This window comes from Brasilonema angustatum (genome assembly GCF_059505445.1).
Genome location: NZ_JCACKO010000015.1, coordinates 1 through 57,671 on the forward strand (window position 1 = coordinate 1; position 57,671 = coordinate 57,671).

Below are 57,671 nucleotides of genomic sequence, written 5' to 3' on the forward strand. Positions count from 1 at the left end.
AGTCGAGGTTTTGGGATTGAGATATTTATCCTCTTTTTTTGGCGAAGGTATTGTTCAACAATTGGCTTTCTTTGGCTGTTCCACCAACACAGTTGACTCAGGCGAAAGCAGAATTGACAACACAAATTCAGCAGGGGCGAGTCTGGTTGTTGTTGGATGGAGTGGATGAGGTGGCTGTATCGGGTGTGCAGACGTTGCAGGCGATCGCGCAACAACTCACAGGATGGATCGCCCAGTCGCGAGTGGTGCTTACTTGTCGGCTGAATGTCTGGCAAGCGGATTACAATGCGCTAGAAACCTTTGAAACTTATCGCCTACTGGATTTTGATTATCCTAAGCAGGTGCATGAGTTTATCGATAATTGGTTTCGGAACCTTACCCCTCAATCTCTCAGTGAGGAGAGGGGGAGTAAGGCGGAACGGTTGAAGGCAGAGTTGGATAACCCGGAACGGGGACGCTTGCGAGACTTGGTACAAAATCCTCTGCGGTTGACGCTATTGTGTAGCACTTGGCTCAGTGAGGAGGGGAATTTACCACAGACAAAGGCGGGACTTTACCAGCAGTTTGTCCAGCAAATCTACACATGGAAACAAAACCGTTTTTCTATTAGCACTACAGAACAACAGAAATTAAACAATGCATTGGGACGTTTGGCGCTACGTGATGTTAAAGAAGGCGGTTCCCGGTTCCGGTTGCTGGAAAGTTTTATTAGAAAGGAGCTAGGTGCTCCAGATGATGAGAATTCCCCATTTTACAAAGCACTGCGGCTTAATTGGTTGAATCATGTCGGAATTGCAGCTGAATCCCAATCAAAAGAAAAAGTTTATGCGTTCTTTCATGCCACCTTTGAAGAATATTTCGCCGCGCTAGCAATTGATGATTGGGACTTTTTCTTGCCTCGCGAACACAAAAATAAACTTGTAAAAGATAAAAAGACAGGTAAATCTAAGCCTTATCGAATTTTTGAGCCGCAGTGGAAAGAGGTGATTTTGCTGTGGTTGGGGCGAGAAGATGTGGAAAAAGTACACAAGGAAGAGTTTATAGAGGCATTAGTAAAGTTTCAGGACGGATGCAGAGGATTTTACAAGTATCGAGCCTATTTTTTAGCCGCAGCAGGGATTGCCGAATTTGGAGAATGTTCTAGAGCCGATGAAGTTGTGGCGCAAATTGTTCAGTGGGGTTTTGGTTATTTCAATACGAGAGAAAAGCAGTGGAAGACGTTTGTAGATCCAATTAAAAAACGAGCAAAGACAGCACTGCAGCAGACGCATCGCGCAAAAGCCATTACAGCTTTGGCGAAGTTAATCCCCGACTTACAGTATGAATATACCCGTTGGCAAGCGGCAGAGAGCTTAGGGCAAATTGGTGCTGGTAACCAAACTGCGATTGATATTTTGGTAAACTTAATCACTACATCACAGTCTCCAGACAGCCGGACGCGAGTGGCAGAAAGCTTAGGGAGAATAGATCCTGGTAACCAAACTGCGATTGATACTTTGGTAAACTTAATCGCCACCTCACAGCATGAATCCACCAGTTGGCCAGCGGCAAAGAGCTTAGGGGAAATAGCTGTTGGCAACAAAAGTGCGATCGCTGCTTTGGTAAACTTAATCGCTACCTTACAGGATCAATTCACCCGTTGGCCAGCGGCATATAGCTTAGGGGAAATAGCTGTTGGCAACGAGCGTGCGATCGCTGCTTTGGAAAACTTAATCGCTACCTCACAGGATGAATCCACCCGTTGGCAAGCGGCATATAGCTTAGGAAAAATAGATCCTGGCAACGAGCGTGCGATCGCTGCTTTGGAAAACTTAATCGCTACCTCACAGGATGAATCCACCCGTTGCCAAGTGGCAGAGATTTTAGGGAACATAGCTGTTGGCAACAAGAGTGCAATAGACGCTTTGGAAAACTTAATCGCTACCTCACAGGATGAAGACACCCATTGGCAAGCGGCAGAGAGCTTAGATGTAATAGATCCTGGCAACGAGCGTGCGATCGCTGCTTTGGAAAACTTAATCGCCACCTCACAGGATGAAGACACCCATTGGCAAGCGGCAGAGAGCTTAGGGAAAATAGCTGTTGGCAACAAAAGTGCGATCGCTGCTTTGGAAAACTTAATCGCTACCTCACAGGATGAATATACCCGTAGGCAAGCGGCAGAGAGCTTAGGGAAAATAGCTGTTGGCAACAAAAGTGCGATCGCTGCTTTGGAAAACTTAATCGCTACCTCACAGGATGAATATACCCGTAGGCAAGCGGCAGAGAGCTTAGGGAAAATAGCTGTTGGCAACAAAAGTGCGATCGCTGCTTTGGAAAACTTAATCGCTACCTCACAGTCTCAAGACACCCGTAGGCGAGCCGCAGAGAGCTTAGGGAAAATAGCTGTTGGCAACAAAAGTGCGATCGCTGCTTTGGAAAACTTAATCGCTACCTCACAGTCTCAAGACACCCGTAGGCGAGCGGCAGATAGCTTAGAAAAGATTTTGCCAACAGATCAGATGGCGAAAGTTGTCACCGTCTTGAGGTATGACTCCAAACCAAACAATGAGCGTTACAAAGTCATCTGGGATTGCGCCCAAAATATGTCTTACCCAGATTTTTATCAAGTTTGACATCATTCCTTTGACATAAAATCAAAAATTCGATTTGCTCGATATCGTTATCGTTGGTGGCAAATTCCTTTGTACTTGTTCTTGGAGCTATCCATCTTTGCTATAGTTCGCTTCATTGTTTCACACAACGTGAATAATCCTGCTAATATCCAGCGACAGCAGCAAATTCGTTAACTTTGATAAACCAGCGCTCAACATTTACAATTCTATTTCATCCATTCAACCTAATTTGCTAGAACATATTGTAGGGTGACTCAGAAAGAAAATTATGAAAGAATAAAGAGAGTCAGGAGTAAAAAATGACTAGCCAGACAACCTACACCGAAGCTTGCAACAACTTTGACAAAATTTATGACGAGGCAATCACAGGTCGTGAACCTGTAGTTGTGACTCGTGATGGTTCTGAAAGCGTATCCGTCATTCCGACTGCGGAACTAAATAGCATCATAGAAACAGCATACTTGTTTCAGTCACCAGAGAATGCAGCACGTCTTTTAGATGCTTTGGAACGTGTTAAAGCAAGAACTAATCAACCTAGAACAATAGAAGAGCTGCGTCAGGAGTTTGGGCTTGACGAAGAATAAAAAGTCAATGTCAGAGAATTTAGAACCAGAAGAACTTCCGCAGTCTGAAACTTCTCAAAAGGATATTTTAGAACGTGACCTTGTTTTTGACCGAAGGTTTCTGGAAGACCTCACCTATTGGGTAGAGACAAATAAAAAGACTGCACTCCGGGTTTTATCTCTAGTTGAGGAGATAAGACGCAATCCATTTGAAGGAACAGGCAAACCGGAAAGATTGAGATACCAAGATGCAAACGCATGGTCTCGTCGTCTGACTCAAGCAGATCGTATTGTTTATGTAGTTAGTGATGACCGAATTGAGTTTATTCAAGCTCGATATCATTATAGCGATCGCTAAACAGGTACTCTCCGTAATTTGAGCAGATAAACTCGTTTTGCCAATCGCGCTCAATGAAGATATTGGTAAAAGAGAGTTGAAAGCGAGGCTGTTGCCGCCGCTTGTGCGATCGCCTAAAACCAAGATCCCCAACTTCTGACAGAAGTCGAGGATCTCGTTTGGTGCATGACTATTGAGGCGATAGCTTCGCGGCAGCATAGCAGCAGATCGCCATCTTCCACGACAATTTAAGTTAGTTTTTTTCCACAACTGTCAGCCGCCCTTCTTTATAGGCTTGTCGTAGCGCTACAGCTTCAGCCACAATATGCTGTGCACTCAACCCCTCGTCATCTATCATCTTTTGTAAAGTCGTCCCAGTCCGATCATCAGTTTCGTGAATTGGTGGAATTTGGCAGTACCTCCCGCCATTCTTTGTGCGCCGCCAAATACTTGGTTTTTCAGGTTTGTCTTCTTTAGGAGTGCGCGGTTCTCTCATCAAAGAGCGTACAGCATCTTGGGTAATTGCAGTTAAGTCTAAAAGCCTATCTATAATTTGTTTGTACTTATTGCTATTCTGTGCTAGCTGATATACAGTACTTGGTTCAATTTGTGCTAACTCTTGAGGCGAGAACTTTTGAAATGCTGCTGCAATCTTGAGATATTTTTTTTCTTCACCCTTCCAACCAGAGTCAAAAAGTAATCTTTTATACTCTCTTACAGAGCGCTTCTGTTTTTGCTTGGCTAACCAAAAGGCATGACGCAAAATTGTTTCAGTCGCATCAGCAAGCATTTGGAAGGAAATACTATCATCCACAATGCTTTTGAGCACAGTAGCTCTTTCTTCTAAATATTGTTGGTCGAAGTCTGATTTTGCAATTGCTTGTTTGTCATCTGGGATAGCAATTGCATTCTTCAGTGGTGTCATCATGGTACTCAATAATACTGGATTTTTAGAAGTTCATTGTGTCCTACGGACATAGAGACAAGAGCACAGTGCCTTCACAGGAGATTGTCCATATGAAAGCACGGCGCAACTGGCGATTTTCTCATAGGTGCCGTCCTTTTGGAAGCAGCGCCAAGACCAAAATTTCTTACTATAGAACAATTGTACTACTAAAAAGCAAAGAGTAATCGCCAAAGATACTCATCTTTTGAAAGATATTATGAAAATTAGATACATCCAAAACTCTGTTGACAGACGGATCTGATGCATATCTAGCAATACTCCGCAATCTGCTAGTAGTTAAGTCAAATAACTGAAGTTGGTCGATCCTAGCAAAAAAATATTGCTCAACACTACTGGTATCAAAAAACAAGATTCTTTCTTTTGACGTAGTTATGTTAGGGAACTTTAACGATTCTGTTATAAGTCCTTAATATATGCTTACATATTTAAAGTGACATTATGGTTCTGTCTATAACACTTCAACTCCCTACAAAGAAACCAACCTTACAATTTGGTGCTTGTGGTCAAATTGTTAGAGAAATGCAGAAAGCCTTAAATCGGCGACTTGCTCAACTAGATACTGTCTCAGTATCTCCTTTGTCAGTTTCTACCGTAGGTTACTTTGACCACCAAACCAGAGATGCTGTGAAATACTTGCAGTGTCTTGCTTTCTTAAGTATAGATGGGATTGTGGGACAACAGACCTGGGCATATTTGTGCAACGGATTTGCTGGCTTGCCAATACTAAGTTTTGGCAGTAGTGGAAGTGTAGTCAAGGCTGTTCAAGAACCCCTGCAAGTTGGTGGCTACTACTTTGGTGCCATTGATGGTATTTTTGGAGCCAAAACTGAGGCTGCAGTTTTGGCTTTTCAAGCAGAACACTGTTTAGAAAGCGAAGGTATCATTGAAGCTTTGACTTGGAATACGTTAAGCAAGTTAGATAGTCATGGCTCTCGTTGCAGGGTTAATGCATTTCGTGGGTAGTCAAGTTAACCACCTTGTGTTTTTGGAATTTTGAATTCCCCGAAAAATATTTTTTAATTTTTAATTGATATTTTTGGACGAGGGCGCAGCAAGAGTCATGTTATCTGGTGCGCTCTTGTTACTAAGGAACAGGGAACGCTTAACTCTTAACGCTTAACTCTTAATAACAAAGAATTCAGTCTTAAGTGTCTTCTAACTTCCAACTTCCGATTTCCAACTTCTTTATAGTAGAAATGTCAGCATTGTATCTGAAAAAGGATGTTGATTCATATATGAATTAACAAGTCCTTTTTTACAAAAGCTGATGCGAGTTAAAAATTTAGCTTACGGTATAGTACTATCATCTTGCTGGCTAACATCATGGGTTGTATCTTCTTTTGCTGTCAATGGCGTTGTATCTTCCAATGAAATCAATACTAAAACCATTACTATTGAAAAAGCCGAGTTTGGGGTTTTAAGAGACGATCGCAACGGTAAAATATCCTTTCTGCCTACAACGAAAGTGCCACATCAAGAAGGAAAACAGTACGGATGGCGTATTCAGCTTAAAGACAAGCAAAATGAAGTGACGTGGAAAGAAGTCCTTCGATTACCGAAACTTCCAGAAACTTGGAGTACAAGTAGTGGTGAAAATTTATTAATATCAGCCGATGGGATGGAAGCAGTGACAAAGCGCACACAGTCGGCAAAAAAAGGAGTCATTGAGAACTTTTGGACTGTTGCTTCTGGCGATCCTACTGGTAAACATACGATCGCAGTCTACATTGATAACCGTCGCATTGGTTTTTTCGAGTTTGAGGTTATTTCCCCGAAGCAGAAGTAACAGTTATCAGTTATCAGTTAGATTCAGACTCACCTAATTTATCAACCAGTGTATTAGGTATGATATGCCTGAAACTTAATGAGTCTCAAAGAAAACTTCTGTTGAAATCAATCGGTCTCAAAAGAAACTTTTGTTGATTGCGAGCAAGCATCTATATTATATGTAGGAATTCAGAAATTTTGACTGTTGACCTAGGTACAAAGCAAGGCGTAAAGTAGTAGCGAGTTACGACCTTCTACTAGGTCGCATCTATAACTGAAGTACCTTGTATGTCACCACATCTTACTCCTCCAACAACAAAGCCACGAGTTCCTAATTTCTCCTCTGGTCCTTGTGCTAAACGTCCTGGCTGGTCTGTTTCCAAGCTGGAAAATGCTTTTGTAGGTCGCTCTCACCGTTCTGAGGATGGCAAAGCTCGCATCAAAGAAGTCATTGAGCGCTCCAAAACAATTCTTGGTGTTCCTGCAGATTATCGCTTGGGCATTGTTCCAGCTTCCGACACAGGCGCAGTGGAAATGGCACTATGGTCCCTGTTAGGAAAGTACCCCCTTGATATCTTGGCGTGGGAAAGCTTTGGTTTGGAATGGGTCAAAGATGTTGTAGACGAACTGAAGTTGCCTAATCTCAACGTTCTCAAGGCAACTTATGGTGGTTTGCCAGACCTCAACCAAGTTGACTTTAGTCATGATGTGGTGTTTTTGTGGAATGGCACGACATCAGGTGTTAGGGTTTCTAATGGCGATTGGATCAAAGATGACCGTCAAGGTTTGACCATCTGCGATGCAACTTCTGCCGTTTTCGCAATGGAAATACCCTGGCACAAGTTGGATGTTGTGACCTACTCTTGGCAAAAGGTGCTGGGAGGAGAAGCGCAGCATGGAGTCATTGTCCTTTCACCTCGTGCTGTTGAACGTCTGGAAAGCTACCAACCTGCTTGGCCGATACCGAAGCTGTTTCGCTTAGCACAAAAAGGTAAGCTTATTGAAGGAATTTTCAAAGGGGATACAATTAACACCCCATCAATGCTGTGTGTGGAAGATGCGCTTGATGGATTACTCTGGGCAGACAGCATTGGTGGACTTCCCGGCTTGATTCGTCGTAGTGAGGCAAATCTGGCGACAATTGCCCGTTGGGTTGAGCAAAGTGATTGGGCAGCTTTCTTAGCAGAGAAGCCAGAAACCCGTTCTTGTACTTCAATTTGCCTCAAGATTGTTGATGATTGGTTTACAAACTTAAGTCCAGAGAAGCAAGCAGAATCCGCTAAAAAAATCGCGAAACTTCTCCAAAAGCAAGAAGTTGCTTATGATATCGCATCCTACCGTTCTGCACCTCCAGGAATCAGGATTTGGGGTGGGGCGACAGTAGAAACGACAGATATTGAGGCGTTGCTACCATGGTTGGATTGGGCATACGCGACTGTTAAACAGGAGTAGGAACAGTTTTTCTATGGTTTCATGAATGCTGTTGAGCCCATTTTTCCCAAAAAGGACGCAGATCCGGTGGCTGTCCCTCATAATTGAGCATCTGATCTGAAATTATCACCCACGGCTGAGCGCTACTTGTCCAAATGTTACCCACAGGACGTAACCAACTTGTGTCATCTAGCGTTCCAGCTTTAACGTTGATGGTTTCTCGATTATAAGCCCGCTCATGGAACAATCGCGTTCCGCAGTCACCGCAAAACAGGCAACTCACCTCACGTCCACTATCGGCTTTACGTGTCCAAGCTTTCGGTTGTCCTTGGGTAACGACAACAGCATCCCGTGGTACAGTGAGGGACATTCCAAAAGCGCTGGAAGATTGTTTCTGACATTCCTTACAGTGGCACAAATAGAGAGTTAATGGTTCAGCACGGATTTCATAGCGAATTTGTCCACATTGACAGCTGCCGGTATAAGTCGCATTCACAGCTTTTCTCCTCCTTGCTATTCACTGCTGCCTGATTGTACCCAAAGCTGCTCCAATCTTGAAGTTAAAAAATCTATGGTTACTTTTCCGGAATTGGTATTCATGTGGTGGTAGATATTATTAACCTAACCACTTATATCTGAACTTCTTATATTGAGCCAAAGTGGAGATAACTCCACTGTCTATTATTAAGGCCCAGTCGTTATGACTGGGCTTTTGGCTATGGGCTGATGCAATTGGCTTTTCTTTTCTCACATTCGCTTAACATTCCGCCTTATCTTGGTTTGGCTGGCTGTATAAGGTGTGCCTGACAAGCACCGAGATGTTGAGGAGCGCAATGAAGGGAAACTGGCTTCACGTTCCGTTTTCAAGACCAGCTTTCTTTGGTGACAACGTTGGTGAGTTTAATCAAATTAATTTCCCTAGCGAGTAGGGAGACGAAAATTTCATCTCACAGGACGGACGCCGGTCTAGCTCCTAAAAGCGCGAGATCAGCGTGACGCCAACGATCAGCAGAAACGTACCCACGCCGCGCATCAAGTTGAAGGAGTGCGGCTCAACGTGCAACAGGCCGAAGTGGTCAATGGCGATGGACATAATGATCGCAGCGCTGACGTTGAGCGCGGTGTAAGTGCCCGTGCCGACCTCGCCGACTAGCTTCAGCCCGGCATACACGGCCACCGCGCCGACTAACCCAGCCAACGGTGCCCACCAAGGCATTAGCTGGATGTCTCGCAAGGATGGTAGCGGCTTCGGAACAACGGCGACGGCGCAAACAAAAAAGGCGACGATGAGACTGAAAGAAACCAGTGAGGCGAGCCACGGATTTTTCAACGAGCGATAAAGCTGCGCGTTCATAGCTGCGCCGCAGGACTGGAGGAGACCCCCGACGATGATGAACAGGTAAATGCCGATTTTCATGTGGATGTAATGGTAACACTATTGACTGCTACGAAAATAGCCGCTTTCTTGAGCAAATTTCTATGGTTTAGTACGTTCATTGACTTCTGCATCAAAATTCACTTTCTCTATCTAGCGTGTGCAAAAATCATGCCAATCATTCTGGACAAGCGCCAGGTAGCCAAAGGCAACAACGCTGTAGACACGTTCGACGAGATCGCACTCAGGAGTCGCTTCAGAAAAAGGCTGTTTATTCTGGAATAAAAAACACATCACTATTTGCCCACGCTTATTACTGCTGAAGCAGTGAAGGATTGCGAGGATGTCTTCAAGCATTTCTCGCTCTGGACTAAGGTTTGTTTCGTTGAGTACCACGAGTTCACACCTCTTTCTTTTTACGTAGTATTATGCTAAAAATAAGTTATATAAAATACTTCAATATACTGAGGAGTGTTCTGGTTTCTAATGTCACTTTCTTACATACATTTATTTATCTATCTATGAATGATTTATCTTGTTAGCTGCAAGATATGAGCCTCCCATAGCTGTTCACGCCCTTGTTCTCACTTCTTGAGGCTTGGTGCAAGATGTGAACTTTGCAACCTGGAGGATGAGGCGACTGAATAAAACCAAAATTGATTCAGTGGCGATTGAGTGTATGCCTACAGGACACTTTGCGCTAAGCCCAAAGCGTGCCAAGCGCAACTCCTAACACTGAATAAAGAGGTAAAAATGTCCCAATAGCTTGTACAGCAGTCTTTTGGAAAAAGATACAATCAATTAACAAAGGAAAGCTTAAAGCTTTCAAGGAATTTGAAAAAGAGAAGCAACACCAGACACCAATCCGAAGGTTGCTTCTCAAGTTTCCGTAAAACCCATTAGAAATGGATTTCCACAACTATGGTAAACCAAATTGTAGACATTGTAGATACTCTGAGTTACCCAGAGTTAGCCGGACTTCTCACGGCTTGTGGGTATGCTATTCGAGAGCAAACGGAACTTTCTAGGGCTTTGCTTGAACTTAGTTTTGAAATTTCCAAACTGCATGATAAAAAAGGCTTTTTTAATCCCCAATATCAGGATGTGGTGAACGATATAGATCTGGCACTTTTAGCTGGTTTGTGTGCTGTTAAATTGACTCAGATGGCTACAGTAATTGAGGAAATCAATCGAAGATCTCAGGAAATTTTTGTAAATTAATGAGGATGAGAATTCGTATCAAATTCAGTAAAAAAACCGAGGTACTGAAAAGCTAACGTTTTCTCACTAAAACAAATCTACTGATTGATGGCAAGTTTCTAGAAACTTATCAAACCAAAATAATTAAATCAGTGAATAGCTACCATAGCTATTCACTGATTTCAAATACCGTCCAAGATTGTCTAACTTATTAATAGACTTCGTGGCAGAAGTCGGGGAAAAGGTTAAGAAAGAAGGGGTAAGGGAAAATAAAAACCCTTTAACCTTTAACATGCACCCCTTTACCCAACTCGTGGCAATTGTCACGATTGCCACGAGTTCTAATGAACGGCATAGTAAAGCATATTTTAAATTTTGAATTGCTTAGCACTGCCCTACGGAGCTTAAAGATGCAGAAGAAGCTCACCCGTAGCAACTTGTAAAAATGAGAGCTTGATCACACCTACACAATAAAAAAGATAACAAAAAGCACTCAGGAGTGTTACCGTGTTTCCATCCTAAATGCTTTTTGTTTACACTTGCTCCTCACACACACTCCTAGAAAATAACATTGACTTTGTCAAAGAGCAAGTAACCTAGGTGACACTTTGAAAACTGAACCTTCTGTGTTGAATTTAGCAAAGCAAAAAGCGCCTGAACGTCTGGCCGTGTTTCGACTTCAAGCGCTTTTTGTTTTCAACTTACTCCTCACACCATATAAACAATATCACAGGTTAAATGAGATCACAATTCTAAAGGGTGACACTTGTGCAACTGCTCTACTGTCTTAAGACATAGAGTCGGGATTTTTTTCTATGTCTTATGAGTTACTTACAATTTGACATCCCTCTTAGGACATAAATGTGTAAAAAGAAAGACATAGAGGCATCAAGGAAGAAGCTAAGGAGCGGGGAGAAGGGAGTAGGGAGATAAAGAAAAAGTAGGGAGTAATCCTCTCCCATGCACCCCGCCCCCTGTGCTCCTGGTGCTCCTTCGCTGTAGAGCTTCTTCAATAGACAAGATTGCAAAAGTGGATTTTACGAGGTTCTGTTAAGCGTTCCCAACAACTGCCACGAAGTCTAATGTAGAAAGTGACGGATACCCGTGAACACCATGACTAAACCCAGTTCATTAGCCGCGAGTATGGAATCTTGATCCCGCATACTTCCCCCTGGTTGGACAATCGCCTTAATTCCGGCTGCGGCTGCTGTTTTGACTGAATCATCAAAAGGGAAGAATCCATCGCTGGCGAGAATTGCTCCTTTGGCTTTTTCCCCAGCTTGTTCTAAGGCAATTTTAACTGAGCCAACACGGTTCATTTGACCTGCACCCACACCCAAAGTCGTGCGATCGCCACTCACAAGAATCGCATTAGACTTAACGTGTTTGCAAATTTTCCAAGCAAACAGCAATTCTTCTAACTCATCATCAGTCGGTTTCTTTTCGGTGACGATTTGCCATGTACTAGTATTTGCAACCGCATCATCTGAGGCTTGCAGCAGAAAACCGCCTGCAATGACTTTTACGCTTTCTTTGGGTCCACTCTTCAAGTCTGGTAAAATTAAGACTCGCACTTTTGATTTAGCAGCCAGAATCTCTTGTGCTTCGGCATCACAACTTGGTGCAACCACGCATTCTAAAAACGTTTTTGTTAACTCAGTAGCAGTTCCAGCATCAATCGGACGGTTTAGTGCAACAATTCCACCAAAAGCAGAAACAGAGTCAGCGTTAAATGCTTTTTGGTAAGCTTCTTGAATGGTATGTCCCAAGGCGACACCACAGGGATTCGTATGTTTGATAATTGTTGCTGCTGGCGTATCGGTGAATTCAGAAATAATCCGCCGTGCGGCTTCTAAATCAACCAAGTTATTGTAACTGAGTTCTTTGCCTTGAAGTTTAGTAGCAGCTGCCCATCCAGTTGAAGTTGTACCAGTTTCATACCAAGCTGCACTTTGATGAGGATTTTCGCCGTAACGGAGAGATTGTAATTGTTTGCCCGCAAGGGTGTACTGTTGAGGTGATTCCGCCTCTTTGCTAAGATTCTGACTCAGGTATGTGGCGATCGCCTGATCATAGCTAGACGTATGCAAAAATCCCTTTAAGGCACACTTTTGACGAAACTCTGGGGATGGTTCGCCATTTGAGGTGCGCATTTCCTGTAAATATTCTTCATACTGCGCCGGGTCGCATAAAATTGTCAGATGAGCAAAGTTTTTTGATGCTGCCCTGAGCATAGCAGGACCACCGATATCAATTTGCTCGATCGCCTCAGGTAAAGTTACACCTTGTTTGGCAATAGTTTCTTCAAAAGGATAAAGATTCACCACAACCAAATCAATCGGGCGAATTTGGTTATGTTCCAAATCTGCTATGTCTTCGGGTACATCTCGCCGTGCTAAAATCCCGCCATGTATCCGAGGATGTAGAGTTTTAACTCGACCACCTAGAATTTCTGGAGAACTTGTGTAATCAGCAACTTTTGTGACTGGTAGCCCTGCATCTTTCAGTGCTTTGGCTGTTCCTCCACTGCTGATGAATTCAAAGTCAAATTCTTCTACTAAGCTACGAGCAAGGTCAATTAATCCTGTTTTGTTAGATACACTCAGCAGTGCTAGACGCGCCATATTTCCTGGGTTTCCTTTGGTGTTAATACAGTTAGTGCAGATACATATTGTATAAACAGCCAAGGCAGGTAGACACAAAGCGGCATGCCGTAGCTCCTGCGGAGTAGCTGCGAATTGCGCGTAAGGTTAGGACGCGAAGAAGAATTTATTGTTGGATTTAGCTATATGTAGTGACGCAAACAAGTTTTAGCGGTGTACGATGTTCGTGATTGGGAAACAAAACTTCTCAATATGATGGATGTAAGCGAATATTTTTACCAACTGTCACGTTATGGATTACCAAGACATCATTACAATTGAGCCTGGAAAGCGTAGTGGCAAGCCGTGTATTCGGCGAATGCGAATCACCGTGTACGACATCTTGGAATATCTGGCAGGTGGGATGACCGAAGCAGAAATTTTGGAAGATTTTTCTGAACTCACCTTAGAAGATATCAAAGCTTGTCTTGCTTTTGCAGCTGATCGTGAGAGAAAGTTGTTTGTGGCATCCCTGTGAAACTGCTATTGGATGAAAACCTATCAGACCGAATCATTGACAGGATTGTCGATTTGTATCCTAATTCTGAGCATGTCAAAACTTTAGGACTGACAAATACTGATGATACAGTTATCTGGGAACATGCAAAGGCGAATGATTTTGTGATTGTTTCCAAAGATTCCGACTTCCATCAGCGCAGTTTGCTTTATGGTCATCCACCCAAGTTTATTTATCTTCGTATTGGTAACAGTCCAACATCGAAGATTATTCAAATATTGAGAGATAATTTTGATACGATCACTCAATTCAAAAGTAGCGAAACGGAAAGTATTTTGGTGTTGATGTAGTGTGGAACCGCCGCATAACAACCCGCTTGCACCCGACCCTCGAAGGTTATTTGTGAGTGTCTGAGGTTACTTGCGGCGGGTGAAGCAGAACATTAGGTCGCTTAGTTTCTGGGTTGGGGCAGCATTTCAAATTAGTCTGTCAGAGTTCAAGAGGAAGGTATTAATTCGATATGACATTAGCTATTTTAGTTGAACCTACGCCCCTAGAAGTTGATGGCAATGGTGTTGTAACAGCTTTTCTTGAAGGGGCTACAGCAGAAGAAATTAGTGAGCAATATACTTCGCTGCAACTCTCAGATATTTACTCAGTCCTTGGTTACTACCTCAGACATAAAGCTGAAGTTGATGCATATCTCTTAGAACGTCAACGTCAAGCAGCAATGATCCGACAAGAAGCTGAACAACGTTTTAACCCAGTTGGAATACGTGAGCGCTTACTAGCTAGACGAAATCAGCATAGGTAATTCAAAATGGTACGATTCCTAGCTGATGAAAATTTCAATAATCAGATTGTTCGTGGTGTTCTTTGGCAGAGTCCTAGTAAAGTAGCAGCAAAACGCCACCTAATAACCGTGTTGCAGCGGACAGAAGAGATATATTGGTAGAGATGCAAAGGTTGTCTACCGCCGCTCAATTGTGCCCTTATGCCACTGGAGTGCTTAGTATTGCTGCTGATGCAAAATTTTTCTCTTGTCATTACATACTTTTTATGCTTGACTGTCCTTTGTCCGTCGTCATCTGTAATGACTAAGGATCAATGACCAATGACCAATGACTCATAACTAATGACTAACACTCTAGAGTTTATCAGTGTACCTCCAACAACAGGGCAACCACCAAAGGGTTTAATTGTCACTTTACATGGTTGGGGTGCCAATGCTGAAGATGTGGCGTCTTTATCGCGGTTTTTTAATTTGCCAGATTATCAGTTTCTGTTTCCGAATGCACCTTTTCCTCATCCTAATTCCTCTGTTGGGAGAGCGTGGTATGACCTTCAGATGGAAAATATGTATCAAGGGTTAGTAGAAAGTAGGCAGCTACTAACAGGTTGGTTGCAATCTTTAGAAAATAGCACTGGTGTACCTTTGTCGCGGACAATTTTGAGCGGGTTTTCTCAAGGCGGGGCTATGACTTTAGATGTAGGATTAAAGTTACCCCTGGCAGGTTTAGTTTCTTTAAGTGGTTATTTACATCAAGACATAGAAAGTGTGAAAACGCAAAATATGGCGTCTCTACCACCTGTTCTTATTATGCATGGAAGACAAGATACAGTTGTGCCATTACAAGCTGCTGTTTCAGCACGAAAAACTCTTGAATCTCTGGGAGCCGCTGTAGAATACTATGAGTTTGACATGGGTCATGAAATCCGACCAGAAATGCTAGAGTTGTTACGAAATTTTGTTGTTGTCAATGCATAAATACTGGAAATTTGTCTTTACTTAATTTGGGTTAGCAAATTTTTACGAATTCTGTGAGAAATCCTCAAAATTTTTACGAAATTATCGCTCGTAAGTGAGTAATATATATTGGGTGGCTGCGTCAAGCGCAACTCAACCCATGCTGGATGCAAATGCTGCTAATGGGAGGGGCAAGCACTATGAAAACTCTAAGCATTTCTAAAAGAGAAATTGCTACCATCACTCCACAAGAGGTGGAAGTGTTAGCGACACGTCTGGAGCAGGATAATTACAGTAATGCTTTTGAGGGTTTGAATGATTGGCATTTACTACGAGCGATCGCTTTTGCCCGTCCAGAGTTAGTTGAATCATATATTCACCTCTTAGATTTAGAACCCTACGATGAGGCGTAGATGTTTCAGAAGAAACGGGCTCTGATTGCAATAGGCGGCGGTATCGCCGCCTATAAAATCTGTGAGGTTGTTTCCACTTTGTTTAAAATTGGAGTGGAGATAAAAGTTATTCTCACTAATTCTGCACAAAAATTTATTACGCCTCTGACTCTCGCAACACTTTCCCGTCATCCAGCTTATACAGATGAAAACTTTTGGCAATCAACTCACTTTCGTCCATTACATATTGATTTAGGTGAGTGGGCAGATTTAATTGTAATTGCACCTCTAACAGCAAACACATTAGCAAAGTTAGCATATGGTATGGCTGACAATTTGCTCACAAATACTGTTTTGGCTTCCACTTGTCCCGTATTGCTAGCGCCAGCAATGAATACTGATATGTGGGAACAGCAGGCGGTGCAACGTAATTGGCAACAGGTATTAACAGATAATCGATTTCATGGAATGTGTACAGGATCGGGGTTATTGGCGTGCGATCGCGTTGGTGCTGGTAGAATGGCAGAACCCCCAGAGATTATTACTTATGTTCAATCCTTGTTACACACCGCTGGGAAGCGAGATTTGGTAGGTAAGCGTGTGTTGATTAGTGCAGGGGGAACACGAGAGTATCTTGATCCAGTACGGTTTATTGGCAATCCTTCCACAGGAAAAATGGGGTTAGCTTTAGCACAAGCAGCACTGCACCGAGGAGCAAGCGTAACATTAATACATGCTCCGGCGAGTTGGGATGTACCATTAGGAGTGCAAGCAGTCTCTGTAGTGAGTGCTGACCAAATGCGAATAAGTATGCTGGAGTACTTACCGAATGCAGATATGATTATCATGTCGGCAGCGGTGGCGGATGTCAAGCCACGGAAATACAGTCAACAGAAGTTGCCAAAAAAATCGCTTCCGCAAGCTTTACCTTTGGAACCAGTACCGGATATTGTTGGAGAATTGGCACGTCTCAAACAACCACATCAACAATTAATTGGGTTTGCAGCCCAGACAGGGGATATTGTCACACCAGCACTAGAGAAATTGCACAGTAAAAATCTGGATGCGATTATTGCTAACCCTATCGATGAAGTGGATAGCGGTTTTGGAAGTGATAATAATCGAGCCATATTTTTGGATAAACAAGGACAAAGAATAGAAATTTCTCCTTGTTCCAAATTAGAAATGGCTCATCATATTTTTGATGTGTTGAGAAAGAAATAAAGTCGTAGAGGTGACTTCGTATTGATAAACTTCGCCAGCAATATCTACCTGGCAACGGTTATAAAAGCGCTACAAAACATCCGACATCGTTATGTTTACTAGTAATTATGTAACTAAGTTTACTCATTTCAAGAATAAATTCTATAGACTTTTTGAAAATAATTTTCTATTAGTTATTCACGTTAGTAATTAGTTTAACAAAACAGCACTGAAAGTTTATCTGAACTTCAAGAAGAAAAAATCTAACTTTCGTTATGAAAGAGCTAAAGTTTTGTTAAGATGCAAATGCTAGTGTTCTATGGGCGGAAAATGCCAATCACGGTGTGGAGAAATAAATAGGTACTAGCACTCTATAAGTTCGGGAGACAAAACAATGACTAGTTATATTTTTTTCGATGAAGCCCTTCAAATGCTCGTAAACGCCTTCTTGGGTTCGGTAGTGCTACTTATGGTCTTTTCTGGCTTAGGTTTGGCAGTTATTGAAACTATGGAAAAAACAGGTATTCGCCTAGACACAAGACGACTTCACTAAGAGTCGTTTTTCTGTAAAGGCTATCAGTACAGGGGCTTTGGTAAGGTAAGGTTGGGTTGATAAGAAGTCAAAAATTTATTCTTTGTCGAAAACCATTAAGTTTAAGTGTTCGCTAGCAAGGAATCTTGGGAACACTGAAACATATAGAAGTCTCACAGCGTCGCACAATGACTTCCCAAGTACGAGTAAGTGTATCGCGATCGAGACGCTAGCAATGGAGTAAACTGTAATGGGTCTATTCGACAAAATGTTTGGTGGAGAAAGCCAAGTTCAAGAAGCACTGAGTCAACCAGAAGCAATTGCAGCAATTGCTTTGGCTGCAACAGCCTCAGATGGAAACCTCTCTGATGAGCAGGCACGTGGTATTTTGTCACTGCTGTCGGGTATGAAGCTTTTCAGATATTATTCCAACGATGAAATAAACAGGATGTTTGAGAAACTCCTGAATATCCTCAAGTGGGAAGGCATAAATGCTTTGTTTCATTCAGCCAAAGAATCTTTACCCTACGACTTGCGAGAAACAGCTTTTGCGATCGCCACCGATTTGGTTTTAGCCGATGGAGTTTCTCCTCAAGAAGAGCTTGAGTTTTTAAACGATTTGTCTCAAGATTTGGGAATCTCTGGTTATATCGCTATACAAATTGTGCAGGTGATGTTAGTTAAAAATCGGGGATAGCCCACCCTACGTGAAAGCCCAACGCAAAAGCCCTTACGGGTTCGGCACTTCCTACCCTACGGTTCGCCTTCTGGTGGGCGTCTACAAGTCGGTTAACCCGTAAGGGCGGAGTGCCGAACCCGTTGCCTGTTTTGGGAAATCCTCAAAGCAGCACGCTTACCATATAAGAATCCGGTTTGGTTTATGAACGAACTCGTTGAGGTAGGAAAAAGGGAAAGCTTAACACCCGAACCCCTAACATAAACTGTACCTAGCTGAGCAAAAATCTGCGGAGGAATCCTATATACCTTTTCACTGTATTTAAAGTTGTTTTGAATCTAAATTTAATAAAAATATATAAAAATATTAAATCTCTTAACTTTATATTGTCAGCAAATAATAATATTGCAGTCCTACTTGAGTTGTGAAATCAAGGCATTGGATTGAGGAGGGAAGGATATTTACCGACACTCCCACACCCTCACACTCCCACACTCGACTGACTGGGCTGTCTTATTGAATTTAAACGAGAAATTTTGGAATCCAAAAGCTCTAAGTGTTATGCTGTAAGGCATTTCATTTGCATACAATAAGGGGCTAGACAACCTGCAAGCAGGTTGTTTTCTTCGCGACTTCACTCTGAATTTTGGATTTTGAATTGCTTATGCCTTTCTCAGCCACTTTAAGCCAACTGATTGAAGTTCTTTGTGCCAAAGCAGCAAACTTATCTGAAGCTGCTTTGGCAAATTTCAGCAGTGGAATCGAAACAGATTCCCGTATACTCAGCAGGGGTGAAGTATTCGTGGCTTTACGCGGTGAAAAGTTTGATGGACACGATTTTGTGCCAATGGCAATAGAAAAAGGTGCAATGGCTGCGATCGTTGATTTTGAATACGAGAATTCTAAATTTCCCGTCTTACAAGTCAAAGACACGCTCGAAGCATATCAAAAAATTGGTAGGTGGTGGCGTGAGCAGTTTTCTATTCCAGTGATTGGGGTTACGGGTTCTGTGGGTAAAACCACAACCAAGGAACTCATTGCCGCAACTTTAGCCACAAAAGGAACAGTCCTCAAGACTTATGGAAATTACAATAACGAAATTGGCGTGCCAAAAACACTGTTGCAATTGAGTACAGAACATGATTTCGCCGTTATTGAAATGGCGATGCGGGGAAAGGGGCAAATTGCTGAACTGACACAAATCGCGCGTCCGACTATTGGTGTAATTACTAATGTGGGAACCGCGCACATTGAGTTACTCGGTTCAGAGGAGGCTATTGCTGAGGCAAAATGTGAGTTACTGGCTCAAATGCCCAAAGATGGTGTGGCAATTCTTAATTATGATAATCCGCTATTGATGGAAACAGCAGCGAGAGTCTGGCAAGGAGAAGTTTTGACTTATGGCTTTTCTGGTGGCGATATTCATGGGAATTTGATTGATAGTGAGACGTTGGAAGTGACAGGAATGCAATTGCCTTTACCATTACCTGGACGACACAATGCAACTAACTTTTTGGCAGCTTTAGCGGTGGCAAAGGTGCTGGGTATTGATTGGTCGTGTTTGAAATCGGGTGTGAGGGTTGATATGCCGGGGGGGCGATCGCAACGTTTTACTTTGCTCAATGATGTAGTAATCTTAGATGAGACTTATAATGCTGCACCAGAAGCTATGCAAGCGGCGTTACACTTATTGGCAGAGACACCAGGAAAACGACGAATTGCTGTGTTAGGTGCAATGAAGGAATTGGGAGAGCGATCGCACCAGTTACATCAGCAAGTAGGAGAAGCGGTGCGAAAATTAAATTTAGATGCTTTATTAGTATTGGTGGATGGAGAAGATGCTTTAGCCATGGCCAAAAGTGCCGAAGGAATTTCTCAGATGTGTTTTACAACTCATGCAGATTTAGTTGCCTCTTTAAAGACTTTTGTACAAGAAGGTGATAGGATTCTTTTTAAGGCAGCGCATTCAGTGGGACTAGATAAAGTGGTAAATCAGTTCCGTACAGAATTTGCCAAATGAATTTTGCAGTTCTTAGCTCATGACTAATCGCGAATCGTGAATCCTGCGATTAGCAAATAGCGATTAACAAATAATAATTACTTAAGTGATGAACATTAATCTACCGCTAGAAACACAACGTCTTATTCTCAGGGATTTGACAAAATCAGATTGGCAAGGAATTCATAACTACGCCTGTGATCCAGAAGTTGTTCACTATCTGCCGTTTGGTCCTAACAGTGAAGAAGATACCAAGTTATTTTTGCAAACACAAATTAAATTACAACGCCAACAACCCCGTCGGCATTTTACTTTAGCAATCACTTTAAAAGATGACAAACAATTCATTGGTACCTGTCGCCTTTCCATAACAAATCCAGACAAGCTAGAAGGTTCAATTGGATATAGCTTAGATAAGCAATATTGGGGGCAAGGATATGCAACCGAAGCTGCAGGAAAAGTCTTACACTTTGGTTTCCAGCAACTCAATATGCATCGGATTTTTGCAACGTCTAACCCGAGAAATACTCTCTCAATGCGAATTTTGGTAAAAATCGGGATGCGACAGGAGGGGTATTTGCGAGAGTATGAATGGGTTAAGGGTGAGTGGCAAGATTCGTTGCTGTATGCCATCGTTGATCGTGAATGGATACAGATGCAGATTCGCAATTTCAACTGAAGTTTTAAGAGGGAAAAGGGAGCAGGGAGTAGGGAGCAGGGAGCAGGGAGTAGGGAGCACCCCTGCTGCCTTAATGATAAGTCTTTATCCGGACACAATATTAGACAAGGACGCTGCTGTGCCTGGTGCTTTGCATCTCAACACAAATCTTTCTTTGTTTTTCATAAAAGAGCAGCACAAAACATGATGTCTTCTACCAAGATTTCGTTATTGCTATGGACTTTTTTGCTGAGTTAAAGCAATAAGGTCTTCAAACTGGAAGTTATCGATTAAGTGAGTCAGGGCATTGGCAATAGGAGCATGCGATCCAGGAATTTGATCAATCAACTGATGAAGCAACTTTGCATTAACACAAGTTGCGGCTTGATGCATTTGTTTGATCCACACAGAAGGCATCACTTCTAAGGATGAAGGACTAAGGATAAGAGAAGAAGGTGAATTTTCATTCTCCTGTGGTGTGCGTTCCTGTTCTGCGTAAACATAGCTAACACCGAGGTATTGTGTCATTTTTTCAAAGATGACTTCTGCTCGATAGGGCTTGCGGACAAAGTCATCACATCCAGCCTCAAGAGCTACTTGCTGCTCCTGTTCAAAGGCATTGCCAGTTAATGCAATGATAATCGGGGCTGACTCGGATGACTTAATTTGCTTGGTGGCTTCGTAGCCATCCATTACGGGCATCTGCAAATCCATCCAGATCAGGTGTGGGAACCAGCGCTGAGTGAGTGCGATCGCCTCAATTCCATTTTCTGCCTCTCGCACTTCAAATCCAACAGGTTTAAGTAATTCGACTAAAAGCTGCCGGTTGCTTGGTTTATCTTCAACAACCATAATCCGGTAGGTGGGTTGTCCAGCAGCGACTCTAATAACTTGTTGAGAAGTTGCACTCAGGGGTATCACATCAGCTTCGATACTTTGGGCTTGGATATTGAATCGAAAGCAACTACCTTTGCCCAACTCACTTTCAACAGTAATGTTTCCACCCATCAACTGCACAAATTTGCGACTAATTGACAAACCTAATCCCGTTCCCTGTTGAGATTTGCGACCAGTTTCTGTTTGCACAAACGGCTCAAAGAGCTGATCAAGTTCTTCAGAAGCAATCCCAGATCCGGTGTCTTCGACTTCAAAAATTAGAGATTGCGTATTGGGTATTGGAGATTGAGAAATTTCTTTCCTAATCCCTAGTCCGCAGTCTCTAGTTTCTAGTTTTACTCGTAGCGTTACGCTTCCAGCTTGTGTAAATTTGACTGCATTTCCAACTAGATTAAACAAAACCTGACGCAATTTGCTTTCATCGGCACGGATATATTGAGGAAGATCGGGCGAACGCTCAACAATAAATTGCAGCCCTTTGGATGTAGCTTTAAATTGGAACATTTGTTGCAGCCCATCCAATAGATCATACAAGTTAAAATCCTGGTCGTTGAGGGTAATTTTGTTCGCTTCAATCTTTGACATTTCCAGAACATCATTGATCAAGTTGAGCAAGTGTTCCCCGCTACGGCTAATTGTATCGAGATATTCCTGCTGTTTGGGATCGAGGGAAGAACTGCGGCTTAGTAGTTGAGTAAATCCCAGAATCACACTAAGTGGAGTGCGTAACTCGTGGCTCATGTGAGAAAGAAACTGGCTTTTGGCACGGTTTGCCACAACTGCTGCTTCTTTTGCTTGCTCAAGGGCGGCTTCTGTTCGTTTGCGATCGCTAATATCAGTGATCACTCCTTCCACACAATGTTCTGTAACATTCAATCGAGCAGAAAATAGTCCCCAGAAAAATGTTCCATCGCGTCTTTCAAGCTGGAGTTCAAAATTATGAACTTCGCCGTGAGTTTGCAGAATTTTGACGATTTCCTGCTGTTGATTGGGATGTGCATACAAGTCAGAGATGCATTTGTATCCAATTATCTCTCTAGCAGAGTCGTATCCCAACATGCTTACCAGCCGCTGATTCGTATCTATAACTAAACTATCCTTTTGGCGAACTCGAAAAATGCCTACCTGCGAGTTCTCGAAAATCGTCCGCAATTTAGATTCACTTTGCTGTAATGCGATCGCACTCTGGCGGAGCTTGTAAATAATCGAGACAGCAATCCAGATTATTATTACCGTGGATAGTAAATACAGTCCCAGTCGATACAGGCTCGCTGTATCAAGTGCTTGTTGATATGCGCTGTAGTAAGCTTGGGCAATGTCTTCGGCACGATCAGGCGTTGGCAAATGCGATATGTTATCGACTAAACGATTAATCTGTGGGTGACGCTCCAGGAGAATCTGGGCGTGAGCGATCACCCTTTGGGTGGCTCCCTGCTGGAGCATCGCCTGTTCTACATTTTTGCGCTGATTTGTTGAGCCCACATCAGTGCGAATTTGTTGGATTTCTTGCTGAATTTTTCGTTGTAACTCTTGGTTATTGGAGAGGTTAAATAGCAGAATATCTCTTAACAATGTGTTGAGATGATCTGCCAAGACAGGATTCATTGTCTGATTTTTTTTCAATTCAGCAATGGCGATTGGAAAATATGTCAGCGAATTATCAACAACTGCCTTCTGAGACTTAAACAGATCAATTTCTTTTTCTTTGTCCCGATAAACTTGGAGATAAGTTTTAATTGCCTGATTAATTTTTTGCTGTCCATCTGAGTTAATAAATGAGGGAATTTGCTGTAAGTCTGCCTGAATTCGTCTTAGTTCTGTTAATTTGTTTACAATTGAGTCATAGTTGAGCAGCAGTTTTAACCTCGTCTCTAAGACGTTTTGATTTATGCGGGCATCGAGTTCTTGAATTTTACCCAAATCGTTAATATAACGCAGATGTTGTTCCAACTTAACAGATCGCGACTCGATCCAGAAAAATAAAAACAGCAGTACTACCCCTGTTGGTAGTAGATAAGCACTTACAGCCCCAATGAATTTACCAAGACGCAGACGTAGCGATTCCATCATTCACTCATTGATTGTCGATTCTGGAGTGTTTGCAATAATTGTAGCGAGCTACAACTATAAAATGCTTTCAACGGCGTATGAAGTGGATTTTCAGTCAAGATTGTTTGCAACAGTCTGCAAACAACAATTTTAACCAGGATTAGCTGATGAGGTTTCCCTCTGTTCGATAATCTTAATTTATCGGCAAGGAATGGTTGCCCGCATCTAATAAATGTCATGTCCAAACCATGACATTTGTCATGACTTAAGCAGTCGCGCAGAAATAAGTTACCTGTACTTTTTTGTGTCCAGTTTCATTTCACCATACACAATACCCCCATCCGGTTCGTTCTCATTGGAGGTATTACTCAACTGAAAATTCCACCTAGTCTGAGCCTTAATACAGTTTAAATTACACCCACTCTGACTGAAAGTGAAGTATCTCATTTGTATTGTCAATACCATGCACAAAAGCCAGCAACTTTGCCTATAGTCGGTCTTTAGTAGTGTGCCATCTGCTTTGGTCAGATAGCTTTTATACTCTCAATCACACCAAGAAATTTCACTCGTTTTTGTCCCGGCAACTAAGTGTGAGTTTTTACCGTTTACATTTTTTGAGTTAATTTTACTGTACAACGGCGTTGGTTAGCGAGCAGTCTTTGATAATGTTTATGTTTTAGTTTCCAAGTTTATTTTTCTTGTACAGCACAGGACTGACACAATCCACGCAAAGTTACTTCGTAACTTTCTACCTTAAACCTATCATTTAACTGCTGCAACTGCGGAGCGTTGAACATTTCCCAGGCCAAATCATTTATTAGTCCACAAGCACGACAGCGAAAATGATGGTGCAGATCTACATTAGCATCATACCGAGTCACCCCTTCTTCAAGCAGCACCTCGCGCACTAACCCTACTTCTCTAAGCGCAGTTAAAGCAGTGTAAACCGTTGCTTTAGAGGAAACAGGGAGATCGGAGTTTAAATCACTCAAAATTTCTTCGACGGTTGGGTGATCGGTTCGACCCAGCAAATTGGCGTAAACAGCAGCACGTTGAGGCGTTACCTTCAGTCCTTTAGAGTGGAGGCGTTGAATCACATTAGTTGCAGTCAGTATTTTGACCATAGGTTCAGCTTACCATTTTCAAGCGGTTAATTGAAAGCTATAACATACAAAAATTTTAACAATTTTGATGCTTGACTTATTCCTAACTCAGAATTATTCTGAGTTCATATCAAAAAAACACAACTGAATTCGCAAACATGCTCCTTATGTAACACCGATACTCAAACTCAGCCGAAATACATAGTCATTTTGATTAGCGATGCTCCCTCTGGGAGCCGAATCCTTGCGGGCGATTGCGCAAAGCAAGAGACACCTGAAGGTGTATCGCATCAAAAACTGATTTCAGTCTATTAACTGCCTTGCATTGCGTAGTTAATAGTTTTGGGTTGAATTTGTGATCGAAAAATTAGCGCTTGCAGCTAATGTGTGTAATTACTTTAAGGATATTTGCAGCATTTTCGTTCATCCATATTGCAGTGGTCACAACTATAGACTGCTCAATTAACTTAAACTCGAAAATCCTTCGAGTTTGAGTCAAATTCAGCTGGTCTATAACTCAAAAAAGTTAGGTTTCAAAGAATGAAAATTCCGCGCTTTAATCTTCTCAAAAAAAATCTTTACCTTCCAGTAGTAATGGCTTTAGCATTAGTATTGGTACTTGTAATTACTAATAATCATGCTAGTGCCAAAACTCCTTTAACTTTGGATAACGGCGCTGCAGTCGGAGATAATCAAAATTCCCTGACTGCTGGACCAAATGGTCCAGTATTACTCCAAGATGTTCATTTAATTGAAAAGCTAGCTCGTTTTGATCGCGAACGTATTCCTGAAAGAGTTGTTCACGCTCGTGGTACTGGAGCCCATGGTGAATTTATCAGCGATGCCGATCTCTCAAACATAACAATGGCTGCCCCTTTCCAAAAAGCTGGTAAAAAAACACCTGTATTTGTACGCTTTTCTTCAGTAATTCACCCTCAAGGTTCACCAGAAACCCTTCGCGATCCACGTGGATTTTCGACTAAGTTTTACACAGACAAAGGAAACTGGGATTTAGTCGGCAACAACTTACCGGTGTTCTTCATCAGAGATGCCATGAAGTTTCCTGATATGGTGCACTCCCTAAAGCCTTCCCCTATTACGAATAAGCAAGATCCCAATCGTTTTTTTGATTTCTTCTCTCACGTACCAGAAAGTACCAATATGCTGACTTACCTGTTCTCAGATATGGGTACACCTGCCAGCTACCGAGAAATGGATGGTTCCAGCGTCCATGCTTACAAGTTTATTAATAGCAAAGGTGAGTACAAGTACGTCAAGTTTACTTGGAAAACTAAGCAAGGAATGCATAACTATACAGCTATGCAAGCGCAGGAAATGCAAGGGAAAGATTTTAACGTCCACACTAGTGATCTTTATGAAAACATTCAGCGTGGTAACTATCCTGCTTGGGATTTGTACATACAGACTCTCAATCCTCAAGATTTGGACAAGTTTGAATTCAACCCTTTAGATGCAACTAAAATTTGGCCTACTAATCTAGTTTCCCTGCGTAAAGTAGGTACAATGACGTTGAACCGGATGCCAGAGAACTTCTTCCAAGAAACTGAGCAATCGGCTTTCGCACCCAGTAACCTTGTTCCTGGTATTGAAGCTTCTGAAGATCGGCTTTTACAAGGAAGAATCTTTTCCTACGCTGATACCCAAAGGCATCGTCTTGGTGTCAACAACATGGAACTACCTATCAATAAACCCCGCGTTCAGATCAATAATGAAAACCAAGATGGTTCTGCCAACTACGGTAATACCAAATCTGACGTGAACTACGAGCCAAGCCAGCAACCGACAGCTTTACAACAAGACAGTAACTATCGTTATTCTCAGCTACCGATTGCTGGTAAAACTCAACAGCAAAAAATTCAGAAAACTCTCAATTTTCAGCAAGCAGGAGAACTCTATCGCTCCTTCGATAAGCAAATGCAGGATAATTTGATTGCTAATCTGAAGAACGATTTGGGAGCGGTGAAAGATGCAAACATCCGTACTCAAATTACTGCTTTCTTCTACAATGCCAATCCAGAATACGGAACCCGTGTGGCTCAAGCAGTTAATGTTAGTTTAGATACAGTTAAAAAACGTGCTGCTGAACTGAAGTAATAAAGAAGTACACGAGGGCGGCAATAAAGCACCCATTCAAACCTCACAATAATTTAAGGCAGAAGCCCACCATTGACACTCCCACATCTTCTAGGTGTGGGAGTGTCAACAAAATCTATGTCCAGAAGACACGCGGCGCGAAGGATTTTGGTGAGGATAATGCGTAAGTCCTATTAAGATGAGACAAGTTGAAAAATTTTTCTATTTTTGATTTAATGCTGGGTGTTCTCCCGTCAGCGTACCAAGGAACAGAGCAATTGACTCAATGTCTTTTTGAGAGAGCGATCGCCCCAATTGATATTTCGTCATCACCTTAATCGCCTCCTCTAATGTTTTAACAGAACCATCGTGAAAGTAGGGATAAGTGAGTGCAACATTACGGAGGCTGGGCACTCGAAAGACAAACTTATCTGCCTCATTCTGGGTGACATTGTAGCGTCCTAAATCAGCGTATTTGACATTGCCGCGCTCGCGAAAGTAATCGCCCATCAGACCAAATTTTTCGTACAAATTACCTCCCAGATTCATCCCTTGATGACAGCTGACGCAGCCGTAAGCTTTGAATAATCGATAACCTTCTTTTTCTTCCTCAGTAATTGCTTTTTGATTACCGCGTAAGTACTGGTCAAAGCGCGAATTTGGAGTATAAAGTGAGCGCAAGTAGGTGGCGATCGCATCGTTAACGTTTGCCTTTGTCACTCCGTCGGCGTAGTTTTGAGTAAATGCCTGCATATACTCTGGAGTCTGTTGCAGTTTTGGTATCAAAACTTGCCAGTCGATTCCCATATCCGTTGGATTTTGTATCGCTACTTCTGTAAGGGCTTCTAGCGTTTTAAATTTACCATTCCAGTTCAAGCTGGGATTAAATGCTGCATTGTAAACAGTCGGTGTATTAACGTTACCGACTGTACGATTCACCCCAATGGAGAAAGCCACCTCATCTGCTCCCCCTGTGTTGAGATGATGGCAACTGAGACAGGAAACGCGATTATCCGCAGAGAGGCGCGGCTCGCGAAACAGTTTTTCACCCAATCCAACTTTGCTTTGATTCAGAGCAATTTTCAGTGGAATGGGTTGAATTGGCTCATCCACTAGAACTTTTTCTGGCTGAGTTAGGCTCGTTACGGTGACCGATTTGGGAGTTTGGACTTGCTCGCACCAAATTGCAATTAATGTTGCCAGAATAACTAATGCAACCAGATATAACCTTCGCAAGATTTGTCGGTTAATAAATGAGAATTTCATGCTAGGTTTCTGATACATTTGCTTTCTCTCATTAAGTACTATAGGAATCCGGTTTGATTTGGTGAATTACTCGTAAAGACAGGGAACAGGGAACAGGGAACGCTTAAGAAGCAATAAAAGTGTACCTAGCTTCGTCAAAAATCAAATACGAGTCCTATATGGGTTGATTTTTGATAAGAATCAAAACATATGATACGCATTTATCGATGGATGAAACAGAAGTTTAGTTTAAAACCTTTCTCCATTTTTAATAGAAGCAAACAAAATTGAATTATGCACTTGTGGGACAAAAAAGTTTAGCTTATACCAATCCCCGGCTGAACCTGTACTCTGGTCAGTGGTGGGAGGATGTTAAAATGATGTAGGATTGCAATAAGCAACACTTTATACTCCAGCATGAATTCCGGTCAATCTAAAGGAGACATCCTCATTGTTGATGACAAGCCGGACAACCTGCGGTTGTTGTCCGTGATGTTGACCGAGCGCGGCTATGACGTGCGGGCAGTGATGAGTGGTTCAGTTGCCCTGATGGGAGCGCAAGCACAGCCACCAGATCTGATTTTATTGGATATTAGTATGCCTGGTATGAATGGCTACGTCGTGTGTCAACATCTAAAAGCCAATCCACTGACCCAGGACATTCCCGTGATCTTCATCAGTGCGCTGAATGAGGTTTTGGATAAAGTCAAAGCCTTTTCAGTTGGAGGTATCGATTACATCACCAAACCGTTTCAAGAAGAGGAAGTCTTCGCTCGCATAGAGACACAACTCTCGTTACGGCAGATGCAAAGAATGTTACAAACGCAAAATGAACGCTTGCAGCAGGCAGAAGCAGATCTGCGTCAGGCACTGGATCAGGAGCGACAACTCAATCAACGTATTGAAGAAATGACCGCATTAGAAGAACGCAGTCGCATCGCTCGTGACATTCATGATTCCTTGGGACACTCCCTAGTGGCGCTGAACATTCAAATGGAAACGGCGCTTAACCTTTGGAAAGATGCTCCCCAGAAGGCTTATGAGTTTTTAGTTGAAGCCAAACAATTAGGATCACAGGCATTGAATAATGTTCGCGAATCAGTTGCGGATATGCGAGCCGATCCCTTACAAGGTCAGTTGTTGGAGAAGGCGATCGCCTCCCTCGCCCAAGAATTTCACAACACTACAGGAATTGCACCCAAATGTCATACTGATTTCTCGCTGCCCTTCTCTAACTCTGTGAATACAGTTGTGTATCGTATCGTACAGGAAGGTTTGACCAATATCTCTAAACATGCGAAAGCAACGGCGGTGCAGTTGCAGATTCAAACTACACCTACTGAATTGTCCCTCACACTGCAAGATAACGGCAAGGGCTTCTCTATGAATGGACACCAGACAGGTTTTGGACTACAGGGAATGCGCGAACGAGTGCTGGCAGTGGGCGGACAACTGGAAGTTACCAGCGAGCTTGGAAATGGTTGTAGAATTACAGCTAAATTCCCCAGGGTGACAGCATGATTCAGGTTCTGCTAGTCGAAGATCAAGAAGTTGTACGACGGGGTTTGAAAACTTTACTAGAAATAAAACCCGACTTGCAAGTGGTTGGAGAGGCAAGTAACGGTCAACAAGCTATTGACCTGGTTAAATCACTGCATTTGAGATCTCAGCCGCCGGATATTATTCTGATGGATATTCGCATGCCAGTGATGGATGGTGTCACCGCTACTCAACAACTGTGCCAACAGTTTCCGGGCATCAAAATTTTAGTACTCACCACCTTTGATGATACCAAGTATGTGTCGCAAGCTCTACACTTTGGAGCAAAGGGCTATTTGTTGAAAGATACGCCTTTGGAGGAACTGGCAGAAGCTGTCCGCAGCATCCATAAAGGTCACACTCAGTTTGGTCCCGGCATTATAGAAAAAATCATTGCTAATACCCCCTTAACAGACCCACCAGCAGACTCTCAAGAACTCCCACCAGGATTAGCAGAACTCACACCTAGGGAAAAGCAAGTCTTACAAATGATTGCAGCAGGTTCTAGTAATCGAGAAATTGCTCAGGAACTCTTCCTCTCAGAAGGGACAGTCAGAAACCATATCTCGCATATTTTGACTCGCTTGAATTTGCGCGATCGCACTCAAGCTGCGATTCTAGCCAATACCTTTCCCTCTTATTTAGAGAATCCATAGCCAACTCCTGACTTATGACTCTCCAACCAAGAGCGATCACAAACAATTGAGAACCGTAAGAAAACATAAAAACCCGCCGAAGCGGGCTGCACACAACAAAACTATGAACTAGAACAATAAAATCTTGACTTAGCTAAAGTACCTCATTTCAGCTTCCAATTGGCGAACCAAACTGTCGTCGCCTTTGGCTCTAGCGACTTCTAAGCGATGTTGTAAGCTTCTGATGATATTCAGTTGATGTGCTTTCCGTGCCTTTTTTACGACTTCCACTCTGTTCTTAATCATTTAATCATTTACCTACTGTGTTTCTATAAATATCACTTTTTCCTAACATAACACGATTTTCGTAGCTTATGTTACAGACAAAAGAAATTTAATATATATTAATCAACCAGAAATATATTGCATCCAGATGCATCCTCATCTCATGATCACTATGCTCAGCGATTTTGGCGATCGCGATATTTATGTTGGCGTCATGAAGGGAGTTATTTCCCAAATCAACCCAGAACTGAGAGTGATAGACTTGACGCACCAAATACCGCCGCAAAATATTGCAGCGGCTAGGTTTTGCCTGATGAATGCTTACCCTTACTTTCCGGATGGCACAGTGCATTTAGCAGTCGTCGATCCGGGTGTAGGAGGAAGGCGACGAGCGATCGCAGTAGAATTTGCCAATGGGTATCTAGTCGGACCAGATAATGGTATCTTTAGCGGATTATTGAGTCAAAGTCCGGCGATGCTCCAGCAGGGAGACTCACTCAGGGCAATCGCAGTTGTAGAATTAACAAACCCTGATTACTGGAGAACTGCTCAACCCTCCAGGACTTTTCACGGGAGGGATATCTTTGCACCAGTTGCTGCACACCTTGCCTGCGGAGTCCCCTTGACAGAACTGGGGAATCTCATTGATTCCGCAGCTTTGGTACAACTGGACATAGCAGAATGTATTTTAACAGAAACTGGTATTGTAGGTTCGATTCAATATATTGACCACTTCGGTAACTTAGTCACCAACATTCCAGAGAGTTACATCCAAGCCAAAACCTGGTATGTCAAAGCAGCTGGGTTAACGATCAGAGGATGTGAAACTTATAGTGATGTCAAAGTTGGGGATGCGATTGCACTGGTTGAAAGTCACGGCTGGGTAGAAATTGCCATCAATAGCGATAACGCACAATCACAGTTGCACCTCAAGTTTGGAGATACAGTAGAAGTAGCTTTTGAAAGCTAGCGGTTTTTTGTCAGCCCAGGAGCGAGCGTCAGATGAAAATTTCTCAAACCTCAGCCAAGATAACACACCAGAAAAGATTCTTATCATAGAAATTGTAGGTAAAAAATTTTTGGTTATCACGACCAACTCATTCAAATCCTAAATCTAAAACTGCTATGATTCAACAAACAGTATCTGCACCAGAAATTTATCAAGGTCAGTTTGGCGAATTTACGATAACTGAGGGCGATCGCACAGGCGTAATCATCTACCGCGCTGGGTTAATGGTAGCTGCGGTGAGTTTTGCCATAGGCAGCGCTTTGGTTTTGCTAAACAATAACCCAGATTTTAAACTACTAACCCTTTTGTATGCCTGTTTCAGTGTTGGTCTTGGTATTAGTTTACTAACGATTCACATATACATGGCATTTCTGCACCGAGTTTTACAAGTTTTTTGGGTTATTGGCAGTGTCACTGCAGTCATACTGGCATTATCTAGCAGTGAACCTTTAGCTATAACCATTTACACTCAACCACTCACCTTGCTAGGAGTAGGCTTTATCTTTGCAGCCTTAACAGGGATTTACTTCAAAGAAGCATTTTGCTTTAATCGTTTTGAAACCAAGATACTGACACCCATGATTCCATTGCTGTTGCTGGGACATATGTTTGGTATTTTGCCAATACAGGCAGAAAAGGTCATACTCGGACTGTGGGCAATTTTGTTTTTGGTGTTTGCCATACGCAAGGCAATACAAGCAATTCCTCCGGATATTGGAGATAAATCTGTGTTTGAATATCTGAAAGCAAATCGTTCAGATAAGGTGTAATGCCTGCAAAAGTTCCTTACAAAAAACAAAAATTCCCTCAAATTCGTTTACTAAAACGGCGACAAACGTGGACGCTTACCCTTCAAGGATGGGTGAGTGTGTTTGCAACTGCCGTTCTTTTTTTTATTTTCACGATCACTCACATACATTCATTTCTGGCAGTCACTTCTCCCATCAAAGCAGATGCACTAGTAGTGGAAGGATGGGTAACAGATGAAGCACTTCAACAAGCGTTTCGCGAATTTTCCAACAATTCCTATCGGCAAATTTTTACAACAGGAATTCAGGTGGAAAGAGGGTTTTATCTAGCTGAATACAACAATTATGCAGAAATTGCCGCAGCCACTCTCAAAAAACTGGGCGTCCCAAAAGAAAAACTAGTCGTTGTTCCTACACCTCACGTTATTAAGGATCGTACTCATGCATCTGCTGTGGCATTTCGTCAATGGCTGTTAAATTCAAATGACCAGTTAGAATCAGTTAATCTGTTTACGAATGACGCCCATGCTCGTAGAAGCTGGTTGATATACAAACAAGTCCTTGCTCCCATCAAAGTAGGTGTGATTGCTGCGAATCCATCAGATTACGATCCAAAGAAATGGTGGGTTTCTAGCGAAGGTGTGCGAACAGTCATTTCTGAAGTTATCGCTTTTATTTATGCGCTATTTGTAAATTGGAAAGTTTGAAGAAAACGTAGTTTTACAATCACTTTCTTTTAATACCAATTCTCCATGATAGCTTGCGTGGCGTAGCCATAGATGCACTTAATATTTATTAAACGAACCGCCAAGACGCCAAGGACGCCAAGAATGAAAGAGTAAGTATTAAGTGCAAGTTTACAGAGAAATGGTATCAGACATCCTCTTAGGAACTAGCCTGCCCGATTTTTTCGGGGACAATGCGTCATCAAAATTATCAAAGAAGGAATTACCAAAGGAGGTAAATATATGAGTTCCTATGTGCTTGGTTTTCCGGACATTGACAAAACAAAAATCATGGTTGTTGGGGGTAAAGGCGCGAACCTGGGGGAACTTTCCAGGATTGAAGGAATATGCGTACCAGATGGCTTTTGTATTTCTACTGAAGCCTTTAAAAGAATCATTGGGGAAACGTCGTCGATTAATGAATTACTTGATCAGTTATCGCATCTATTGGTGGAAGACCGGGATAAAATCGGTGAACTTAGCGGTGAGATTCGCAGGGTCATCGAAGGGATAGCCATCCCTGAAGACATTAATGAAGAGATCACCCGCCTTCTCTCCAGACATGGAGAAAAAAATGCCTATGCAGTACGATCCAGCGCAACTGCGGAGGATTTACCGACAGCCTCCTTTGCAGGCCAGCAAGATACGTATCTGAACATTATCGGAAAGAAGGCAATCTATCAGCATATCAGCAAGTGTTGGGCATCGCTATTTACCGAGAGGGCAGTAACTTACCGCCTTCAAAACGGCTTCGACCACCGTAAAGTCTACCTGTCTGTGGTTGTTCAGAAGATGGTCTTCCCGCAGGTGGCAGGAATTTTGTTTACTGCCGATCCCGTCACTTCTAATAGGAAGGTGTTATCCATTGATGCCAGTTTCGGACTTGGTGAGGCCCTGGTCTCCGGACTGGTGAATGCTGATATCTATAAAGTGTGCAACGGCAAGGTTATCGATAAGAAGATATCCACCAAGAAGCTGGCTATTTATGCTTTAAAAGATGGTGGTACGAAAAAACAGGAGATTGAGCCTGAGCGGCAGAATAGCCAAGCGCTGACGGATGAGCAGATCTTGCAGCTGGAGGGCATGGGCAGAAAGATCGAAGCACATTTCGGCCACCCCCAGGACATCGAATGGTGTTTAGTTGACGATATATTCTATATCGTTCAGAGCCGACCCATCACCACTTTATACCCTATCCCTGAAGCGAATGATCAGGAGAATCACGTCTATGTTTCTGTCGGTCATAACCAAATGATGACCGATGCCATGAAGCCATTAGGACTGTCTTTTTTCCTGTTAACAACGTATGCGCCCATGCGTATAGCCGGAGGAAGGTTGTTTGTTGATATTACAGCGACGTTGGCTTCACCAGTCAGCAGAGAAACTGTATTAAACGTCACATTGGGAAAATCTGATCCGCTCATGAAAGATGCACTTACAACCATCATAGAGCGGGGAGATTTTATAAAATCGTTGCCTGATGATCAGAGTCCCGGCAAAAGCAGTCAAGGTCGATCACCTGCGGATTTTCAAACCCTAAACGACTACGATCCGGCGGTTGTTGCTGATTTGATTCAACAGAGTCAAACCTCGATCGAAGCGTTAAAACAAACCATCCAAACGAAATCAGGATTGGAGTTGTTTGCTTTTATCCTGGAAGACATACAGCAATTAAAAAAGAGTTCATCTGATTCGCAAAGTTTTGGTGTGTTTATGACGGCGATGAATGCTTCATTCTGGCTCAATGAAAAAATGATGGAATGGTTAGGTGAAAAAAACGTAGCAGACACGCTTTCTCAATCTGCACCCAACAATATCACTTCAGAAATGGGTCTGGCGCTATTGGATGTCGCGGATGTGATTCGTCCTTACCCAGATGTGATTGAGTATTTACAACAGGTAAAAGATGATAACTTTCTGGATGAACTGATTAAGTTTGAGGGTGGACAGGAAGCCAGGAATGCTATCTATGCTTATCTAAACAAATACGGAATGCGATGTGCCGGGGAAATCGATATTACAAGACCTCGTTGGAGCGAAGAACCAACTACGCTTGTCTCCCTCATTCTCAGTAATATCAAAAACTTTGAGCAGGGTGAAAGCAATCGCAAATTTGAGCAAGGACGACAGGAAGCTTTGAAAAAAGAACAAGAGTTATTAGAGCGATTGAAGCAATTACCAGATGGTGAACAAAAAGCCAAAGAAACAAAACGAATGATCGACCTAATCCGGAATTTAATCGGTTATCGTGAATATCCAAAATACGGCATAGTCAATCGCTACTTCGTTTATAAGCAGGCTTTACTGAAAGAAGCCGAACAACTCGTACAAGCCAACGTTATTCATGAAAAAGAAGATATATACTATCTCACTTTTGAAGAACTTCGCGAGGTTGTACGCACCAATAAATTGGATTATCCGATCATTAGCAATCGAAAAAACGAGTACAAAATCTATGAAAAACTAACTCCGCCACGTATTATCACCTCTGACGGTGAAATCATTGCAGGTAAGTACAAACGAGAGAATCTCCCAGCCGAAGCTATTGTAGGTCTACCTGTTTCTTCTGGAGTTATTGAGGGACGAGCACGTGTCATCTTAAACATGGAAGATGCTGATCTAGAAGATGGAGATATATTAGTCACCTCCTTTACTGACCCTAGCTGGACACCATTATTTGTATCTATAAAAGGTCTAGTCACCGAAGTTGGTGGACTGATGACCCATGGAGCAGTTATCGCACGTGAATATGGCTTACCAGCAGTTGTCGGAGTGGATAATGCTACCAAACTGATAAAAGATGGGCAACGAATTCGCGTGCATGGAACAGAAGGGTATGTAGAAATCCTATACAGGACTTAGGCAACTGGCACAGGCGTTAAGCGTTTGCGTAAGCGCAAGCGCACGCCAAGGGCTAACGCGTAGCGTGTCCCCTTGGGACTCAGCGCGCCCTATGCCTAACGGCACGCTTCCGCTATCGGCGCTAGCTCTCCGTTTGCGTAGCGCCCCTCTTAGGGGCTAGGAATCGCTCCATGTTAGTACATGTGTATTGGCAAGACTGACGCAACTGGTACAGGGCGTTAAGCGTTTGCGCCAGTTGCGTCAGTCCTGATCAATAACAGAGACTACCCAGCTTTCCTTAGATTGGCAGACTAGTAGCGCGTCCACACCAAAATGTTGGGTTGAGGCTGCAGGGGCGCAAGGGAGAAGGAAAACAGACAAAGTGCGCCGATTAACTTCTACCCAACAAAATAGACTAGACGCGCTACTAGTAGGAGACGAGAACAGTTTAGAGGTTATAAGTTTTTCCTATTCCCTGTCTCCAATTTTCTATCCTTTACTGATAGCGACTGCTTATTCGGTTCCAAGCGTTGACTATGAGCCGTAAATCTTTGGATAGGCTATTTTGAGAAATGTCGTTGTATTTAACCGTACCATCGCGGCTAGTCAGAGTGTATGTGATGTAATCAGCAGCGCCGTTGGGTGCTGGATAATTTAGGTTTTGGAATTCATCGCTTTGCCGTTCAAGCAATTGCTGAAACCTTTTTACTTGTTCTAGAGGAATGCGGCGAATGCTACGCTCAGAATCATTTGTATCACCCATCCGAACACGAATCAGACGTCCGTCGTCGAGCAAAACAGTTTCGTATGTTCTGCCAGCAAAGCCACCACTGGAGATTTGTCGAAAAATGACACTGCTATCTAAAGGTTGTGGTAACTCACTTCTGGGGATAGAAATTGGCTTGAGCGATCTATTATCATCAGCAACTGAGCTAGCCTTTTCATCCAGAAAAACACCACCTGATTCGCCAACACGATAAACCAAGCGTTGTTGTCCATCACTGACAGTGACCTGCCAACCTGGTACTATAACTGCAGCGCATGGAGTTGACGGATCTGCTAGACCCAAACAACTATCGGGCCATTGTCTTTGTTTCACTTCAACTATCCGTACTTGCGAAATGGGTGCTCCTAAACGCTTAGAGGCTCGTACCAAAACTCTCTCAGCAATGTCTTTGGGTAAGTTAACATTAGGTGTTTCACCATACTGCTGTGAAAGTTGAATTCGAGAACCGCGCTCATCAGTGAAAAACACCCAACGATTTAGCCCAGCAGCGACTGTAACTTGCCAACCAGAAATGGCGTTGTCACAAGGATAAGCATTATTCTGAAGCTCGCACCCATTCCATCGAGTTGGTTGAGATGCAACAATCGAGAGCGAACTTGCAGGTAAACCCGACTCTTCAGTTGCCCGACGCAACACAGCATCTCTGACTATTGCGGGTAACTTGCCTTCACTGAAGTTGCTTTCCTTTTTATTAAACCTGATTTTGGAACCTGTTGCATTGGTATGATAAACCAAGGTTTGATTAGTTGCTTTGACAACGACCCGCCAACCCTTTTCTAAAGCCTGAGTACAAGCTTCATCTGACCTTGGTAAGTTCAAACAGCCATTGTTCCAAGTCCGCTGTTGAGCTTGAATGATAGTAAACTCAGACGTTGGTAAATTCAAGCGTTGAGATGCGGCTTGCAAAACAGCATCCTCTATATAATTTGGAAAGTTTTGTGGCAGACTTGTCAGAATATACGGATTTGCTAAGCGAATAGAACGCCCATTGCTATCGGTATGATAAATCCATGTTTGATTACCATTCGAGAGGACAACTCGCCAACCAGGAACTAATGCTTGAGTGCAAAGTTCGTCTGGATTCGGTAAATCCATGCATCCGTTACGCCAAGTCCGTTGAGTGTAGTCAATAATTTCTAGTTTTTTAGTCGCAGTTGGTTCTCGGTTAGATAAATCTTGTAATATCGCAGAAGCAACTGTACGCGGTAAGTTATTTGTTTTAATATTTTCTTTTACGACTTGGTTTGCTGTATCTGCAAAATAGTTTGCCGGGGCAGCAGTCGCACTTTTTATAGGTGAGAAACTGCAACCAACAGACAAAATCCCAGATAAAACTAACGCTGTGAAAAATTGTGCTTGTTTCGTAGTACTATAATTTTTGAGAGTGTTTTTCATAGAAGTGAGATAAAGTTCGGTATAGTGAAGATAATAAATTTAACGTTTGTATATTAGTCAATAGATATTAGTATGTGTCAACATACAGAAACTAATAACTAGAAACTCTATCCAGAACAAATGAGTTTATTATCCCTCATAATAAGAAGGATTTGGGATAATTAAAGCGCCTCTGTTTCGAGGCAGATGTGAAGACAGACGCTACTATTATTGTCTATTGTTCCTTTGTTTTTATACTAGATTTAGGTCAGGTGAAAATACCTCACCCTACTGAGTGACCTGATTGGGTGATTTAGAGAGAGATAAACTCAGAAGGATTACTGATTGACATCCTCCCCAAGAAAGCAACTCGGCTCTTGATGGGAATTCGGGCAGGCTCACGCGCAAGAGTTCAGTGCTTATTCGGTTGTGAGCTTCGATGTCGAGTATATGTTAGCACATATAATCGACCAGACGGCAGAAACTATAAATCTTGAAAAAAGAAAAACAATATATGTTACTAGTATCCCTAAGCGGGCATGCTATGTACAAGCAACTATAGCAACTTCTGCCCATTGCTCTAAGTCACTGTTGATAGTTTTCTCATACAAAATCTAATTTTTTTTACAAGTAGATGATGAAAAAATTGGTGAAGTGGTGCAACAAGCTTCTATCGCAGGAATCTCTGGCAATTAAGAAACAGTCATTTTTCGCACTTTTGGTAGGTTTAAGTATGGTAGGTGCAATTCTGCTTTCGTTTCCTTTATATGCTCAAAATACTCCTTTGCGTCCGCAGACATCTGAGTTACGGGGGGTGTGGTTAACGAATATAGATAGTAATGTGCTCTTTGCGCGCGATCGCCTGCAAAACTCTTTACAAAGTCTGAAAAACCTAAACTTTAACACTGTATATCCTACTGTTTGGAACTGGGGTTGGACACTGTACCCGAGCAAAGTGGCACAAAAAGTTACTGGGCGATCGCTTGATCCAGCCCCAGGACTGCAAGGTCGAGATATACTCAAGGAAATTGTCACAGTCGGGCATCAAAAAAACCTAACAGTCATTCCCTGGTTCGAGTTTGGCTTTATGGCACCTGCTGACTCACAACTCGCCAAAAATCGTCCGCAATGGCTGACCAGCCGCCGTGACGGTAGTAAAATTTGGAAAGAAGGTGCTGAGAACCGGGTTTGGCTTAATCCCTTTCACCCTGAAGTTCAACAATTTATACAAGATTTAGTTGTCGAAATCGTTAAAAACTACGACATTGATGGTATTCAATTTGATGACCATTTCGGCTTGCCTTCTGAATTGGGATACGACGCCTACACAGTCGCATTGTACAAAAAAGAACATCGTGGTCAAGCTCCTTCAACAAATTTTCAAGACGCTGAATGGGTACGGTGGAGAGCTAATAAAATAACTGACTACATGAAACGGGTCTTCCAGGCAATAAAAGCGACTAAGAAAAATTGTCTTGTTTCGGTAGCGCCTAATCCTCAGGACTTTTCCTACAAATCCTTTTTAGCAGATTGGCAAACGTGGGAACGGAACGGACTTATTGAAGAACTGGTTATACAAATATACCGCGATGACTTAAATGCCTTTGTCAAAGAACTTGAGTGCCCAGAAGTGAAAGCGGCACAAAGTCATATACCAGTAAGCATAGGTATTATGACTGGGTTAAAAGCTAAACCCATATCCATCCAACAAATACAAACACAAATACAAAAAGTACGAGAACGCAACTTTGCTGGAGTCTCATTCTTTTTCTACGAAAGCCTATGGAATATGACTGGTGAAACACCACAACAACGTCAAGCTGGTTTCCAGAAAATTTTCCCAACATCAGTTGCTTATCCAAATCTGCTGGCTGGTTGGAAACCTTAACAAGTAGAAAACTGGGCAGAAAAAGTAGGGGCGGGTTTGAAAACCCACCCCTACTTCAAAATTCAAAAAAGAGCTAATTGTTCGTCAGAGCAGAGATTTTTGCCTTAATTTACTGGCTTTGGCGCTTTTGTTGACGCATTTGCTTCCATTGTTGCTGCTGTTCTGGAGTCAGCACGGCTTGCATCTGAGTTTTGGCAGTCTGCCTAATTTCTTTCATTTTCGCTTTTTGGTCAGCAGTCAGATTCAAGTTCGCCCTTTTATGTTGTTGCCTAGCCTGCTCCTTTTGAGTCCGTTGCTCTGGAGTGAGCAGCGCATCAATTTGTTGTTCACTAGATTTGTGAATTTCTTCCATTTTTGCCTTTTGCTCAGGAGTCAGGTTCAACTTCGCTTGCCATGCCTCTGCACGGCTGCCTGGAGCTGCAACAGCAGCATGGCTAAAAATTACCGGGGAGGTAGCGAACATGACCATGATAGCTGCGGGCAAAAGCAAAGCTTTCATCTTCATAACAAAAGTCGAAATTTATTGTAGGTTTAGGTGGGCAACAAGGGATCCGCTTGTTGTATTATCTTAGACTGGGCAAAAATGAAAATAGTTCAATGAAACTGAAGAAAAACTTTTGGGAGTGTATTTTATCGTCGCTTCGCTCCTGGGTGTGGGGTGTGGGGTGTGGGGAAAACTTTCATGCTTCGTAAGTTCCACACCCAGGAGCCGAGGTTAAGACCCCACCGTCTTTTACGGTGTACACAATTGGTTAGGCGCTAGATCGATCCAATTGACCCTACACCCTACACCCTACCCCCTACACCCTATTAAAAGTTTTGTATTAACCACTACAGTTTTCCCAGAATGAAAGTTTAACCGCCAATTCCCAGACGCCCAGCTAAACCCGGAGTGAGTGGAAGCAGAGTAGCAACCATCAAAAACAAAGCCAAAAGACCCAAAGCAGCGCGTGCATCATCGGGTTCGCTAATTTCATTCAAGCTGGGACGTTCTAAATCTCGTTGTAAAAACACAATCACAATTGCCCAGTACAAAGCTAAAGGAGTACCCAGAGACACTAACACCAGCACAATTAGAGTTGCTACTGTTGCTCGTCCTGCAATTTTTCGTCCATAAATCGCTTGGACAATACGACCACCATCTAGTTGACCTGCTGGCATTAAATTTAAAGCAGTAACGACCAACCCTAACCAACCAATGACGACAAGTGGATGTATATCGACCATTGGTGATTGTAATGCCGAACCAAGAATAACTCGCGCCAAAGTTCCCACCAGAATTGAACCAGAGAAAAACTCATTTTGCAATTGAAATAGACTACCTTTGTGAGAAAGTAGCAATCCAGCCACCAACATTAATAAGGATACAATTCCTCCAGCCGCCGGTCCTGCTAAGGAAATATCGAATAGTACCTTGCGGTTAGGTAGTAAAGATTCAAAACGGGTAATAGCACCGAAAGAACCAATTTGTATAGCGGGAAGAAAGTAAGGCAAACTGAGGCGAACCTGATGACGACGGGCGAGTAACCAATGACCGATTTCGTGAGCTATCAAAACTGTTAAAATTCCAGCACCGATGGGTATAACCTCTCGGAAGCGTTCTGGGTTGGAAAAGAAATCAAAATTCAGGAGTAGCCCTGCAGTTTCCAAACTTGTAGCAATTGTTGCTACCAGCAAGACAACAGCAAAAACTTTCTGCGGTAATGTCATCGGACGTGGGTCATTGCGACTGGGAAGCACAATGAATACAGGTTTGCCATCTGTATTTTCCACTAAAAATAGACGATATTTATCACCTAAACGTTCTTGCAAACTCGCAGTTAGAGTGTTATGAACCGCTTCTGGCTCTCCTCGCAGGTTTCCTTTAAAGATAGCCCCTTCCTGGTAAGCAATGGTTTCTGTGGTAAAAAAGGTATCAAGGCCGAAAATACCTTTAATCATGTTCAAGTCTTCTTCAGGAATTGATAAGACTTCGGGTTTTAACTGTGCAGTTCCTTCCGGAAGATTGGAATTATTTGTAGGACTACCTTGCTGCTGGGCATCAGCTTCAAGCCTTTGCGTTGCCCGTTGCTTGAGTATTGCATCTTGTCCGGCTGCTCGCAACTGTCTTCCTAAAAAGACGTACACTCCGGCGGATACGATTAACAAGAACAATATGCCTACTATATTGACGTAAATTCCAGCTGCAAACAAACCAAAAAACAGCAACCAAGGAATCATCAATACCACCGACTGTAACCAGGCTAAGATTCCCAGCTTGCCATAAGGTCTGGCGCGATAAAAGCCCCAACCTAAAATTCCGAAAGCGACCAGCACAACAGTGGCGACAATAGGTGTTTCTGAAGAAGTCAACATCTTTTAACCTTTTTAAACTTTTGCTTTTGAAACCAAGCCTGAGTAAGTCAGTTGTTCGCCGATATTAAACGGATATTAATAATTTATAACGAGGCTGTCGCTGATTAAAGATTGATGTGGCGAATTAGCGTGATATTGAGTCAGGCTTAATTATAGCGGTTCTGATTTGAATCACATACATCACCACAAATAATGTGAAAGTGCATGCACTTTCACAACAGAAATTTTCTCCCTTACACTCTACACTCCTACACCCAAGCGTCTTGGTCATATAAGTGAATTGCGTGCCTCCCAACAGAGGAGGCACGCATTACCACTCTGTTCAAGTGGACTTGACATTCAAAAAGTATTATGCAGTCTGGGACAAACTTGCTTGATTCGTGAAACTGAGTTTTTCGGTGTTAAATTTATTTCCGTATTAGTTCCCAATAGGTGGAGCAAGAGCTACACGCGGAGTTCCACCACCACCGACGCTATTTGAGCTATTGTTATCAACAATGTAAAGTGCCTGAAATAGCTTCATAAAGTCTTCATAAAATGAACCATTAGATCCCTCGAAATCGTAACCAAAGGTGTTGCGAAACTCTTGTGTGACTCCATTTTCTACTGCAAAGTAGTGAGCATCCCAGCCTGCGTCGTCAACAACGTAAGCACCATAATCTTGCAAGGCATGAAATAACTTTTTAGCAGCAGGTGTTTCCAAGTTGAGATTTTGTTCGGTTACGTATGCAGGAATTGCCAATAGTGTCCCCTGTACCAGGGAAGGGTTTTTACCGTAGTATTGGTTGGCTGCATTGGCATCAGCTCTATCTGCAGGCCAGCGATACCCAGGATTAGACTTAGAGTAGTAGAGATATTTGTTACCCCAAATGACAACTTTTAAGGCATGACGAATTGATTGATCGCTGGTTAGTTCACCTTTGCGAATAGAACCACCAATCGACGAAAGACCAGAACCAAAATGTGCTCCGCCAATTCCATCACCGTAAATATCAAGATTTGGATAACGCCAACCGTAGATGTCGCCTCCTGTTTTACAGCGAGCAAGAGGTTCAAGCTGTATTAGAGTTTTTCCATCAGGCATCAAAAAGGCTGATGGATTGTTGGGGGTGCTATATGGGTTGCTCGTGGCGTCTGGAACGATAAGGTCGTCTGGAATCGCCAGCCAGGTGTTCATAGATGTGGTGCCTTTACAGCGTCCTTCACCCCAAGCACCAGGAGCATAAACTTGACGCCACGGATCACTATCCTTGAGTTTGAACAAATATTCTTTGTCTGCTGCAGCATAGCCCGCTTTTCCAATATTTGCGGGAATGTAATTTGCACTCGAACCAATTGGCATATTCCAAGGTGATGTGGATGCAAATGGCCAAAGAAATTTGTCACGTGTAGAGGTTTGGCCAGGACTCGGGGTTGCAAAACAGCCAATAACTAGAGCGGCAATCACACTAGCGATAAATGCAACTGCGTAAGACATCCGCTTACGCCTTGTCAAAGGTTGAGTAATGCTCATGAAAAAGCCACCCCTCAATTATTTTTCGTAATCATGCTAATTTTTGGCATAGCTCACTAGATAATGTGCTAGCCAATTACGTTTTTCAAATCATACACAAAATCTTTAATTATATTGCATACTTCATCTAATTACCAAAAATAATTCATAAATATATAAAGTTTTGATTTTGAAGTCGTTTACAACTCACACTAATTACACAAAGAAATCCCACCTGTACAAGCTTATATAGATGTGTACCTCTTCTTTCTGTTTGGCACAGACGATACTAAGCAATTCACGCATTCACGTATTCAATCCGGAAGAAAACCAGGGAAGCGCAACTCGTCTAGCCTCTAGGTGTGTGCATTCTGATATGCGTGACAGCTTCACTTCAGTTAAGGATTTTATAGTCTCAAATGATACTTTTGGATAAAAAGAATATTTTTCAGAAGAAAGACAAGAATCTTTGTAAATCACCTTTAAGTTAGGTTTTTTTATAAGCTTTGATATTCAAAAAAAGATAAAAAGAACACTTTTCTCTAAATAGACTACTGAAAATTACTATTTTTACGCTCAGATCATATAAGTATATATACTTTTATGTACTAATATAAAATAAAAGATAATAAAAAGTAACGTTAAGTAAAGATTAGCGATCAGGACAAGGGACAACAAAGAAAATGCCTACAAAGCATTTGTATGGCTAAAAGGGTGTCCTTGTTTGGCTTTAGAAAGTAAAACCTTTTTCAGTTTAAGAGTAAGAGGAAGATAAGGGAGTGAACTGGCAAACCCTTACACAACAAAATCATCGACGCTACGATCCAATGGCGATCGCCCGCTACTACCGCTACCGTCCTTGGCTAGCTTGGATGCGGGCGATAAAGATTGTTTGGTTTTTTGCAGTATTTATTCTTAGTCTCAAGTGGGATCAATGGCAAAATCAAGAGGAGCAAAACAAGTTCAAACGAGCGACTCAATTGCGGCTGTTACTAACCCGCCTTGGTCCGACGTTCATTAAAGTTGGTCAAGCCCTGTCAACACGACCAGACTTGATACGTAAAGATTATCTAGAAGAACTCATCAAGCTGCAAGACCAATTGCCAGCTTTCGATAATGGACTCGCCTATAAAATTATTGAAACCGAACTAGAACGTCCAATAAGCGAAATTTTTAGTTCGCTATCCTCATCTCCCGTCGCTGCAGCTAGTTTGGGTCAAGTTTATCGTGGTCGTTTGATGAGCGGCGAAGAAGTGGCGGTGAAAGTACAGCGCCCCAACTTGCGCCCAATTCTCACACTTGACCTTTATCTGATGCGATGGGCGGCTAGTTGGTTAGCTCCTTGGTTACCCCTAAACCTCGGTCATGATTTGGCAATGATTGTGGACGAGTTTGGTACCAAGTTATTTGAGGAGATAGATTACATCAACGAAGCCCGCAACGCGGAGAAATTTGCTAATAACTTTCACAACGACCCCCAGGTTAAAATACCGGCGATATATTGGCGTTACACCAATGTCCATGTTTTAACCTTAGAGTGGATTAACGGTTTCAAACTCACCGAAACAAACAAAATCCGCGAAGCAGGTTTAGATCCAGAGTTAGTCATCCAAGTTGGCGTGACCTCTGGTTTGCAACAACTCCTAGAGCATGGCTTCTTCCATGCTGATCCACATCCAGGTAATTTATTTGCCATGGCTGATGGTCGTATGGCTTATATAGACTTCGGCATGATGGATCAGTTGAATGAAACCACAAAAGAAACTCTGGTAGATGCATTAGTACATCTAGTTAATAAAGAGTACAACGAATTAGCCGAAGACTTTGTCAAGCTAGGTTTTCTCAGTCCAGACACGGATATTCACCCGATAGTACCAGCACTAGAAGCAGTTCTGGGAGATGCTATTGGTAAAAACGTTGGGGATTTTAACTTCAAAACCATCACTGATGAGTTTTCGGAACTGATGTATGAATATCCTTTCCGAGTCCCTGCAAAGTTTGCTTTGATTATTCGTTCTTTGGTAACACAGGAAGGAGTAGCCCTCAGCCTCAACCCAAATTTCAAAATTGTTGAAGTGGCATACCCCTACGTTGCAAGGCGCTTGTTGACAGGCGAATCTCCACAACTGCGGCGACGTTTGCTGAATGTGCTTTTTAAAGATGGTAAATTCCAGTGGTCTCGGTTAGAGAATTTGATTGCGATCGCCCGCAGTGATACTAACTTTGACGTATTACCTACGGCTCAATTGGGATTGCAATATTTACTTTCTGATGAAAGCAAGTTTCTGAGGCGACAGTTAGCGCTTGCTCTTACTGAAGATGATCGTCTTCATACAGAAGAAGTCCAACGCTTATGGAATTTGGTAAAAGATGACTTAAAACCAACTCGCTTATTCAACGTAGCGATTGGAGTTTTGACAGAATTTTCCCGAGAGGGAGTAGCTGCTATTCTACCGAAAGCCTTAAAAGAATGATGAATTATGAGTTAACAATTATGAAAAAATATTATTCATAATTCAAAACTCATAATTCCGTACTCAATCTCCACAGGAGTTTTCATGTACTATATTCCTCAAAATCCACCCTATTTTCTATTAGTTGTTGGATTATTTGCAGCATTAGTTTCAGACCTCGCCTTATGGGGAACGCTGAAAGTCATTGTCCATAAATGGCAAGACGATGGTGCAGAAACTTCTGGCTCTCGTCTACCGATTAGACATTTATCTATACCATTTATAGGAATTACTGTTGGTCTTTGTGTATTTCTCTGTTGTGGTTTTGAAATATTTGGCTTTCCGCCTTTAATTGCCTATGGAATTGGTATACCAGTTGCTCTTATAACTGCCTTGCTGATTTGGTTACAGTTGGGAAGTATGCTAACTTTTGTAGAACGCCAAGGGATACAAGCTCTAGATTTAGATTCTTAGCAGGAAAATCACTCGTGAACAAAGTAGGGTAGATATTACTTCTACCCTATTTATGTTGTTTTAAAATATAGGAATCTGGTTTTGTTTATGAACGAACTCGTCAGCGCAGGGAACGCTTAACAGGGAACGCTTAACAGGGAAGAAGCAATGATGTACCTAGCTTCGTCAAAAATAAAATATGAGTCCTATATTAAAAATTTGATATATTTATTATTTTAACATATCTACTTAACCAAAATTTATAATTTCTGTCTTGTATCCTTGATCACAAAAAAAAATAATGTAAGATTATGCCTTTGATAAGAAGTCAAGGAAAATCATAAAAAGGTTTTTTCTTAAGAAGAACATTGATATCGAAGGAATCAGAATTCCATGAGCCAAAAAGACAGCAAAGTACTTCAGCAATCAGGGGTCATTCCATATCGAGTCAGAGACGGAAAAATAGAAGTTTTGCTAATTACAACCCGAAATCGTCAGGAATGGGTTGTGCCGAAAGGAGGCATTTGTAATGGAATGAGTCCACCAGAATCAGCAGCAAAAGAGGCGTGGGAAGAAGCTGGAGTTATCGGTCAAATAGAAACTTATGAAATTGGCTGTTATAAGTATCGGAAACAGGGCAACATTTACCAAGTTAGAATGTTTTTGTTACCAGTCCAAAGAATTTTAGAAGAATATCCAGAAGTCAATCAAAGAAAGCGGCAATGGCTAGATGTTAGCAAAGCTATTAGGTGTGTCAAGATAAAGTCGTTGAAAAGAATGTTTAAGACTTTAAAAAATCAGGAGAAGAATTCATAATCCAGAACCCATAATCCATAATGAATCAAGCTAAGTAGAACGGCGCAAAAAAACCAAAGTATGTAACGGAAAGTAAAGTTGCCCAAAAAGCTCTTCTCTTCTGCCTTCTGCCCTCTGCCTCCTGCCTTGTCATAACGACAATTTTCAACACCGACCTACTTATGGTAGCTATTGTGGTAATAATTGACACAAAAGATTTGTTTTCAAATATTGAATTCACAAGCATTATGACGACTGACGAGTGACACTTATATTCTTACAAATCAAGTGATTTAGTAGTTAGTAAAGCTGCTTTATGAAGATTATTGACTTAAGATTTTAACTTACGTCAAAGCAATATATTAGGTAGATTCCTTAACTTTTACAAATTAGATTTTATTTTTCTCAGTTGATTCTTCAAATTCTCCAATGTTTGCTCCCACTGACTTTTCTTTGGTTTTTCTGGGAAAACTGCGGGTGGAAGTGCAGGATTAAGATTGCGATAATATTCCCAAATCTCCCAATAAGGGCAACCAGGTTCAATCCGAATACCAGCCCAGTGGAGATATTGTAGAGGTTGATTCACTAAAGGATCAATCAGTATATTTCCCTGAGTCTGAAAATGGTGACTTCCTCCCCAATTTCCTGGTGCTTTACCTTCTCTGCGGACAATGTTAAAGCGAGAAGGGATTCGCTTCAGGAGCATATAATTGATAATAGGTTGGTCGGAAGTTTTTTGGGAAAAATCGAAATATTCTGGATGTGCGGCGCACTCGGCGAAAGTTTCATATAAATCCTGTTCCGAGATAAGATTTTTCTTGGAACCCCAAAAACCACCATTGAAAATATCTTTGACTTCATCTTTGGTAAAGACTTTTTCTTCTAAAACTTTTGGTGTAAAGACATTCGTAATACCACCGGCGTGTTGATAATCACAACAAAGAAAATTGTATTGATTCAGATAATTCAGATTATCAATAATTTTTTCAAAGACAACTATATCTGTATCTATGTACAAAAACTCATCAAAAGGTCCAAACCAACAAGCTTGCTTGCGAAATTGATTAGGACGAGCAAAAAACTTGTTTCCAAAAACTTCATGTAATTTTATTGATAATCTATCAATAAAGTCTAAGTCTTCATAGATTTGTACTCCATAATATTTTCCGAGTGTATCTGCAATATTGTGATAATTCTCATCATAAGGAATCATGACAATTGGTGTTTCTTTATCATGCAAACGGATGCTGTTGAGTAGTGCGATCGCATGATCAGTCACCTTATCATTAGCAATAATATAAATTCCACGGTTCATTGAATAATCCTCAACCTGCTAATCCTAACTTTCGGAAAATACGTGTAGCTAAACTTGGCGGTGCATTGTAAGCTTTCGGCTTACTGTTGAATTTTGGTCGCTTGTCTGGTTCATGTAGATAGCGATAATGCAAGAAAATTTCCCGGTAAGGAAAATCAATATTTTCTCCAGAACAAACGCGGCTAAACAACTGAGACGATAAACCGATATAGTGAATATAAGTTAACGGATGACCTTTGTCATACAAGATATTATCTCTGGCTTCAAAATGGGGAGAAGTTACGCAACAGCCGGTTTTTTCATTTTCAGGGAGATGATGGGCAAAATTATAGCTAGATATGCCTGACTTCATGACCATGTAGTTGAGAATAGTTTGGTCGGGAGCATTCATATATAAAATTTCGGCTTCATCTTGTTTCAGTTGTGATATAATTTCATTACGTTGTTCTTGATTAAAAAAATCCTTTTTACTTCCATACATACCCGCGCAAAAAATTTCATAATTTATGCGATCAAGCGGGAAAACATTTAACAAGTTATTCGACTTAACATTGTAGACATGAGTAGGATCTTTATATTGGAAATCATAAACAACGAAGTCATTCTGATTTAACTGCTGAAAAATATAATCTAAAGAATTTAGGACTAGAATATCAGCATCGAAATAAATAAATTTATCAAACGGACCATCGAAGCCACAAAAACGACGATGCATTCCTAGGCGATAAACTCCCGAAATACCGTTTTGTTCCCAAGTTTGGAAAGCACTAGGATGAGTTTGCCAAATTTGGGTGGCGAAATCTTCCCAACGTGCAATAGCTGCTGTATCTGCAAAGATTTCTACATTGTTTCTGTTTTTGATTTCGTGTTTTACTTTTTCTAAGTTATTATCATAAGGAATGATACAAACTGGATAAGGTTTGCCGGCATTTGCTTCAATACTATTTAAGAAAGCTACTAACTGGTCAAAGACGATATCGTTAGCGAGTACGTAAATACCTTCAGTCATCCAAGTCTCCACATATTTCCATATTTGCCGTCATCATGAACAATTTTTAACGTAATCCGAGAGCCAATTTAACAAGTTTAACTTATGTAAAATAATTTGTCTGGCTTCGGCGATCGCACTCTTGGCTGCATACCAAGCATCAGTTGTTGCTGTAACTTCTTGAATGTAAAGAAGTCCTTTTTCATCCAAACTTGGTAATTTCAAAAAACTACCAGGAGGTAATAATTTCTCTGCGGCAGTTCCCCCATAATAAATTGGCAAACACCAAGCTAGCAAAGCATCCCATAACTTCTCACTTACATACCAGTTATTTTCAGCATAGTTTTCAATTGACAAGTTATAATAGTATGGAGCCATACCATACCATTTGTTGCTCAATTCTCCGCCTCCTTGTGCCCATTCTGGCAAGCCACGACCATATAAATCAAACTTCAATTCGCTGTTTCGTAGCAGTTTTAAAAATTCCAAGCGCTGGCGATGGTTAACTGTACGACTAATACCAGATGTCACCCAACTACATGGTCTAACTTTTTCTGGTGGTGGCATATCATTCAACTCACGAAATGAGTTAGAATAATACCAAATAGCAGGCATATAATTCGGCGTGGGGGCAAAATCATCTGGTCCAGAAATATAACCGCAGTGCGCTTGAGCCTGTTGATAAAATTTTTGATTCAATTCAACCACTTCATCTAAAGGTGGTTCTCGCAACAGATAAATGACTCGCTCTTTAGGAATTTTTATAAGTTTATTTTGTAGCGTTTGCTGTGCCTTTTCGTATTCAAGTTGTGCCTTTTTATTTTTCCAAAACCACAACTGCTTTTGCGGTGGTTCCGGAAAAGACGTGTAGTTATACATTAATAAAAAATCTGGTTTGGGGGCTGTAGAATGGATTTGAATATCACCCCAGACACCAAAGGGATGAGGAGTTTGTTGCCATAGCCAATCTGGTTTTTGATCTAAACCAGGATAGCTGCTGATCATGCCGACTGTTTTGATGCTCATTTTTCATTAATTTGTGGATGATGAAGAGAGAGAATAGGGAGATGCACAGGGCAAACGTATCAATTTTATTTAGCCACTCGTAGCAGAATGGAAAAAAGATGCCAATACTTACTAAGTGTACTCCACAGTCTTTGATTCAGCATTCAAACAGTCGCACACGTACGGCTATACAGAGGAAACCCACCTGCGTGGGTTAAACGCGATCGCCAAACTCACTTTCCAGCAACTGTTGTATTTGTTCTTGCAAAGGCTGAACTTTATTCTGCACAATATCCCAAATAATTTCGTTTTCAACCTGGAAATAAGTGTGAGCTAGAATATCTCTTAAACCCGCAATTTTTCGCCACTCAACTTCAGGCGCAGACTCCCGCATTTCCACAGGAATATTTTTCACTGCTTCTCCAATGATTTGAAGGTTACGCGCAACCGCATCAAATGTCTTCTCATCCACGATAAATTGCTCGAAAGTTATGCCTTGGGTGTAACGTAATACCCTCCGGGTTCGCCAGTCGCCTGCGGAGGGAAACCCTCCCGCAGCGCTGGTCTCACCTTTGCACAGCAACCAACAATGTCCTCTAAATAAAAACGAATATTACGCGACACGAATTGCCTCTTTTTCAACAACATCACGGATTGAAGGCTTCAGCGTTAAGCGTAGCTCTGCCGTAGGCAATCGCCAACTGACTAAATCAACCTGAGTTCCAAGTTGATCTTCGAGATAAAATTTGATTTCCATATAGCGATCAAAGGTGAGTGGCGGTTCAAGTTCAACCAGGATATCAACGTCACTGTCAGATCGAGCTTCATCTCGTGCGACAGAACCAAAAATCGATAGCGATCGAACACCAAAGTTCTTCAAAACAGTCCAATGCTGTTGCAAAATTGTTAATACTTCGTCACGTCGCATATCCTTGCCTTTGAGGAAATTTAACTGTTTGTGATTCTATTTTAGGGAACTCTTAACGCTTAACATAAACTATACCTAGCCGTTAAAAAATATGCGGAGGAATTCTATAGCTAAGCAATAAGTGGAGGACGAAGAGATTCATCAACATAACTCAAAATTTTTGCGGCTCGATTTTCCCAAGAAAACTGCTTCACAAAGTTGATAATATCTTGATAGCCTTCGGCTTTCCTTGGATGAGTTTTTAAAACCTGCGCGATCGCTTCAGCAAATTTGTTAGGACTATCTGGTTCGCACCAAGCAGCGACAGCGTTAGTATTCTTAAACTCTACTAAAGAGGGAATTTCTGTTGCGACTATGGGATTTCCAGAAGTTAAGTAATCAAACAGCTTTAGGGGAGATGTGAATGTTGCAGCTTGTCCGGAACAATGGGGATGAGCTAAGATATCAGCGGCTTGTAGCAAAGATGGTAAATCCTGGTGCAAGAGATACCCTAAGAATGTAATATTGTTAACTTGCTTTTCTTTAGCTAATTGCTGATAAAGTGCAACTTCTTTTTCATCACCACCTGCACAGACAATTTGAATATTTGGCATGAGTGCAGCAACATCAACGAGGATATCGATACCTTTAAATTTTCTTAATGCTCCTGCATAAACGACTAAATATGAACGTTCATCTTTGAGAAATTTTTTGCGCCATTCTGCTACTTTTTCTGGCTGTCTAATCAGAAACGAGGAATTGTAACCATTGTGCTGCGTTATTACTTTTTCTGCTGGCATTCCATGTTGTATCATGTTTTCTCGGACTGTATCAGTAACTGTGACAGCTACTTGAAACAGTGGATGATTAACAATTTCTGGTTCAAATTCCTTATCTTCGTAATGGTGATGTTCGTAAATTGCTGGTACACCATTTTTAACTGCTGCTTTGATGAAATTCCAGTTCCAAGCGTGGACAAGTTTGGTAGTCGAAAGGATATGGAACGGAAAATAATATTTTGTGGCAATGGTGTTAGAGTCGGTGAATTTGCTTTTGATATAATCAATAGGCCAAGGCATGGGTAGAGGAGCAACTTTGAGCTTTTGCTGGATGTTGTAGTATTTGATGAGTGCTTCTGGTGTTTTCCTTGGTTGAAATGGACGAGCTAAATGAATTGGGTTGAAAGCTGCTAATCCTTTGCGAGGATATGCCAAAACTGATGAGTACCCTAAGTTTGCTGCTGCGTTTGCCGCGTTAGCAGATACTATAATATGAGCTTCTGGTTTGGGTATCTCTTCTGTTACAAAGAAGACGTAGTTTTTCAGAAGAGTCGTATTTTTCATGATTTTAAACTTTAAGGTTATCGTCGAAATGATCTAATTTTTCTAGCAGATGCGTGAGCGCTTGATAAGCTTCCTGGATAAATTTCTGTTGGCTTAGAGGCGTATTTCTCGAATCATTGGCTAGGGAGTTTAGAGAGCTAAGTATAGGATCAAGAGTCATCCGAAACTGATTGCAGATAACTATCAAATTTTGATTGAGGGTGGCGAAGCTGTGATTTGGCTGTGTGCCTGATAAAGCCCAGTTCGTTTGTAGGTGAACAATATCTTCAAAAACATCAATGCTGTTGAGAACTTTTAAGCCTGATTTGTAGGATTCTTCTATAAATTTATTTGGCTGTTGAGGATTGTTTTGTCTATTATCAAGTAGTACGCGCAAAGAACCAATCATAGACTGAAGCCGCGTGCGAATTTCATCAGAGATACGGATTAAGTTTTGCTGGCGTTTGGTAGCTGTTTCCACTTTATCGGCAAATTGCATTGCGTACAAACGCGAGTAGTAACCACCCTTTTGTAAGAGTTCTTCATGGGTTCCCACCTCCACCACACTTCCTTGATCCAAAACAGCAATTTGATCCGCTTTTTGCACTGTGGAAAGGCGGTGAGCAATGACTAATGTTGTGCGATCGCGACTGAGGTTATCTATAGCTTCTTGCACCAAACGTTCGGAAACAGTATCTAAAGCGCTCGTGGCTTCATCTAAAATCAAAATTTCTGGATTTTGTAGTAAAGCACGTGCGATCGCAAGGCGTTGTCTTTGTCCTCCAGACAACATCACACCGCGATCACCAATGATAGTTTTAAATCCCTGAGGCAATTTGCTGATAAACTCATAAGCATTTGCCTGCTTTGCTGCGGTGATAATTTCCTCTTTGGTTGCTGATTGACGTCCGTATGCAATGTTATTCCACACTGAGTCATTAAAAAGGAAAGTATCTTGACTGACAATTCCCATCACCTGTCGTAGTGAGAGCAAGTCGAAATCACGCAAATCGATGTCATCGATGGTAATACAACCAGATGTCGGATCATAAAATCTGGGTAACAGATCTGCCAATGTTGATTTTCCTGCACCAGAACCGCCTACCAATGCCAGTGTCGTACCTTGCGCTAAGTATAAATCTACATCTTTGAGTACCTGTTTTTCATGATCAGGATAGGAAAAGCAAACCGATTGAAAACCCACTCCCTTATTTAATTTTGTGTAAACAATTGAACCGTTACTCATTAACGGCTTATTCTCCCAGCTTAAAAAATCATTAACTATGTCTACACTGGTAGCAGTACTTGCAAAACTACTGCGAAGAGTATTTAACTGAGAAATAAACGGTAGCAGTCGTAGTAATACCAATAAATATGTTAGTAGTACTGTTGAAAGCGAGACAATTTGGTTTACAAAGAAGGTGCGACTCAAAAAGACAATCAGTATGATAGCTGTCACGCCCATGACTTCACTCAGTGGTGCGATCGCCTCCGAATAAACCTGAGACTGAAAATCAGCTTTTTCGCGAGCGTGAATGAGTTTCCGAATACGTTGATATTCTCTTTGTTCACTACCTGTTGCTTTAACTAGACGAATTCCATTGAGAGTTTCTAGTATCGCGATCGAATAGGCTCTCGACATATCACTGAGCTGCTTGCCAAACTGTTTGGCACGGCTTATAGCATACTGATTTATTAACGTGACTAAAGACAGCAAAACCGTAGCAGCGATCGTTAATTGCCAGGAAATTGACAGTAGTATCCCAACAAAAACTAGAATTGTAATCCCTAAGATCATTAACTTAATCGTATTACCTACAGCACTGGCTGCACGGCTAATTTCTCCGCCAAGACTGTTGATTATGTCACCAACTTTCATCTTGGTGTAATAAGATAAATCAATTTGTAGCAATAAAATTAAGCCAGTCTCGCGCATATCCGAAGTGACTTTGCGCGTTAAGGTACTAGATGCTAAAGTACTAGCGTACGTCGCTAGATTTTTTAACAGAATCGTAAAGATAATTGTCCCCGCCATCACTCCTAATAGGTAATTTTCGGGAATATTATCAAACGGAGACATCAGTTTTTTGAGAATAGGAGGAGCACCACTGAAATCTACTGATTGTCCCACTATTCTTAAAATTACTGGAACAATCAGAGCAGTACTAACACCATTAAATAAAGCTCCAGAAAATCCTAACAATATTGTCAGGAAAGTCAATATTGGATATGGTTTAGCAAATCTTACTAGTAGTTTGCTGGTAGACATTGGGGATTTGTCTCACAATTTACTTTTGATTAACAGAATTCATAAAGAAATCACAATAAATAATTTTTGTCTTTCTGTTTTAGACAAATACAGATACTCCTTTCAAGAAACACAGGGGTGTAGGGGAGCCACTGCCGTGCGCGGGTTAAGCGCGTTGAGGCATGTGGCGTGAGCCAGTACTTGATGAGGGTTTCCCGACAGAGGTATCTGGCGTGTGTAAGGGAAAAAGGTGTTTCTTTCTTTCATATTTTGCTGGCTGCGAAGCCGCTAGTTGGAGGCTCATATCTTATTTTGAGCGTCAGTGAAATTTGATAAATTCACCCTGGCAAAATCACACATTATAAATACTCATAACTGAGCAATTACGGACTCTAAGGTAGACGCCATAGTCTCAAGGCTATATTTGTTTATACACCTTTCTCTTGCCTTGAAACCTCGCTCATTTGCTGACTCTAAATTCTCAAATATAAAATCAATTTGCTCTGCAATTTGTTCTGGAGAACTAGGAGCAACCAAATAACCAGTTTCGCTTAAAATTTCTGGAATATCTCCAACTCTAGTTGATAATACGGGTTTAGCCATTGCCATTCCATCTGTTAATTTTAGGGGGAATTGGGCACGAGCGATGATTGTATCTCGCTGAGGAACAACCACAATATGAGCCGCTGCTACAACCTCAGGCATAACCTCCACAGGGCATTTGGGCAACTTGATAATCCAACGCCCCCATCTTTGAATGAGTTTATCATCATAATCATCATAAGGACTGCCACCGACAATCACTAGTCTTAAATCCGACTGGTTTAACCGATCCAACGCCATCAAGACATCTTCAACACCTTTATGTGGTCGTGGTGCACCTGGAAACATTAAAATACGATAGTCATCAAGATCATAACGAATTCGGCTAGCCTTTGAATCATAGATACTAGGGTCGAACATAGCAGTATCTTTACCATTAGGCAGATAAATACCGCCAAAACGTTCTTGGAGAAACTGAGTATCTATTGTTACGGCATCAGCCTTTCGTACTAAACTTTCCATCCATTGTATATAAAGTGGATGATCGGGAAATCTTAATGCACCATCTTTCTTTAAAATATCCCTGGCAAATTGCTTCAGACTGGGACGATACTTCCACTCCATACCTCCATACCAGCTTAATTCCCAGTCATCCATATCCAAAAGCAAAGGACGACGGCTGCTGATTTTTTTCAGTAAAGACAAACCAAAACTCGTAACCTTTGGTTTGACTGCATAAATAATATCTCCATCTATTTTTTCTAAAACTTGCCGACTGTAGCTCAAAAACTCAGGATAGTTTTTTCCAGGAACAGAAACAATCTTGATCCCATTGGGAGGAATTGCATAAAGTTCTTTTCCAAAAAGAAAACCGATAATTTCTACCTCATGATTAAGCTTTTTGAGTACTTGTGCTAGCAAAAAGGCACGAACACTCCCACCACCGCTTAAATCACTAACAATTAATGAAAATTTCATAATTATTATTTTTTATCACTTCCCTTTTGGAAACAGCATGGATATCACTTTATTTGTACGGTAACCGCGATACTTTTCGTAGAGGAGAAAACTTGGGAGGATTTTTCTGATAGTATTGAAAGTCTGTAGTTGCTTTTGATTTTTGAGCGTAATTTTTTGGTTGAGTACGCGAACCGGCATAGGAACTATTTTTAGTAATCTTTCAAAATCGTCTTCCTTTTTCTCCATAATTGCTTCCTCTAAGAAGAATTCCAGACCAGTTTGACAAATTTTGTTCAGTTCTGGATAATTCTTGAGAATATTTTCGTAAAACAGAATATAGTAGTTTTTCATATAATTCCAACTATTAGTTCGATTTGACTGATGCTTCGTGTAGTAAGTACCAATCATCGGGGTGTAAACGAAATTCGCACCTGCCATTAAAATAGCGACAGCAAAATATCTATCCCCCAGTGCTTTGAGGTATTCCGGAAATTTTGTCTTAGTCAAGACACTTTTTTTCATCAGCATAGCTTGCTGAAGCGCGGGATGAGGTGTATTTGCAAGGAAGTCAGGAATGAGTAAACGTTGAATGAATTCATCTTTAGTCAATGAACCAATCACATTTTCCTGAGTGTTGATAAGATTTTGGTTTGCATCGAAAAACACCCGTTCATAATCGCAGTAAAAGACTGTGTCGTCATTGACATTAACTTGTTCTAAATAGCTGAGTTGAAATCTCGTTTTGTCTTCATGAATCCAATCATCTGCATCTAGACATTGAATCCATTCACCCTGTGCTTTCTCAACGCCAAAATTGCGAGATGAAGGCAGACCACCGTTTTCTTTATAGTAGTACTTTACTCGCTCATCTAAATTCATCAACTGCTCAGCGACCTGACGAGTATTATCAGTAGAACCATCATCGACAATCAAACATTCAATATCAGAAAAAGTTTGTGATAAGACACTTTTGACTGATCGTTCAAGGTAACAACCTTGGTTAAAGCAGTTGACAATGATTGAGACTTTAGGTGGCATTTATAAATAATTCCTT

Annotated in this window: 51 protein-coding genes; 29 read left to right on the plus strand and 22 right to left on the minus strand. The window is 41.7% G+C overall.

What is annotated here, in order from left to right; translation table 11 throughout:
- Positions 1-113: 113 nt before the first annotated feature.
- From AC5JM2_RS03810 to AC5JM2_RS03820, 3 genes are all read left to right on the plus strand, one after another.
- Positions 114-2,615, plus strand: a complete 2,502-nt coding sequence (locus tag AC5JM2_RS03810; protein WP_495833584.1) for a HEAT repeat domain-containing protein — start codon at positions 114-116, stop codon at positions 2,613-2,615.
- A 299-nt stretch (positions 2,616-2,914) separates the two neighbouring features.
- On the plus strand, positions 2,915-3,199 hold the full coding sequence (locus tag AC5JM2_RS03815; RefSeq protein ID WP_495833585.1) for a type II toxin-antitoxin system Phd/YefM family antitoxin: 285 nt from the start codon (positions 2,915-2,917) through the stop codon (positions 3,197-3,199).
- A gap of 7 nt (positions 3,200-3,206) precedes the next feature.
- Entirely contained in the window at positions 3,207-3,536 is a 330-nt protein-coding gene (locus tag AC5JM2_RS03820; RefSeq protein WP_495833586.1) for a Txe/YoeB family addiction module toxin, read from the plus strand.
- A gap of 232 nt (positions 3,537-3,768) precedes the next feature.
- On the opposite strand, the gene AC5JM2_RS03825 is transcribed toward AC5JM2_RS03820, so the two are convergent.
- The gene (locus AC5JM2_RS03825) at positions 3,769-4,443 is read right to left on the minus strand and encodes a hypothetical protein (protein ID WP_495833587.1); all 675 of its coding nucleotides are present in this window, start codon (positions 4,441-4,443) and stop codon (positions 3,769-3,771) included.
- A 477-nt stretch (positions 4,444-4,920) separates the two neighbouring features.
- Here AC5JM2_RS03825 and AC5JM2_RS03830 point away from each other — a divergent pair, with 477 nt between their 5' ends.
- The 3 genes from AC5JM2_RS03830 (at position 4,921) to AC5JM2_RS03840 (ending at position 7,701) form a co-directional block, all read left to right on the plus strand.
- On the plus strand, positions 4,921-5,445 hold the full coding sequence (locus AC5JM2_RS03830; RefSeq protein WP_495833588.1) for a peptidoglycan-binding domain-containing protein: 525 nt from the start codon (positions 4,921-4,923) through the stop codon (positions 5,443-5,445).
- A 304-nt stretch (positions 5,446-5,749) separates the two neighbouring features.
- Complete coding sequence (locus AC5JM2_RS03835; RefSeq protein ID WP_495833589.1) at positions 5,750-6,268, plus strand: PM0630 family protein; 519 nt, start codon at positions 5,750-5,752, stop codon at positions 6,266-6,268.
- Positions 6,269-6,537: 269 nt separating this feature from the next.
- Positions 6,538-7,701 (plus strand): phosphoserine transaminase, encoded by a 1,164-nt coding sequence (locus AC5JM2_RS03840; protein WP_495833590.1) that lies wholly within the window; start codon positions 6,538-6,540, stop codon positions 7,699-7,701.
- 19 nt (positions 7,702-7,720) lie between these two features.
- Here the strand turns inward: AC5JM2_RS03840 and AC5JM2_RS03845 are convergent, their stop codons facing one another.
- The 3 genes from AC5JM2_RS03845 to AC5JM2_RS03855 form a co-directional block, all read right to left on the minus strand.
- On the minus strand, positions 7,721-8,176 hold the full coding sequence (locus tag AC5JM2_RS03845) for a GFA family protein (RefSeq protein WP_495833591.1): 456 nt from the start codon (positions 8,174-8,176) through the stop codon (positions 7,721-7,723).
- A gap of 477 nt (positions 8,177-8,653) precedes the next feature.
- A complete protein-coding gene (locus AC5JM2_RS03850) occupies positions 8,654-9,097 on the minus strand; it encodes a DMT family transporter (RefSeq protein ID WP_495833592.1) in 444 nt (147 codons plus the stop codon).
- 111 nt (positions 9,098-9,208) lie between these two features.
- Positions 9,209-9,451 (minus strand): hypothetical protein, encoded by a 243-nt coding sequence (locus tag AC5JM2_RS03855; protein ID WP_495833593.1) that lies wholly within the window; start codon positions 9,449-9,451, stop codon positions 9,209-9,211.
- Positions 9,452-9,976: 525 nt separating this feature from the next.
- Between AC5JM2_RS03855 and AC5JM2_RS03860 the strand changes: the two genes are divergently transcribed.
- Positions 9,977-10,276 (plus strand): hypothetical protein, encoded by a 300-nt coding sequence (locus AC5JM2_RS03860; RefSeq protein WP_495833594.1) that lies wholly within the window; start codon positions 9,977-9,979, stop codon positions 10,274-10,276.
- A gap of 1,058 nt (positions 10,277-11,334) precedes the next feature.
- Here AC5JM2_RS03860 and purH read toward each other — a convergent pair.
- Positions 11,335-12,879, minus strand: coding sequence for a bifunctional phosphoribosylaminoimidazolecarboxamide formyltransferase/IMP cyclohydrolase (purH, locus tag AC5JM2_RS03865; RefSeq protein ID WP_495833595.1), 1,545 nt, complete (start codon positions 12,877-12,879; stop codon positions 11,335-11,337).
- A 271-nt stretch (positions 12,880-13,150) separates the two neighbouring features.
- Here purH and AC5JM2_RS03870 point away from each other — a divergent pair, with 271 nt between their 5' ends.
- The 11 genes from AC5JM2_RS03870 (at position 13,151) to AC5JM2_RS03920 (ending at position 20,582) form a co-directional block, all read left to right on the plus strand.
- Entirely contained in the window at positions 13,151-13,375 is a 225-nt protein-coding gene (locus AC5JM2_RS03870) for a DUF433 domain-containing protein (protein ID WP_169156073.1), read from the plus strand.
- A complete protein-coding gene (locus AC5JM2_RS03875; protein WP_495833596.1) occupies positions 13,372-13,704 on the plus strand; it encodes a DUF5615 family PIN-like protein in 333 nt (110 codons plus the stop codon). The genes AC5JM2_RS03870 and AC5JM2_RS03875 overlap by 4 nt, the downstream gene beginning before the upstream one ends.
- A 170-nt stretch (positions 13,705-13,874) precedes the next feature.
- Positions 13,875-14,168, plus strand: coding sequence for a DUF433 domain-containing protein (locus AC5JM2_RS03880; protein WP_495833597.1), 294 nt, complete (start codon positions 13,875-13,877; stop codon positions 14,166-14,168).
- Positions 14,169-14,174: 6 nt separating this feature from the next.
- Positions 14,175-14,309 (plus strand): hypothetical protein, encoded by a 135-nt coding sequence (locus tag AC5JM2_RS03885; protein WP_495833598.1) that lies wholly within the window; start codon positions 14,175-14,177, stop codon positions 14,307-14,309.
- A 180-nt stretch (positions 14,310-14,489) separates the two neighbouring features.
- Complete coding sequence (locus tag AC5JM2_RS03890; RefSeq protein ID WP_495833599.1) at positions 14,490-15,122, plus strand: alpha/beta hydrolase; 633 nt, start codon at positions 14,490-14,492, stop codon at positions 15,120-15,122.
- Positions 15,123-15,301: 179 nt separating this feature from the next.
- Positions 15,302-15,514, plus strand: coding sequence for a protein IsiD (gene isiD, locus AC5JM2_RS03895; RefSeq protein ID WP_495833600.1), 213 nt, complete (start codon positions 15,302-15,304; stop codon positions 15,512-15,514).
- Positions 15,515-16,717, plus strand: a complete 1,203-nt coding sequence (gene coaBC, locus AC5JM2_RS03900; protein ID WP_495833601.1) for a bifunctional phosphopantothenoylcysteine decarboxylase/phosphopantothenate--cysteine ligase CoaBC — start codon at positions 15,515-15,517, stop codon at positions 16,715-16,717.
- A 373-nt stretch (positions 16,718-17,090) separates the two neighbouring features.
- Complete coding sequence (locus AC5JM2_RS03905) at positions 17,091-17,249, plus strand: hypothetical protein (protein WP_495833602.1); 159 nt, start codon at positions 17,091-17,093, stop codon at positions 17,247-17,249.
- A 229-nt stretch (positions 17,250-17,478) separates the two neighbouring features.
- Positions 17,479-17,925 carry a tellurite resistance TerB family protein gene (locus AC5JM2_RS03910; RefSeq protein ID WP_495833603.1) on the plus strand — a complete coding sequence of 149 codons (447 nt, stop codon included), beginning with the start codon at positions 17,479-17,481 and terminating at the stop codon, positions 17,923-17,925.
- A gap of 643 nt (positions 17,926-18,568) precedes the next feature.
- Positions 18,569-19,924: a UDP-N-acetylmuramoyl-tripeptide--D-alanyl-D-alanine ligase gene (locus AC5JM2_RS03915; protein WP_495833604.1), complete on the plus strand. Its 1,356-nt coding sequence runs from the start codon at positions 18,569-18,571 to the stop codon at positions 19,922-19,924.
- An 85-nt stretch (positions 19,925-20,009) separates the two neighbouring features.
- Entirely contained in the window at positions 20,010-20,582 is a 573-nt protein-coding gene (locus AC5JM2_RS03920) for a GNAT family N-acetyltransferase (RefSeq protein WP_495833605.1), read from the plus strand.
- A 213-nt stretch (positions 20,583-20,795) separates the two neighbouring features.
- Here the strand turns inward: AC5JM2_RS03920 and AC5JM2_RS03925 are convergent, their stop codons facing one another.
- Together AC5JM2_RS03925 and AC5JM2_RS03930 are read right to left on the minus strand one after the other, a co-directional pair.
- Positions 20,796-23,528 carry a DAHL domain-containing protein gene (locus AC5JM2_RS03925; RefSeq protein WP_495833606.1) on the minus strand — a complete coding sequence of 911 codons (2,733 nt, stop codon included), beginning with the start codon at positions 23,526-23,528 and terminating at the stop codon, positions 20,796-20,798.
- Between the two features lie 668 nt (positions 23,529-24,196).
- On the minus strand, positions 24,197-24,631 hold the full coding sequence (locus tag AC5JM2_RS03930) for a Fur family transcriptional regulator (RefSeq protein WP_495833607.1): 435 nt from the start codon (positions 24,629-24,631) through the stop codon (positions 24,197-24,199).
- A 519-nt stretch (positions 24,632-25,150) separates the two neighbouring features.
- Between AC5JM2_RS03930 and AC5JM2_RS03935 the strand changes: the two genes are divergently transcribed.
- Complete coding sequence (locus AC5JM2_RS03935; protein WP_495833608.1) at positions 25,151-26,725, plus strand: catalase; 1,575 nt, start codon at positions 25,151-25,153, stop codon at positions 26,723-26,725.
- Positions 26,726-26,926: 201 nt separating this feature from the next.
- Here AC5JM2_RS03935 and AC5JM2_RS03940 read toward each other — a convergent pair whose 3' ends face one another.
- Entirely contained in the window at positions 26,927-27,988 is a 1,062-nt protein-coding gene (locus tag AC5JM2_RS03940; RefSeq protein WP_495833609.1) for a cytochrome-c peroxidase, read from the minus strand.
- A gap of 378 nt (positions 27,989-28,366) precedes the next feature.
- Here AC5JM2_RS03940 and AC5JM2_RS03945 point away from each other — a divergent pair, with 378 nt between their 5' ends.
- Together AC5JM2_RS03945 and AC5JM2_RS03950 are read left to right on the plus strand one after the other, a co-directional pair.
- The gene (locus AC5JM2_RS03945; protein ID WP_495833610.1) at positions 28,367-29,470 is read left to right on the plus strand and encodes an ATP-binding response regulator; all 1,104 of its coding nucleotides are present in this window, start codon (positions 28,367-28,369) and stop codon (positions 29,468-29,470) included.
- The gene (locus AC5JM2_RS03950; protein ID WP_495833611.1) at positions 29,467-30,144 is read left to right on the plus strand and encodes a response regulator transcription factor; all 678 of its coding nucleotides are present in this window, start codon (positions 29,467-29,469) and stop codon (positions 30,142-30,144) included. Before AC5JM2_RS03945 ends, AC5JM2_RS03950 begins: the two co-directional genes overlap by 4 nt.
- A 129-nt stretch (positions 30,145-30,273) precedes the next feature.
- On the opposite strand, the gene pirA is transcribed toward AC5JM2_RS03950, so the two are convergent.
- Entirely contained in the window at positions 30,274-30,429 is a 156-nt protein-coding gene (gene pirA, locus AC5JM2_RS03955; protein WP_495833612.1) for an arginine synthesis PII-interacting regulator PirA, read from the minus strand.
- Between the two features lie 142 nt (positions 30,430-30,571).
- Between pirA and AC5JM2_RS03960 the strand changes: the two genes are divergently transcribed.
- The 4 genes from AC5JM2_RS03960 (at position 30,572) to ppsA (ending at position 35,753) form a co-directional block, all read left to right on the plus strand.
- The gene (locus AC5JM2_RS03960; protein WP_495833613.1) at positions 30,572-31,378 is read left to right on the plus strand and encodes an SAM hydrolase/SAM-dependent halogenase family protein; all 807 of its coding nucleotides are present in this window, start codon (positions 30,572-30,574) and stop codon (positions 31,376-31,378) included.
- 155 nt (positions 31,379-31,533) lie between these two features.
- Complete coding sequence (locus AC5JM2_RS03965) at positions 31,534-32,187, plus strand: DUF2301 domain-containing membrane protein (RefSeq protein WP_495833614.1); 654 nt, start codon at positions 31,534-31,536, stop codon at positions 32,185-32,187.
- Positions 32,187-32,873, plus strand: a complete 687-nt coding sequence (locus AC5JM2_RS03970; protein WP_495833615.1) for a YdcF family protein — start codon at positions 32,187-32,189, stop codon at positions 32,871-32,873. Before AC5JM2_RS03965 ends, AC5JM2_RS03970 begins: the two co-directional genes overlap by 1 nt.
- A gap of 261 nt (positions 32,874-33,134) precedes the next feature.
- On the plus strand, positions 33,135-35,753 hold the full coding sequence (ppsA, locus tag AC5JM2_RS03975) for a phosphoenolpyruvate synthase (protein WP_495833616.1): 2,619 nt from the start codon (positions 33,135-33,137) through the stop codon (positions 35,751-35,753).
- 475 nt (positions 35,754-36,228) lie between these two features.
- Here ppsA and AC5JM2_RS03980 read toward each other — a convergent pair whose 3' ends face one another.
- On the minus strand, positions 36,229-37,914 hold the full coding sequence (locus AC5JM2_RS03980; RefSeq protein ID WP_495833617.1) for a DUF8738 domain-containing protein: 1,686 nt from the start codon (positions 37,912-37,914) through the stop codon (positions 36,229-36,231).
- Between the two features lie 616 nt (positions 37,915-38,530).
- Here AC5JM2_RS03980 and AC5JM2_RS03985 point away from each other — a divergent pair.
- On the plus strand, positions 38,531-39,781 hold the full coding sequence (locus AC5JM2_RS03985) for a glycoside hydrolase family 10-like protein (RefSeq protein WP_495833644.1): 1,251 nt from the start codon (positions 38,531-38,533) through the stop codon (positions 39,779-39,781).
- Positions 39,782-39,890: 109 nt separating this feature from the next.
- Here the strand turns inward: AC5JM2_RS03985 and AC5JM2_RS03990 are convergent, their stop codons facing one another.
- The 3 genes from AC5JM2_RS03990 to AC5JM2_RS04000 form a co-directional block, all read right to left on the minus strand.
- Positions 39,891-40,286, minus strand: a complete 396-nt coding sequence (locus tag AC5JM2_RS03990) for a DUF4890 domain-containing protein (RefSeq protein WP_495833618.1) — start codon at positions 40,284-40,286, stop codon at positions 39,891-39,893.
- A 350-nt stretch (positions 40,287-40,636) separates the two neighbouring features.
- Positions 40,637-42,136, minus strand: coding sequence for a site-2 protease family protein (locus tag AC5JM2_RS03995; protein WP_495833619.1), 1,500 nt, complete (start codon positions 42,134-42,136; stop codon positions 40,637-40,639).
- A gap of 418 nt (positions 42,137-42,554) precedes the next feature.
- Complete coding sequence (locus AC5JM2_RS04000; protein WP_495833620.1) at positions 42,555-43,649, minus strand: hypothetical protein; 1,095 nt, start codon at positions 43,647-43,649, stop codon at positions 42,555-42,557.
- A gap of 806 nt (positions 43,650-44,455) precedes the next feature.
- Here AC5JM2_RS04000 and AC5JM2_RS04005 point away from each other — a divergent pair.
- The 3 genes from AC5JM2_RS04005 to AC5JM2_RS04015 all read left to right on the plus strand — a co-directional run bounded on the left by AC5JM2_RS04005 (position 44,456) and on the right by AC5JM2_RS04015 (position 47,350).
- Positions 44,456-46,102 (plus strand): ABC1 kinase family protein, encoded by a 1,647-nt coding sequence (locus AC5JM2_RS04005; RefSeq protein ID WP_495833645.1) that lies wholly within the window; start codon positions 44,456-44,458, stop codon positions 46,100-46,102.
- An 84-nt stretch (positions 46,103-46,186) separates the two neighbouring features.
- Entirely contained in the window at positions 46,187-46,555 is a 369-nt protein-coding gene (locus AC5JM2_RS04010; RefSeq protein ID WP_495833621.1) for a hypothetical protein, read from the plus strand.
- A gap of 372 nt (positions 46,556-46,927) precedes the next feature.
- Positions 46,928-47,350 carry an NUDIX hydrolase gene (locus AC5JM2_RS04015; protein WP_495833622.1) on the plus strand — a complete coding sequence of 141 codons (423 nt, stop codon included), beginning with the start codon at positions 46,928-46,930 and terminating at the stop codon, positions 47,348-47,350.
- Between the two features lie 361 nt (positions 47,351-47,711).
- Here AC5JM2_RS04015 and AC5JM2_RS04020 read toward each other — a convergent pair whose 3' ends face one another.
- From AC5JM2_RS04020 to AC5JM2_RS04060, 9 genes are all read right to left on the minus strand, one after another.
- A complete protein-coding gene (locus AC5JM2_RS04020; protein ID WP_495833623.1) occupies positions 47,712-48,644 on the minus strand; it encodes an Npun_R2821/Npun_R2822 family protein in 933 nt (310 codons plus the stop codon).
- Positions 48,645-48,654: 10 nt separating this feature from the next.
- On the minus strand, positions 48,655-49,653 hold the full coding sequence (locus AC5JM2_RS04025) for an Npun_R2821/Npun_R2822 family protein (RefSeq protein ID WP_495833624.1): 999 nt from the start codon (positions 49,651-49,653) through the stop codon (positions 48,655-48,657).
- 33 nt (positions 49,654-49,686) lie between these two features.
- On the minus strand, positions 49,687-50,658 hold the full coding sequence (locus AC5JM2_RS04030; protein WP_495833625.1) for a glycosyltransferase family 10 domain-containing protein: 972 nt from the start codon (positions 50,656-50,658) through the stop codon (positions 49,687-49,689).
- Between the two features lie 193 nt (positions 50,659-50,851).
- Complete coding sequence (locus AC5JM2_RS04035; protein WP_495833626.1) at positions 50,852-51,220, minus strand: HepT-like ribonuclease domain-containing protein; 369 nt, start codon at positions 51,218-51,220, stop codon at positions 50,852-50,854.
- 30 nt (positions 51,221-51,250) lie between these two features.
- Complete coding sequence (locus AC5JM2_RS04040; RefSeq protein WP_495833627.1) at positions 51,251-51,565, minus strand: nucleotidyltransferase family protein; 315 nt, start codon at positions 51,563-51,565, stop codon at positions 51,251-51,253.
- Positions 51,566-51,675: 110 nt separating this feature from the next.
- Positions 51,676-52,887 carry a glycosyltransferase gene (locus AC5JM2_RS04045; protein WP_495833628.1) on the minus strand — a complete coding sequence of 404 codons (1,212 nt, stop codon included), beginning with the start codon at positions 52,885-52,887 and terminating at the stop codon, positions 51,676-51,678.
- 4 nt (positions 52,888-52,891) lie between these two features.
- Complete coding sequence (locus tag AC5JM2_RS04050) at positions 52,892-55,135, minus strand: ABC transporter ATP-binding protein (RefSeq protein ID WP_495833629.1); 2,244 nt, start codon at positions 55,133-55,135, stop codon at positions 52,892-52,894.
- A gap of 348 nt (positions 55,136-55,483) precedes the next feature.
- On the minus strand, positions 55,484-56,635 hold the full coding sequence (locus AC5JM2_RS04055; RefSeq protein ID WP_495833630.1) for a glycosyltransferase family 4 protein: 1,152 nt from the start codon (positions 56,633-56,635) through the stop codon (positions 55,484-55,486).
- A 15-nt stretch (positions 56,636-56,650) separates the two neighbouring features.
- Positions 56,651-57,655 (minus strand): glycosyltransferase family 2 protein, encoded by a 1,005-nt coding sequence (locus AC5JM2_RS04060; RefSeq protein WP_495833631.1) that lies wholly within the window; start codon positions 57,653-57,655, stop codon positions 56,651-56,653.
- Between the last annotated feature and the right edge of the window lie 16 nt (positions 57,656-57,671).

Excerpts from the sequence above, each read along its gene's own strand:
- AC5JM2_RS03960 (WP_495833613.1), top strand. The coding sequence starts at position 30,572 with ATGATCACTATGCTCAGCGATTTTGGCGATCGCGATATTTATGTTGGC.
- AC5JM2_RS03905 (WP_495833602.1), top strand. The coding sequence starts at position 17,091 with ATGACTAGTTATATTTTTTTCGATGAAGCCCTTCAAATGCTCGTAAAC.
- AC5JM2_RS03885 (WP_495833598.1), top strand. The coding sequence starts at position 14,175 with ATGGTACGATTCCTAGCTGATGAAAATTTCAATAATCAGATTGTTCGT.
- AC5JM2_RS03850 (WP_495833592.1), bottom strand. The coding sequence starts at position 9,097 with ATGAAAATCGGCATTTACCTGTTCATCATCGTCGGGGGTCTCCTCCAG.
- AC5JM2_RS03995 (WP_495833619.1), bottom strand. The coding sequence starts at position 42,136 with ATGTTGACTTCTTCAGAAACACCTATTGTCGCCACTGTTGTGCTGGTC.
- AC5JM2_RS03935 (WP_495833608.1), top strand. The coding sequence starts at position 25,151 with ATGAAAATTCCGCGCTTTAATCTTCTCAAAAAAAATCTTTACCTTCCA.
- isiD (WP_495833600.1), top strand. The coding sequence starts at position 15,302 with ATGAAAACTCTAAGCATTTCTAAAAGAGAAATTGCTACCATCACTCCA.
- AC5JM2_RS04055 (WP_495833630.1), bottom strand. The coding sequence starts at position 56,635 with ATGAAATTTTCATTAATTGTTAGTGATTTAAGCGGTGGTGGGAGTGTT.
- AC5JM2_RS04045 (WP_495833628.1), bottom strand. The coding sequence starts at position 52,887 with ATGAAAAATACGACTCTTCTGAAAAACTACGTCTTCTTTGTAACAGAA.
- AC5JM2_RS03815 (WP_495833585.1), top strand. The coding sequence starts at position 2,915 with ATGACTAGCCAGACAACCTACACCGAAGCTTGCAACAACTTTGACAAA.
- AC5JM2_RS03880 (WP_495833597.1), top strand. The coding sequence starts at position 13,875 with ATGACATTAGCTATTTTAGTTGAACCTACGCCCCTAGAAGTTGATGGC.
- AC5JM2_RS04010 (WP_495833621.1), top strand. The coding sequence starts at position 46,187 with ATGTACTATATTCCTCAAAATCCACCCTATTTTCTATTAGTTGTTGGA.
- AC5JM2_RS03860 (WP_495833594.1), top strand. The coding sequence starts at position 9,977 with ATGGTAAACCAAATTGTAGACATTGTAGATACTCTGAGTTACCCAGAG.
- AC5JM2_RS04020 (WP_495833623.1), bottom strand. The coding sequence starts at position 48,644 with ATGAACCGTGGAATTTATATTATTGCTAATGATAAGGTGACTGATCAT.
- AC5JM2_RS03825 (WP_495833587.1), bottom strand. The coding sequence starts at position 4,443 with ATGATGACACCACTGAAGAATGCAATTGCTATCCCAGATGACAAACAA.
- ppsA (WP_495833616.1), top strand. The coding sequence starts at position 33,135 with ATGAGTTCCTATGTGCTTGGTTTTCCGGACATTGACAAAACAAAAATC.
- AC5JM2_RS03910 (WP_495833603.1), top strand. The coding sequence starts at position 17,479 with ATGGGTCTATTCGACAAAATGTTTGGTGGAGAAAGCCAAGTTCAAGAA.
- AC5JM2_RS03870 (WP_169156073.1), top strand. The coding sequence starts at position 13,151 with ATGGATTACCAAGACATCATTACAATTGAGCCTGGAAAGCGTAGTGGC.
- AC5JM2_RS04030 (WP_495833625.1), bottom strand. The coding sequence starts at position 50,658 with ATGAGCATCAAAACAGTCGGCATGATCAGCAGCTATCCTGGTTTAGAT.
- purH (WP_495833595.1), bottom strand. The coding sequence starts at position 12,879 with ATGGCGCGTCTAGCACTGCTGAGTGTATCTAACAAAACAGGATTAATT.
- AC5JM2_RS03890 (WP_495833599.1), top strand. The coding sequence starts at position 14,490 with ATGACTAACACTCTAGAGTTTATCAGTGTACCTCCAACAACAGGGCAA.
- AC5JM2_RS03940 (WP_495833609.1), bottom strand. The coding sequence starts at position 27,988 with ATGTATCAGAAACCTAGCATGAAATTCTCATTTATTAACCGACAAATC.
- AC5JM2_RS04040 (WP_495833627.1), bottom strand. The coding sequence starts at position 51,565 with ATGCGACGTGACGAAGTATTAACAATTTTGCAACAGCATTGGACTGTT.
- AC5JM2_RS03840 (WP_495833590.1), top strand. The coding sequence starts at position 6,538 with ATGTCACCACATCTTACTCCTCCAACAACAAAGCCACGAGTTCCTAAT.
- AC5JM2_RS03950 (WP_495833611.1), top strand. The coding sequence starts at position 29,467 with ATGATTCAGGTTCTGCTAGTCGAAGATCAAGAAGTTGTACGACGGGGT.
- AC5JM2_RS04015 (WP_495833622.1), top strand. The coding sequence starts at position 46,928 with ATGAGCCAAAAAGACAGCAAAGTACTTCAGCAATCAGGGGTCATTCCA.
- AC5JM2_RS04050 (WP_495833629.1), bottom strand. The coding sequence starts at position 55,135 with ATGTCTACCAGCAAACTACTAGTAAGATTTGCTAAACCATATCCAATA.
- AC5JM2_RS03965 (WP_495833614.1), top strand. The coding sequence starts at position 31,534 with ATGATTCAACAAACAGTATCTGCACCAGAAATTTATCAAGGTCAGTTT.
- coaBC (WP_495833601.1), top strand. The coding sequence starts at position 15,515 with ATGTTTCAGAAGAAACGGGCTCTGATTGCAATAGGCGGCGGTATCGCC.
- AC5JM2_RS04005 (WP_495833645.1), top strand. The coding sequence starts at position 44,456 with ATGGCGATCGCCCGCTACTACCGCTACCGTCCTTGGCTAGCTTGGATG.
- AC5JM2_RS04025 (WP_495833624.1), bottom strand. The coding sequence starts at position 49,653 with ATGACTGAAGGTATTTACGTACTCGCTAACGATATCGTCTTTGACCAG.
- AC5JM2_RS03830 (WP_495833588.1), top strand. The coding sequence starts at position 4,921 with ATGGTTCTGTCTATAACACTTCAACTCCCTACAAAGAAACCAACCTTA.
- AC5JM2_RS03835 (WP_495833589.1), top strand. The coding sequence starts at position 5,750 with ATGCGAGTTAAAAATTTAGCTTACGGTATAGTACTATCATCTTGCTGG.
- AC5JM2_RS03990 (WP_495833618.1), bottom strand. The coding sequence starts at position 40,286 with ATGAAGATGAAAGCTTTGCTTTTGCCCGCAGCTATCATGGTCATGTTC.
- pirA (WP_495833612.1), bottom strand. The coding sequence starts at position 30,429 with ATGATTAAGAACAGAGTGGAAGTCGTAAAAAAGGCACGGAAAGCACAT.
- AC5JM2_RS03915 (WP_495833604.1), top strand. The coding sequence starts at position 18,569 with ATGCCTTTCTCAGCCACTTTAAGCCAACTGATTGAAGTTCTTTGTGCC.
- AC5JM2_RS03970 (WP_495833615.1), top strand. The coding sequence starts at position 32,187 with ATGCCTGCAAAAGTTCCTTACAAAAAACAAAAATTCCCTCAAATTCGT.
- AC5JM2_RS03925 (WP_495833606.1), bottom strand. The coding sequence starts at position 23,528 with ATGATGGAATCGCTACGTCTGCGTCTTGGTAAATTCATTGGGGCTGTA.
- AC5JM2_RS03820 (WP_495833586.1), top strand. The coding sequence starts at position 3,207 with ATGTCAGAGAATTTAGAACCAGAAGAACTTCCGCAGTCTGAAACTTCT.
- AC5JM2_RS03985 (WP_495833644.1), top strand. The coding sequence starts at position 38,531 with ATGAAAAAATTGGTGAAGTGGTGCAACAAGCTTCTATCGCAGGAATCT.
- AC5JM2_RS03980 (WP_495833617.1), bottom strand. The coding sequence starts at position 37,914 with ATGAAAAACACTCTCAAAAATTATAGTACTACGAAACAAGCACAATTT.
- AC5JM2_RS03945 (WP_495833610.1), top strand. The coding sequence starts at position 28,367 with ATGAATTCCGGTCAATCTAAAGGAGACATCCTCATTGTTGATGACAAG.
- AC5JM2_RS04060 (WP_495833631.1), bottom strand. The coding sequence starts at position 57,655 with ATGCCACCTAAAGTCTCAATCATTGTCAACTGCTTTAACCAAGGTTGT.
- AC5JM2_RS04000 (WP_495833620.1), bottom strand. The coding sequence starts at position 43,649 with ATGAGCATTACTCAACCTTTGACAAGGCGTAAGCGGATGTCTTACGCA.
- AC5JM2_RS03930 (WP_495833607.1), bottom strand. The coding sequence starts at position 24,631 with ATGGTCAAAATACTGACTGCAACTAATGTGATTCAACGCCTCCACTCT.